54 protein-coding genes, 1 tRNA gene and 1 pseudogene (1 of these 56 cut by a window edge) are annotated in these 55,207 nt (G+C 65.5%); 34 read left to right on the top strand and 22 right to left on the bottom strand.

Annotation, left to right across the window (positions count from 1 at the left end; translation table 11 throughout):
- The 4 genes from ACFOYU_RS21165 to ACFOYU_RS21150 all read left to right on the top strand — a co-directional run.
- Positions 1–29: the 3' portion of a hypothetical protein gene (locus ACFOYU_RS21165; RefSeq protein ID WP_377035138.1), read on the top strand. 385 nt of this gene lie to the left of the window's left edge; 29 of the gene's 414 nt are visible here — the last part of the coding sequence; its start codon lies off the left edge, out of view; it ends in the stop codon at positions 27–29.
- 113 nt (positions 30–142) lie between these two features.
- A complete protein-coding gene (locus ACFOYU_RS21160) occupies positions 143–2,140 on the top strand; it encodes an acetyl-CoA carboxylase biotin carboxylase subunit (RefSeq protein WP_377035137.1) in 1,998 nt (665 codons plus the stop codon).
- A 20-nt stretch (positions 2,141–2,160) separates the two neighbouring features.
- A complete protein-coding gene (locus tag ACFOYU_RS21155; RefSeq protein WP_377035136.1) occupies positions 2,161–2,679 on the top strand; it encodes a gamma-glutamylcyclotransferase family protein in 519 nt (172 codons plus the stop codon).
- A gap of 67 nt (positions 2,680–2,746) precedes the next feature.
- Entirely contained in the window at positions 2,747–3,040 is a 294-nt protein-coding gene (locus ACFOYU_RS21150) for an acylphosphatase (protein WP_377035135.1), read from the top strand.
- Here the strand turns inward: ACFOYU_RS21150 and ACFOYU_RS21145 are convergent.
- On the bottom strand, positions 3,037–3,447 hold the full coding sequence (locus tag ACFOYU_RS21145) for a rhodanese-like domain-containing protein (RefSeq protein WP_377035134.1): 411 nt from the start codon (positions 3,445–3,447) through the stop codon (positions 3,037–3,039). The two genes, ACFOYU_RS21150 and ACFOYU_RS21145, sit on opposite strands and share 4 nt — an antisense overlap.
- Positions 3,448–3,516: 69 nt before the next feature.
- Between ACFOYU_RS21145 and ACFOYU_RS21140 the strand changes: the two genes are divergently transcribed.
- Entirely contained in the window at positions 3,517–4,206 is a 690-nt protein-coding gene (locus ACFOYU_RS21140) for a DUF599 domain-containing protein (RefSeq protein WP_226740304.1), read from the top strand.
- Complete coding sequence (locus ACFOYU_RS21135) at positions 4,199–4,477, top strand: DUF3253 domain-containing protein (RefSeq protein WP_226740306.1); 279 nt, start codon at positions 4,199–4,201, stop codon at positions 4,475–4,477. The genes ACFOYU_RS21140 and ACFOYU_RS21135 overlap by 8 nt, the downstream gene beginning before the upstream one ends.
- Here the strand turns inward: ACFOYU_RS21135 and ACFOYU_RS21130 are convergent.
- Together ACFOYU_RS21130 and ACFOYU_RS21125 are read right to left on the bottom strand one after the other, a co-directional pair.
- Positions 4,441–5,271: a YdcF family protein gene (locus ACFOYU_RS21130; RefSeq protein ID WP_377035133.1), complete on the bottom strand. Its 831-nt coding sequence runs from the start codon at positions 5,269–5,271 to the stop codon at positions 4,441–4,443. The genes ACFOYU_RS21135 and ACFOYU_RS21130 overlap by 37 nt on opposite strands.
- Positions 5,272–5,293: 22 nt before the next feature.
- A complete protein-coding gene (locus tag ACFOYU_RS21125; RefSeq protein WP_264196464.1) occupies positions 5,294–5,995 on the bottom strand; it encodes a ribonuclease activity regulator RraA in 702 nt (233 codons plus the stop codon).
- 162 nt (positions 5,996–6,157) lie between these two features.
- Between ACFOYU_RS21125 and ACFOYU_RS21120 the strand changes: the two genes are divergently transcribed.
- Positions 6,158–6,721 carry a hypothetical protein gene (locus tag ACFOYU_RS21120; RefSeq protein WP_377035132.1) on the top strand — a complete coding sequence of 188 codons (564 nt, stop codon included), beginning with the start codon at positions 6,158–6,160 and terminating at the stop codon, positions 6,719–6,721.
- Between the two features lie 7 nt (positions 6,722–6,728).
- Here the strand turns inward: ACFOYU_RS21120 and ACFOYU_RS21115 are convergent, their stop codons facing one another.
- The 4 genes from ACFOYU_RS21115 to ACFOYU_RS21100 form a co-directional block, all read right to left on the bottom strand.
- Entirely contained in the window at positions 6,729–7,901 is a 1,173-nt protein-coding gene (locus ACFOYU_RS21115) for an isovaleryl-CoA dehydrogenase (RefSeq protein WP_377035131.1), read from the bottom strand.
- A 99-nt stretch (positions 7,902–8,000) separates the two neighbouring features.
- Complete coding sequence (locus ACFOYU_RS21110; RefSeq protein ID WP_226740314.1) at positions 8,001–8,858, bottom strand: glycoside hydrolase family 25 protein; 858 nt, start codon at positions 8,856–8,858, stop codon at positions 8,001–8,003.
- A gap of 155 nt (positions 8,859–9,013) precedes the next feature.
- Positions 9,014–10,438 carry a magnesium transporter gene (gene mgtE / locus ACFOYU_RS21105; protein ID WP_377035130.1) on the bottom strand — a complete coding sequence of 475 codons (1,425 nt, stop codon included), beginning with the start codon at positions 10,436–10,438 and terminating at the stop codon, positions 9,014–9,016.
- Between the two features lie 229 nt (positions 10,439–10,667).
- Positions 10,668–10,752, bottom strand: a tRNA-Leu gene (locus ACFOYU_RS21100).
- 212 nt (positions 10,753–10,964) lie between these two features.
- Here ACFOYU_RS21100 and lipB point away from each other — a divergent pair.
- The 6 genes from lipB (at position 10,965) to ACFOYU_RS21070 (ending at position 17,612) form a co-directional block, all read left to right on the top strand.
- Positions 10,965–11,672: a lipoyl(octanoyl) transferase LipB gene (gene lipB / locus ACFOYU_RS21095; RefSeq protein WP_377035129.1), complete on the top strand. Its 708-nt coding sequence runs from the start codon at positions 10,965–10,967 to the stop codon at positions 11,670–11,672.
- 117 nt (positions 11,673–11,789) lie between these two features.
- Positions 11,790–12,113 carry a hypothetical protein gene (locus ACFOYU_RS21090; protein WP_377035128.1) on the top strand — a complete coding sequence of 108 codons (324 nt, stop codon included), beginning with the start codon at positions 11,790–11,792 and terminating at the stop codon, positions 12,111–12,113.
- Between the two features lie 111 nt (positions 12,114–12,224).
- Positions 12,225–13,832 carry a carboxyl transferase domain-containing protein gene (locus tag ACFOYU_RS21085; RefSeq protein WP_377035127.1) on the top strand — a complete coding sequence of 536 codons (1,608 nt, stop codon included), beginning with the start codon at positions 12,225–12,227 and terminating at the stop codon, positions 13,830–13,832.
- A 72-nt stretch (positions 13,833–13,904) separates the two neighbouring features.
- The gene (locus tag ACFOYU_RS21080; protein ID WP_377035126.1) at positions 13,905–14,726 is read left to right on the top strand and encodes a protein-L-isoaspartate O-methyltransferase; all 822 of its coding nucleotides are present in this window, start codon (positions 13,905–13,907) and stop codon (positions 14,724–14,726) included.
- A gap of 305 nt (positions 14,727–15,031) precedes the next feature.
- Complete coding sequence (ilvD, locus tag ACFOYU_RS21075) at positions 15,032–16,762, top strand: dihydroxy-acid dehydratase (RefSeq protein ID WP_226740325.1); 1,731 nt, start codon at positions 15,032–15,034, stop codon at positions 16,760–16,762.
- Complete coding sequence (locus ACFOYU_RS21070) at positions 16,749–17,612, top strand: tetratricopeptide repeat protein (RefSeq protein ID WP_377035125.1); 864 nt, start codon at positions 16,749–16,751, stop codon at positions 17,610–17,612. Before ilvD ends, ACFOYU_RS21070 begins: the two co-directional genes overlap by 14 nt.
- Before the next feature lie 26 nt (positions 17,613–17,638).
- Here ACFOYU_RS21070 and xth read toward each other — a convergent pair whose 3' ends face one another.
- Together xth and ACFOYU_RS21060 are read right to left on the bottom strand one after the other, a co-directional pair.
- Positions 17,639–18,424 carry an exodeoxyribonuclease III gene (gene xth / locus ACFOYU_RS21065; RefSeq protein WP_377035124.1) on the bottom strand — a complete coding sequence of 262 codons (786 nt, stop codon included), beginning with the start codon at positions 18,422–18,424 and terminating at the stop codon, positions 17,639–17,641.
- Between the two features lie 82 nt (positions 18,425–18,506).
- The gene (locus ACFOYU_RS21060) at positions 18,507–19,481 is read right to left on the bottom strand and encodes an aldo/keto reductase (RefSeq protein ID WP_377035123.1); all 975 of its coding nucleotides are present in this window, start codon (positions 19,479–19,481) and stop codon (positions 18,507–18,509) included.
- A gap of 199 nt (positions 19,482–19,680) precedes the next feature.
- Here ACFOYU_RS21060 and ACFOYU_RS21055 point away from each other — a divergent pair, with 199 nt between their 5' ends.
- Genes ACFOYU_RS21055 through ACFOYU_RS21045 form a run of 3 tightly spaced genes read left to right on the top strand, consistent with a single transcriptional unit; the run spans position 19,681 to position 21,461 of the window.
- Positions 19,681–20,370 carry a ceramidase domain-containing protein gene (locus ACFOYU_RS21055; RefSeq protein WP_377035122.1) on the top strand — a complete coding sequence of 230 codons (690 nt, stop codon included), beginning with the start codon at positions 19,681–19,683 and terminating at the stop codon, positions 20,368–20,370.
- Positions 20,371–20,405: 35 nt separating this feature from the next.
- Entirely contained in the window at positions 20,406–20,963 is a 558-nt protein-coding gene (locus ACFOYU_RS21050; protein ID WP_377035121.1) for a hypothetical protein, read from the top strand.
- A gap of 48 nt (positions 20,964–21,011) precedes the next feature.
- Positions 21,012–21,461, top strand: a complete 450-nt coding sequence (locus ACFOYU_RS21045; RefSeq protein ID WP_377035120.1) for a hypothetical protein — start codon at positions 21,012–21,014, stop codon at positions 21,459–21,461.
- A gap of 57 nt (positions 21,462–21,518) precedes the next feature.
- Here the strand turns inward: ACFOYU_RS21045 and ACFOYU_RS21040 are convergent, their stop codons facing one another.
- Positions 21,519–22,613 (bottom strand): alkene reductase, encoded by a 1,095-nt coding sequence (locus ACFOYU_RS21040; protein ID WP_226740339.1) that lies wholly within the window; start codon positions 22,611–22,613, stop codon positions 21,519–21,521.
- Between the two features lie 144 nt (positions 22,614–22,757).
- A complete protein-coding gene (locus ACFOYU_RS21035; RefSeq protein ID WP_377035119.1) occupies positions 22,758–23,711 on the bottom strand; it encodes an aldo/keto reductase in 954 nt (317 codons plus the stop codon).
- Positions 23,712–23,844: 133 nt separating this feature from the next.
- Between ACFOYU_RS21035 and ACFOYU_RS21030 the strand changes: the two genes are divergently transcribed.
- Positions 23,845–24,861, top strand: coding sequence for an LLM class flavin-dependent oxidoreductase (locus ACFOYU_RS21030; RefSeq protein ID WP_226740342.1), 1,017 nt, complete (start codon positions 23,845–23,847; stop codon positions 24,859–24,861).
- A 104-nt stretch (positions 24,862–24,965) separates the two neighbouring features.
- On the opposite strand, the gene ACFOYU_RS21025 is transcribed toward ACFOYU_RS21030, so the two are convergent.
- The 6 genes from ACFOYU_RS21025 to ACFOYU_RS21000 form a co-directional block, all read right to left on the bottom strand.
- A complete protein-coding gene (locus ACFOYU_RS21025; RefSeq protein ID WP_226740344.1) occupies positions 24,966–25,262 on the bottom strand; it encodes an HU family DNA-binding protein in 297 nt (98 codons plus the stop codon).
- Between the two features lie 128 nt (positions 25,263–25,390).
- Positions 25,391–26,071, bottom strand: coding sequence for a hypothetical protein (locus ACFOYU_RS21020; RefSeq protein ID WP_377035118.1), 681 nt, complete (start codon positions 26,069–26,071; stop codon positions 25,391–25,393).
- A 113-nt stretch (positions 26,072–26,184) separates the two neighbouring features.
- The gene (locus tag ACFOYU_RS21015) at positions 26,185–27,090 is read right to left on the bottom strand and encodes a carbohydrate ABC transporter permease (RefSeq protein ID WP_226740347.1); all 906 of its coding nucleotides are present in this window, start codon (positions 27,088–27,090) and stop codon (positions 26,185–26,187) included.
- Between the two features lie 18 nt (positions 27,091–27,108).
- On the bottom strand, positions 27,109–27,978 hold the full coding sequence (locus ACFOYU_RS21010) for a carbohydrate ABC transporter permease (RefSeq protein WP_377035158.1): 870 nt from the start codon (positions 27,976–27,978) through the stop codon (positions 27,109–27,111).
- Positions 27,979–28,116: 138 nt separating this feature from the next.
- A complete protein-coding gene (locus ACFOYU_RS21005) occupies positions 28,117–29,436 on the bottom strand; it encodes an ABC transporter substrate-binding protein (protein WP_377035117.1) in 1,320 nt (439 codons plus the stop codon).
- A gap of 75 nt (positions 29,437–29,511) precedes the next feature.
- Positions 29,512–30,564 carry an ABC transporter ATP-binding protein gene (locus ACFOYU_RS21000; RefSeq protein ID WP_226740353.1) on the bottom strand — a complete coding sequence of 351 codons (1,053 nt, stop codon included), beginning with the start codon at positions 30,562–30,564 and terminating at the stop codon, positions 29,512–29,514.
- Positions 30,565–30,979: 415 nt separating this feature from the next.
- Here ACFOYU_RS21000 and denD point away from each other — a divergent pair, with 415 nt between their 5' ends.
- Genes denD through ACFOYU_RS20985 form a run of 3 tightly spaced genes read left to right on the top strand, consistent with a single transcriptional unit; the run spans position 30,980 to position 33,528 of the window.
- The gene (gene denD / locus ACFOYU_RS20995) at positions 30,980–31,963 is read left to right on the top strand and encodes a D-erythronate dehydrogenase (protein WP_377035116.1); all 984 of its coding nucleotides are present in this window, start codon (positions 30,980–30,982) and stop codon (positions 31,961–31,963) included.
- 27 nt (positions 31,964–31,990) lie between these two features.
- Positions 31,991–32,740 carry an SDR family NAD(P)-dependent oxidoreductase gene (locus ACFOYU_RS20990; protein ID WP_226740357.1) on the top strand — a complete coding sequence of 250 codons (750 nt, stop codon included), beginning with the start codon at positions 31,991–31,993 and terminating at the stop codon, positions 32,738–32,740.
- Between the two features lie 29 nt (positions 32,741–32,769).
- Positions 32,770–33,528, top strand: a complete 759-nt coding sequence (locus ACFOYU_RS20985) for an SDR family oxidoreductase (RefSeq protein ID WP_377035115.1) — start codon at positions 32,770–32,772, stop codon at positions 33,526–33,528.
- An 11-nt stretch (positions 33,529–33,539) separates the two neighbouring features.
- Here the strand turns inward: ACFOYU_RS20985 and ACFOYU_RS20980 are convergent, their stop codons facing one another.
- Positions 33,540–33,956 (bottom strand): hypothetical protein, encoded by a 417-nt coding sequence (locus ACFOYU_RS20980; RefSeq protein ID WP_377035114.1) that lies wholly within the window; start codon positions 33,954–33,956, stop codon positions 33,540–33,542.
- 204 nt (positions 33,957–34,160) lie between these two features.
- Here ACFOYU_RS20980 and ACFOYU_RS20975 point away from each other — a divergent pair, with 204 nt between their 5' ends.
- Entirely contained in the window at positions 34,161–35,048 is an 888-nt protein-coding gene (locus tag ACFOYU_RS20975; protein WP_377035113.1) for a YihY/virulence factor BrkB family protein, read from the top strand.
- A gap of 67 nt (positions 35,049–35,115) precedes the next feature.
- On the opposite strand, the gene ACFOYU_RS20970 is transcribed toward ACFOYU_RS20975, so the two are convergent.
- The gene (locus ACFOYU_RS20970; protein WP_226740365.1) at positions 35,116–35,523 is read right to left on the bottom strand and encodes a DUF1236 domain-containing protein; all 408 of its coding nucleotides are present in this window, start codon (positions 35,521–35,523) and stop codon (positions 35,116–35,118) included.
- A gap of 212 nt (positions 35,524–35,735) precedes the next feature.
- Between ACFOYU_RS20970 and ACFOYU_RS20965 the strand changes: the two genes are divergently transcribed.
- The 8 genes from ACFOYU_RS20965 (at position 35,736) to ACFOYU_RS20930 (ending at position 45,973) form a co-directional block, all read left to right on the top strand.
- Complete coding sequence (locus ACFOYU_RS20965) at positions 35,736–38,051, top strand: FdhF/YdeP family oxidoreductase (RefSeq protein WP_377035112.1); 2,316 nt, start codon at positions 35,736–35,738, stop codon at positions 38,049–38,051.
- Positions 38,048–38,893 (top strand): formate dehydrogenase accessory sulfurtransferase FdhD, encoded by an 846-nt coding sequence (fdhD, locus tag ACFOYU_RS20960; RefSeq protein ID WP_377035111.1) that lies wholly within the window; start codon positions 38,048–38,050, stop codon positions 38,891–38,893. Before ACFOYU_RS20965 ends, fdhD begins: the two co-directional genes overlap by 4 nt.
- Before the next feature lie 96 nt (positions 38,894–38,989).
- Complete coding sequence (locus ACFOYU_RS20955) at positions 38,990–39,640, top strand: cytochrome c3 family protein (protein WP_377035110.1); 651 nt, start codon at positions 38,990–38,992, stop codon at positions 39,638–39,640.
- A 5-nt stretch (positions 39,641–39,645) separates the two neighbouring features.
- Positions 39,646–42,585, top strand: a complete 2,940-nt coding sequence (locus ACFOYU_RS20950; RefSeq protein WP_377035109.1) for a TAT-variant-translocated molybdopterin oxidoreductase — start codon at positions 39,646–39,648, stop codon at positions 42,583–42,585.
- Between the two features lie 4 nt (positions 42,586–42,589).
- Positions 42,590–43,900, top strand: a complete 1,311-nt coding sequence (gene nrfD, locus ACFOYU_RS20945; RefSeq protein ID WP_377035108.1) for an NrfD/PsrC family molybdoenzyme membrane anchor subunit — start codon at positions 42,590–42,592, stop codon at positions 43,898–43,900.
- Complete coding sequence (locus ACFOYU_RS20940) at positions 43,900–44,433, top strand: DUF3341 domain-containing protein (protein WP_226740376.1); 534 nt, start codon at positions 43,900–43,902, stop codon at positions 44,431–44,433. The genes nrfD and ACFOYU_RS20940 overlap by 1 nt, the downstream gene beginning before the upstream one ends.
- Complete coding sequence (locus ACFOYU_RS20935) at positions 44,430–44,924, top strand: cytochrome c (protein WP_226740378.1); 495 nt, start codon at positions 44,430–44,432, stop codon at positions 44,922–44,924. Before ACFOYU_RS20940 ends, ACFOYU_RS20935 begins: the two co-directional genes overlap by 4 nt.
- Positions 44,921–45,973 (top strand): hypothetical protein, encoded by a 1,053-nt coding sequence (locus ACFOYU_RS20930; protein ID WP_377035107.1) that lies wholly within the window; start codon positions 44,921–44,923, stop codon positions 45,971–45,973. The genes ACFOYU_RS20935 and ACFOYU_RS20930 overlap by 4 nt, the downstream gene beginning before the upstream one ends.
- Before the next feature lie 23 nt (positions 45,974–45,996).
- On the opposite strand, the gene ACFOYU_RS20925 is transcribed toward ACFOYU_RS20930, so the two are convergent.
- Positions 45,997–46,539 carry a cytochrome c family protein gene (locus ACFOYU_RS20925; protein ID WP_226740381.1) on the bottom strand — a complete coding sequence of 181 codons (543 nt, stop codon included), beginning with the start codon at positions 46,537–46,539 and terminating at the stop codon, positions 45,997–45,999.
- A gap of 313 nt (positions 46,540–46,852) precedes the next feature.
- Here ACFOYU_RS20925 and coxB point away from each other — a divergent pair, with 313 nt between their 5' ends.
- The 5 genes from coxB to ACFOYU_RS20900 all read left to right on the top strand — a co-directional run bounded on the left by coxB (position 46,853) and on the right by ACFOYU_RS20900 (position 52,444).
- Positions 46,853–47,890 carry a cytochrome c oxidase subunit II gene (coxB, locus tag ACFOYU_RS20920; RefSeq protein WP_377035106.1) on the top strand — a complete coding sequence of 346 codons (1,038 nt, stop codon included), beginning with the start codon at positions 46,853–46,855 and terminating at the stop codon, positions 47,888–47,890.
- On the top strand, positions 47,887–50,454 hold the full coding sequence (locus ACFOYU_RS20915; RefSeq protein ID WP_377035105.1) for a cbb3-type cytochrome c oxidase subunit I: 2,568 nt from the start codon (positions 47,887–47,889) through the stop codon (positions 50,452–50,454). Before coxB ends, ACFOYU_RS20915 begins: the two co-directional genes overlap by 4 nt.
- A 2-nt stretch (positions 50,455–50,456) precedes the next feature.
- Entirely contained in the window at positions 50,457–50,816 is a 360-nt protein-coding gene (locus ACFOYU_RS20910) for a hypothetical protein (protein ID WP_377035104.1), read from the top strand.
- Between the two features lie 129 nt (positions 50,817–50,945).
- Positions 50,946–51,167, top strand: coding sequence for a hypothetical protein (locus ACFOYU_RS20905; protein WP_226740389.1), 222 nt, complete (start codon positions 50,946–50,948; stop codon positions 51,165–51,167).
- 128 nt (positions 51,168–51,295) lie between these two features.
- On the top strand, positions 51,296–52,444 hold the full coding sequence (locus tag ACFOYU_RS20900) for a glycosyltransferase family 87 protein (protein ID WP_377035103.1): 1,149 nt from the start codon (positions 51,296–51,298) through the stop codon (positions 52,442–52,444).
- 42 nt (positions 52,445–52,486) lie between these two features.
- Here the strand turns inward: ACFOYU_RS20900 and ACFOYU_RS20895 are convergent, their stop codons facing one another.
- On the bottom strand, positions 52,487–54,121 hold the full coding sequence (locus tag ACFOYU_RS20895) for a hypothetical protein (RefSeq protein ID WP_377035102.1): 1,635 nt from the start codon (positions 54,119–54,121) through the stop codon (positions 52,487–52,489).
- A pseudogene (locus ACFOYU_RS20890) lies at positions 54,118–55,207 on the bottom strand (hypothetical protein); the annotation flags it as partial. The pseudogene ACFOYU_RS20890 and the gene ACFOYU_RS20895, both read right to left, overlap by 4 nt.

Raw genomic sequence — 55,207 nt, 5'->3', positions numbered from 1 at the left:
ACGCCCGGATGCACCGCCTGGCGGCCTGATCCGGAAAGATCCACCTTACGCTAAAAGCTGATCTGGCCCCGCTTCCCGAATGCGCCGATGTGCAGTAACGGGAGTGGGGCTAAATGTTTAGGCTTGCAGCGTTCGAGGGCTCATGTTCGACAAGATCCTGATTGCCAACCGGGGCGAGATCGCCTGCCGCGTCATCAAGACCGCCCGGCGCATGGGCATCAAGACGGTGGCCGTCTATTCCGATGCCGACCGCGACGCCCTCCATGTGGAGATGGCCGACGAGGCGGTGCATATCGGCCCTGCCGCCGCGGCCCAATCCTATCTTGTGATCGAGAAGATCATCGATGCCTGCAGGCAGACCGGCGCCCAGGCCGTTCATCCCGGCTACGGCTTCCTGTCCGAGCGCGAGGCGTTCCCCAAGGCCCTGGCGGAGGCCGGCATCGTCTTCATCGGCCCCAATCCCGGCGCCATCGCCGCCATGGGCGACAAGATCGAGTCCAAGAAGGCGGCGGCCGCCGCGAAGGTTTCGACCGTTCCCGGCTTCCTCGGCGTCATCGAGGGCCCCGAGCAGGCGGTGAAGATCGCCGACGAGATCGGCTACCCGGTCATGATCAAGGCCTCCGCCGGCGGCGGCAAGGGCATGCGCATCGCCTATTCCGCCGACGAGGTGGCGGAAGGCTTCGCCCGGGCCAAGTCCGAGGCCGCGTCCTCCTTCGGCGACGACCGGGTCTTCGTCGAGAAGTTCATCACCGATCCCCGCCACATCGAAATCCAGGTGCTCGGCGACAAGCACGGCAACGTCATCTATCTGGGTGAGCGCGAATGCTCGATCCAGCGCCGCAACCAGAAGGTCATCGAGGAAGCGCCGTCTCCGCTGCTGGACGAGGCCACCCGCCGCCTCATGGGCGAGCAGGCCGTGGCGCTCGCCAAAGCCGTCGGCTACGACTCGGCCGGCACCGTCGAATTCGTGGCGGGACAGGACAAGTCCTTCTACTTCCTGGAAATGAACACCCGGCTGCAGGTGGAGCATCCGGTCACCGAGATGATCACCGGCATCGACCTCGTGGAGGAGATGATCCGGGTCGCAGCGGGCGAGAAGCTGCGGCTCTCCCAGGGCGACGTCAAGCTGAACGGCTGGTCGGTGGAAAGCCGCATCTACGCGGAAGACCCGGTCCGCAACTTCCTGCCCTCGACGGGCCGTCTCGTGACCTACCGCCCGCCGGAAGAGGGCGTGGAGAACGGCGTCACGGTCCGCAACGACACCGGCGTCTACGAGGGCGGCGAAATCTCGATCTATTACGATCCGATGATCGCCAAGCTCGTCACCCATGCCCCCACCCGGGAACAGGCCATCGAGGCGCAGGCCAAGGCGCTCGACGCCTTCGCCATCGACGGCATCCGTCACAACATCCCGTTCCTGTCCTCCCTGATGCAGCATCCGCGCTGGCAGTCGGGCAAGCTCTCCACCGGCTTCATCGCCGAGGAGTATCCTCAGGGGTTCAAGGTGCCCGCGCCCGAAGGGGAGGTGGCTCGCGCCATCGTCGCCGTCGGTGCGGCCATCGATCACCTGCTCAACGTGCGCAAGCGCGAGATTTCCGGCCAGATGCGCCCCGTTTCCGCCGTTCGGTTCGACCGCGAGCGCGTGGTCATGCTCGGACGCGAGCCGCACGAGGTTCTGGTCGAGGATGTCGATGGCGGCATCGCCATCGTCATGAAGGGCGAGGCCTGGCCGGTCGTGTCGTCCTGGCGGCCCGGCGAAGCGGTCTGGACCGGAACCGTCGGCGGCCGGAGCATCGCCGTGCAGGTCCGGCCTATTCTCAACGGCATGATGCTGTCCCATGCGGGAACCTCGGCCGAGGTGCGCGTCTACACGAAGCGGGAGGCCGAGCTCGCGGCGCTCATGCCCGAGAAGCAGGAGGCGGACACGGGCAAGAAGCTGCTCTGCCCCATGCCGGGTCTGGTCAAGGCGATCAGCGTCAACCAGGGGCAAGAGGTGAAGGCCGGCGAGCCCCTGTGCATCGTCGAGGCGATGAAGATGGAAAACGTCCTGCGCGCCGAGCGCGACGGAACGATCTCCAAGATCCATGCGAAGGAAGGCGACAGCCTCGCGGTGGATGCGGTGATCATGGAATTCGCCTGAGAACCGTCGCTCGCGCCGCCATGCCCCTTTACTTCGCCTATGGGTCCAACATGGACCAAGCCGCCATGGCGCTGCGCTGCCCGGCCTCGAAGCCGGTCGGTTCGGCGCGCCTGATGCGCCATCGCTTCATCGTCTTCGAGGGCGGCTACGCCTCCGTGATCCGCGACCCGCAGCGCGCCGTCTGGGGGCTTCTTTGGGATCTCGCCCTGGCGGATGTGCCGGCGCTCGACCGATACGAGAGCCTGTCCACAGGGCTCTATTCCAAGACCATTCAGCCCGTGGTGACGGCTCAGGGGCCTCGGCGTGCCGTCGTCTATGTCGGGCGCAGCGGGAAGCCCGGAACGCCGAAACCCGGCTATATGGAGGGCGTGGTGGAGGCGGCGGTCCAGGCCGGCCTGCCCGCCGACTACATCCAGCACAACCTGCGCCTCTGGCTGCCCCGGATGCAGGATGCGGCGCCCGAGCCGGTTCAGAAGCCCGCTGTCCGTCCACGCTGGGCCGCCCCCTCCGACACGCTGCGCAGGTCGCGCGAGGGCTGAAGGGCGAACCTTTGCCTTACGGGTGCGTTGAGTCGCCGGACCGTCGACCAGGATCATTCGAGGGGCAATGACTGCGAACCGCACTCTTCATGTCACCATACACGGACGCGTCCAGGGGGTCGGCTACCGCGCCTGGACGCATCACCAGGCCCAGCTTCACGGCCTGAAGGGCTGGGTCCGCAATCGGCGGGACGGATCGGTCGAGGCGGTCTTCTCGGGACCGGGCGATCTCGTCGATGTCGTGCTCAAGGCCTGCCGGCAGGGGCCGGGCGGCGCCGTCGTCGAGCGGGTCGATCAGGAGGAGGTCGCGGAGGGACGGGAGGAGCTGCCCCCGTCCTTCGAGGTGCGCGCGACCCACTAGCCTTTCAACGGCGTCTCCGTCTCCACCGGCCCGCCGGCTTCCCTCCAGGCGGTGAAGCCGCCCTCGATATGGGCCACCGGCTTCAGGCCCATCTCCTGGGCCGTCGCGGTCGAGAGGGCCGAGCGCCAGCCGGCGGCGCAGAAGAACACGAAGGTCTTGTCCTGGGCGAAAACCGGCTTGTGGTAGGGGCTCTCGGGATCGATCCAGAACTCCAGCATCCCGCGCGGGCAATGGACGGCGCCGGGAATGCGGCCCTCCCGATCCAGCTCGCGCCGGTCGCGCAGATCGACGAAGACCGTATCCTCCCGGCCGAGGAGGGGGATGGCTTCGGCGGCCGGGATTGTTTCGATCTTCGCGTTCGCCTCGGCGAGCATCGTCTTGAAGCCGCGGGTGATCGTTTGACTCATGAAGGCTGCTCCGCTTTGAGGCTTCCATCAAACTGGGCATGATGCCCGCGGAGTCAACCGGAGGCGAAAGTGCTGGGTTTCACGATCGGCGACTATGTGGCGCTGGCTTTCTTCATCCTCGCCTGGTTCGGCTATCACGCGGCCGTGGAGCTTTCCCCTGCGGGTCAGCGCAGCCTGAACAAGGTGATGAACCAATACCGCTACCGCTGGATGGAGCAGATGGTGGTGCGGGAGAACCGCATCGTCGACACCACCATCATGGCCTCCCTCATGAACGGTACGGCCTTCTTCGCCTCGACCTCGCTCATCGCCATCGGCGGCGTTCTGGCGCTCCTGCGCTCCGCCGATGCGGTGCTTCCCGTCTTCGCCGACCTGCCGTTCGGGCAGACCTCGCCGCTGATCTGGGAGCTCAAGGTGATCGGCCTCGCGGTGATCTTCGTCTACGCTTTCTTCAAGTTCGCCTGGTCGTACCGGCTGTTCAACTACATGGCGATCATCCTCGGCGCGGTGCCTGTCCTGCGGGCGGACAACCACGAGGAGGCACTCGTGGCGGCGCGGCAGGCGGCGGAGATGAACGCCGTGGCGGGGAAGCATTTCAACCGGGGGCAGCGGGCATTCTTCTTCTCGCTGGCCTATCTCGGGTGGTTCGTCGGCGCCTACCTTTTCATGGCGGCCACGGCGGGCGTGCTCTATGTGATGTGGAGACGCCAATTCATGTCCGACGCCCTGACGGCGGCCGTGGGAAGGAACGATGCCTAGGAACGCGACGCCGGACGATATCGAAGCAGCCATGCTCTCGCTCCTGAACGAGCGCGGCACGGGGAGGAATCTCGACCCGACCGAGGTCGCCCGCGCGGTGGGCGGCGACAAGCCGGACGAGTGGGGGCCCTTGATGCAGCCGGTCCGTCAGGTCGCCGTGCGCCTCATGAAGGAGGGCCGCATCGTCATCCTGCGCAAGGGACGCCCCGTCGATCCGGACGATTTCCGCGGGATCTACCGGCTGACGCTGCCCGTGGATTCAGGGGCCTGAGGCCCGGGGAAGAGCGCATCCATGCGTCCGGAGAGATAATAGGCGAGGAGGCCCGCCCATTCCTTCGCGCCGACATCGAACCGCCGCAGGCCGTCCGAGATGGTGGCGAAGCCGCGCACGTTCCTGAAGCTGCCGCCGACGCGATAATCGACCGGGTAGGGCACCACCGGAAAGCCTGCCTTCTCGAAGACGCCGACCGCGCGCGGCATGTGCCAGGCGGAGGTCACGAGCAGCCAGCGCTCGCCTTCCTTGGGCTGGGCGATTGGGACCGACAGCACCGCGTTCTCGTAGGTCGTCCGCGAACGGTCCTCGATGAGGATGCGGGCGGGATCGATGCCGATGGTCTTCATGAAGGCGGCCGTGACAGGGGCCTCCGCGGTTCCGTCGCCAAAGACCGTTCCGCCGCCGCCGACGATGAGAATGCGGGCGTCGGGATAGCGATGGGACAGCTGGATCGCGTCGAGGACCCGCTCCGCCGCCTCGTTGACGACAAGCGCGTTCCTGTTGACCGAATCCTGCGCATCCACCGATCCGCCGAGCAGGATGATCCCGTCGATGGGCCGGTTGTCGTCGCGGAACACCGGAAACCGGCCCTCCAAGGGGACGAAGAGATAGTTGGCGAGCGGCAGGAGGCCGAAGGCGATCGTCGCGAGGGTGAATGTCAGCGCGATGAAGATGCCGGTCTGCCGCAGGCGCCTGGTCAGGGCGAGGAGGAGCCCGATCACGACCAGGCTCAGAAGCAGGTTCGACGGCGTGGCGAAAAACCAGGCGATTTTCGAAACGTAGTAGAACACCTGCTGTCGCTCCTCCTATGCCTTACGCGTTGCCGGTTTCGGCCTCGTAGCGGGCCTTGTTCTCGGCATTCGGCGGATAGAGGCCGGGCAGGGGAACGCCCTTCTCGACCTCGCGCATGATCCACATTTCGAGCCGCTCCTGCTCAACGGCCGCCTTTGCGACGTCCTCGACCATGGCGGCCGGGATGACCACGACGCCGTCCTGGTCGGCGACGATCACGTCATCCGGGAACACGGCGACGCCGCCGCAGCCGATGGGCTCCTGCCAGCCGACGAAGGTCAGGCCCGCCACCGAAGGCGGCGCGGCCGCGCCCGAGCACCAGACCGGCAAGCCGGTTCCCTGGACGCCCACGGCATCGCGCACCACGCCGTCGGTCACGAGAGCGGTGACGCCGCGCTTGTGCATGCGCGCGGTGAGGATGTCGCCGAAGATGCCCGCATCCTTCACACCCATGGAATCCACCACGGCGATGCAGCCTTCCGGCATGTCCTCGATGGCGGCGCGGGTGGAGCGGGGAGACGACCAGGATTCCGGCGTCGCCAGATCCTCGCGGGCGGGCACGAAACGCAGGGTGAAGGCGCGGCCCACGAGCCGCTCGCCCGCATTGAAGGCCGGCATCGGCCCCTGCATCCAGCAGCGCCGGATCCCCTTCTTCAGGAGAACGGTGGTGATCGTGGCGGTGGAGGCCGCGCGCAGGGCGTCGGCGATGGCTTTGTCGAGCATGATGTTATAAGGTCCGGGTCCGGGAAAGAATCGCAAGTGTTTTATAGACCTTTTCCAGAGCCGCGCAGCCCTGCCATCATGTCACCAGGGAATGAGGGGCAGACGAGGTTTCATGGCACGTCTCGCCGCCGGTTGCGTGGAACGTGGCCTTTCATTGTTCTCATGTCCCTGTGTCTGGCCGCCTGCGGCATCGCGGAGGCGGAGAGGCGCCCGACCTCTGAGGCGGCGCGCGATGCCGCGCAGGGAGCCGTCGCGGACATCCTGAACGCCCTGGCCGGTTCGGATTTCCGGCGCCTGGCATCCCATCTCGGGGAGGAGGGGCTCGTGGTGAGCCCCTACGTCATGCTGGATGCCGGCGATGTCCGGTTGTCCCGTGCCGAGGTCGAGCGCTGCGGCGAGGATCCGCGCGTCCGGCTCTGGGGGTACAGGGACGGCAGCGGCGATCCCATCGAGATGACATGCCGCCGCTATTTTTCGGAATTCGTCTGGGATGCGGATTACCGGCGGGCCGACGAGGTTCTCTACGACGAGCCGCGCCAGCGGGGGCTGGAGCCCAACAACAATCACGAGTTCGCGCCGCAGGGGACCGTCGTCGAGCTGCATATCCGCGAAACCCCGGAAGGGGTGCAGCCCTACGAATCCTGGCGAAGCCTGCGCCTCGTGTTCCGCCGTGGCGACCAGGGGCTCTCCCTGATCGCCATCACGCGGGATATCCGTACGATCTGATCGCGCTCTACGCGGTCTTCTCGAACAGCTCGCGCCCGATCAGCATGCGGCGGATCTCGCTCGTGCCGGCGCCGATCTCGTAGAGCTTCGCGTCGCGCAGGAGGCGGCCCGTCGGATAGTCGTTGATGTAGCCGTTGCCGCCCAGGAGCTGGATGGCGTCGAGGGCGCATTGCGTGGCTCTTTCCGCTGCGTAGAGAATCGCACCCGCCGCGTCCTCGCGGGTGGTCTCGCCCCGGTCGCAGGCCTTGGCGACCGCGTAGACATAGGCCTTGGCGGCGTTCATGGTCACGTACATGTCCGCGACCTTGCCCTGCACCATCTGGAAGGTGCCGATGGGCTGGCCGAACTGCTTGCGTTCGTGGATATAGGGCAGGACCACATCCATGCAGGCCTGCATGATGCCGAGCGGCCCGGCCGCCAGGACGGCGCGCTCGTAGTCGAGCCCCGACATGAGCACGTTCACGCCCCTGCCGACCTGCCCCAGCACGTTCTCCTCGGGCACCTCGCATTCCTCGAACACGAGTTCGCAGGTGTCGGAGCCGCGCATGCCGATCTTGTCGAGCTTCTGGTGGGTCGAGAAGCCCTTGAAGCCCTTTTCGATGATGAAGGCGGTCATGCCGCGCGGGCCCGCATCCGGATCGGTCTTGGCATAGACCACCAGCGTGTCCGCCGTGGGGCCGTTCGTGATCCACATCTTGTTGCCGGTGATGAAGTAGCGGTCGCCCCGCTTCTCCGCCCGGGTGCGCATGGAAACCACGTCGGAGCCGGATCCCGGCTCGGACATGGCGAGCGCGCCCAGATGCTCGCCTGCGATCAGCTTGGGAAGATAGCGGCGCTTCTGCTCTTCGTTGCCGTTGCGGCGGATCTGGTTGATGCAGAGGTTGGAATGGGCGCCGTAGGACAGGCCGACCGAGGCCGAGGCGCGGGAGATTTCCTCCATGGCGATCACGTGCTCAAGGTAGCCGAGGCCGATGCCGCCGTATTCCTCCTCCACGGTGATGCCATGCAGGCCGAGTTCGCCCATCCGGGGCCAGAGATCGCGCGGAAACTCGTTGGTGCGGTCGATCTCTTCCGCGCGAGGCGCGATCTTGTCCTGCGCGAAGTCGCGCACCGTCTCGCGGATGGCGTCCGCCGTCTCGCCGAGATCGAAGTTGAAGTCCTTGGAAGCGTTGGGAATCACTGCGTTTCACTCCTGGTCCCGCTTCCCGGCGGCGCCGGCAGGCGCCGCCCAGGCGGGGTGGTTGCGGAGAGATATAGCAGTCTTTGCCGGGAAGTCAGGCTATTCGTCGATGCTCGCAGTCTGCACCACGCTGTCCACATCCCGGCACACGCCGAGGGGCTTCAGCTTGTGGTGATCGCGCGGGTCGCACTTGCTCTGCACGAACATGCGCCACTGGTTCTCCGTGCCGTAGAACGCGTTGCGGTCGATGTCGCCGCTCACGCCCGGCACGCGGCCCGTGGTCGTGAACTGCCAGAAGGTCCAGCGGCGGTTGTTGTAGCGGTGATGCGGCTCGGCGGCGGTGCTGCGGATCCAGTAGGGATGCTCGTTGAACTCGCCTTCCAGGATTTCCTGATGGAAGGTGATGTCGGTGTAGATGATCGGCCGCTTGCCGGTATGAGCCTCCATCTCGCGCAGCAAGTGGTCGATCATGGCGAGGGCCTGCTGGCGCGGCACCTTCTTCGGGCAGTTCACCGATTCTCCGTTCCACTCCACGTCGAGAACCGGGGGGAGGGCGTCCGGATCCTGGGGGACGTTCTTCTTGAACCAGGCGGCCTGCTCATGGGCCGGGCGGCACCAATAGACGAAATGATATGCGCCGCGCGGGATGCCGGCGTTCTTGGCGGCCCACCAGTTCTCCAGGAAGCGGCTGTCGACATGATCGCCGCCTTCGGTTGCCTTGATGAAGGCGAACTGCGTGCCGGCCTTGCGCAGGGCCGCCCAATCGACCTTGCCCTGCCACTTGGAGATGTCCACGCCGTGGATCGGCAGCCTGTGCGCCTTCGCGACCCCTTCGTGGGGCTTGGCGTCGCTCTTCATCGGGTAACGGCTCGACGAAGAGGGCGCGATGGCGCAGGAGGCCAGGCCGAGCGCCATGGCCGCGACGGCGCCGAACCGGGCGACCCGGACGAACGTCATCAGACCGGATGTCTTCGACGCAGTTTTCTTGGAGCGGCTGGAAGGACGGCGACGTGTCTTCATCGGCTCAACTGTCTTACGCATGACCTAATCAGGTCACGAAATGGCCCGAAGCCCGTTAACAGGTCATTACGAAAACGGAGCCGAAACAAGTTTTACAGGGCAAACCAAGCCGTCGCTATGCCTAAAAAGGCGAAGAAGCCGACGATGTCCGTAATGCTGGTGACGAAGGGGCCCGAGGAGACGGCCGGGTCGACGCCGAGACGGTTCAGCGTCAACGGAACGAAGATGCCCCCGAGGGCCGCGAAGAGCAGCACCGTGACGAGGGCCAGGCCGATCACGAGGCCCAGATCGAAGGACTGAAACCAGAAGCCCGCCAGAACCCCGAGAATGATTGCGAACAGCAGGCCGTTGAGCAGCCCCACCGTCGCCTCGCGGCGGATGATGCGCCAGGCGTTGGTGCGTCCGAGCTCGCGGGTCGCCAGGGCCCGCACCGCCACCGTCATCGTCTGCGTTCCGGCGTTTCCGCCCATGGAAGCCACGATCGGCATGAGGATCGCGAGCGCCACCATGCGCTCCAGGGATTCCTCGAAGAAGCCGATGACGTTCGCGGCCACGAGCGCCGTGCACATGTTGACGAAAAGCCAGGGAAAGCGGCTGCGCTGGATGTAGAAGACCGTGTCCGAGAGCTCCTCGTCCGGCTTGACGCCGCCGAGCTGCTTGATGTCGGCGTCGGCCTCCTCCTCCAGAACGTCGACGATATCGTCGACCATCATCACGCCCACGAGGCGGCCGGCCTCGTCCACGACGGCGGCGGAGACCAGGTTGTAGCGCTCGAACAGGCGCGCGACCTCCTCCTGGTGCTGGGTCGCCTCCACCCGGTCGGGCTCGTCGTCCATGATGTCCTGGATCGTGACCGGGCGCTTGGAGCGCAGCAGCCGGTCGAGCGCCACCGCGCCGAGCAGGTGGCCCGCCGGATCGATCACGAAGATCTCGTAGAAGGTCTCGGGCAGGTCGGCCGTATCGCGCATGAAGTCGATCGTCTGGCCCACGGTCCAGAAGGGCGGGACGGCGATGAGCTCCGTCTGCATCCGCCGGCCGGCGCTTTCCTCGGGATAATCGAGGGAGCGCTGAAGCGCGATGCGCTCCATGGGCGGGAGCTGATCGAGAACCTCCGCCTTGTCCTCCTCGGCCAGGCTCTCGAGAATCGTGACGGCATCGTCGGAATCGAGGTCGCGCACGCCTTCGGCGAGGGTGGCCGTGTTGAGCTCTTCGAGAATCTCCTCGCGGATCGCCTCGTCGACTTCGGTGAGGGCGGCGAAGTCGAACGCCGAGCCGAGAAGCTCGATCAGGCGCGGCCGCAGGTCGGGCTCGAGCGCTTCGATCAGGTCGCCGAGGTCGGATTCGTGGAAGTCTTTTACCAGCGCCTGGAGACGCTCGGTATCCGACGCGGAAATGGTCTCCGCCACCAGGTCGACGAAGTCGCGGTTGATGTAGCCTTCCTCGTCGCGGAACGGCACAGGTTCGGCCACCACGCCATCGGGCGTGTGGAGCGCCGCTTTGTCCTCAGCGTCCAGCATGGGGCCTATCCTTCTTGGTGATTCACGAGCCTTTTAGGCGCGGGGGCGAGCCCAGACAATGCGCTAAAAGGCCTGATCGAAGAATCGCTTGGTGGTGACTTCTCAGGGCCCGATTCAGGCGCTTGAGAAAGAGGTTCAATTTAGGTGGAGCGTCCTGCCCGTGCAGGCAAGAAAAAAGGCCCCGCAAGCGGGACCTTTTTTAGTGTGCCCAGAGGGCTTCCTGAAGGTTTGGTGCGGTCGAGAGGACTCGAACCTCCACGGGTCTCCCCGCTACCACCTCAAGGTAGTGCGTCTACCAATTCCGCCACGACCGCGAAACCTTCAAGGCCAGGGTTGTTTCCCCTGGCGAGGCGGTGGCTATACAAGATCGATTGGGGCACTGCAAGCCCGTTCGTGAAGACTTTTTCCGCAATCGCAAAAGTCGCGCCCGATCCCTACATTGTAACGGGTTTCCGCAAGGGCCGGACGGTTGACCGGAAAGCCTGGCGGGACCAATAGGTTTCCTCGATTTTCGAGAGGTGGAGCGGTGCCGGGTCTGCGTGATCACTTGGCCGATGCGTTTTTTGCCGAAGACGGCTCGGAGCCCGTGGAATGGCTCGTCGCGAACGGCCTCACGGATTACGAGCAGGCCGTGGCCTTCATGGAGGAGCGTGCCGCCGCCATCGCGGACGGGCGTGCGCCAGAGCTCGTCTGGCTGGTGGAGCATCCGCCCCTCTACACGGCCGGGACATCGGCCCAGGAAACGGACCTCGTGGAGCCGAACCGCTTTCCGGTCCACCGGACGGGGCGGGGAGGGCAGTACACCTATCACGGCCCCGGCCAGCGGGTGGCCTACGTGATGCTGGACCTGAAGCGCCGGGAGCCCGACCTGCGCCGCTACGTGGCGGCTCTGGAGGTATGGCTCATCGCCACCCTGGGCGAATTCAACATCCGCGGCGAGCGGCGGGAGGACCGGGTCGGGGTATGGGTGAGGCGTCCCGACAAGGGAGAGGCCACCGAGGACAAGATCGCCGCCATCGGTATCCGCGTCAGACGCTGGGTCAGCTTCCACGGCATCAGCCTGAACGTGGAACCGGACCTGACCCATTTTTCGGGCATCGTGCCCTGCGGGGTCACCCAGCACGGGGTGACGAGCCTGGTGGATCTCGGGATACCCGTGACCATGCCGGAGGTCGATGCGGCGATGCGGCGGTCCTTCGAGGACATCTTCGGGCCGACGAAGCGGGAGGCATAGGCGTTGCTTCCGGGCAACTGACGCAGGTTTTCCTCATCCTTCGTCGGAAGACTTCTCCTCAACGGCGCTTCATGCTCTAAGCTTGTCCGGAAAAGCTGACCATCGGCGGACCATAATATGCAACGCGCACTTCTTGCCTCTCTCGTCGGCCTTGCTGCTTCGGCATGCGCCTACACCCCCGAGCCCCGGGAACAGATCCGCATCGTCGATTCGCCCGCGGACGTTCGGGTTTGCACCCGTCTCGGCGAGGTGAGCCCCGTGGTGCCGACCGTGCCAGGCTTCGAATCCGCGACGGACGCCATGCTCGATGCGACCATTGCCCTGGGCGGCACCCACCTCTACCTGCAGAAAAACTCGGCCGACTGGTCGCTCGTGAAGGGCATCGCCTACCGCTGTGGGCCGGGGGTGCGCCGCGAGGTGGTCATCCGCGCCAAGGGCTGATCCCTGCGCGGAGGGGCCTGAGGGGCCTCTTGAACTCGAGCCGCCGACCTGTGACCTTCCGATCCGGCCTCCCTCGCGGGGGCCTCAGCCCATTGCAGGGAGCCTGAAGCCGTGCCCGTCATTGCCTCAACCGCCGATCTCGCGTCGGACGCCGCGCGGGCGAACCGCTCGGCCTGGGCCGACCTGGCCCACGATCTCCGGGCGAAGCGCGCTGCGGTGGCCGAGGGCGGCCCGGCGAAGGCGCGCGAGCGCCATCTCGCCCGCGGCAAGCTTCTGCCCCGCGAACGCGTGACGCGCCTGCTCGATCCGGGCTCTCCCTTCCTGGAACTCGGCTCGTTGGCCGCTTACGGCATGTACGAGGATGCGATCCACGGGGCCGGGATCATCACGGGCATCGGACGGGTCGAGGGCCGGGAGGTCATGATCGTCTGCAACGATTCGACGATCAAGGGCGGCACCTACTACCCGATGACGGTGAAGAAGCACCTGCGCGCCCAGGAAGTGGCCCGCGAGAACCGCCTGCCCTGCATCTACCTCGTCGATTCCGGCGGCGCGAACCTGCCCCATCAGACCGAGGTCTTTCCGGACCGGGAGCATTTCGGGCGGATTTTCTACAACCAGGCGACCCTGTCCTCGATGGGCATCCCGCAGATCGCCTGCGTCATGGGCTCCTGCACGGCGGGCGGCGCCTATGTCCCGGCCATGTCGGACGAGACCGTCATCGTGCGGCGCCAGGGCACCATCTTCCTCGGCGGACCGCCTCTGGTGAAGGCCGCCACCGGCGAGGTCGTCTCCGCCGAGGATCTGGGCGGGGCGGACGTCCATGCCCGCCAGTCCGGCGTGGCGGATCACTACGCCACGGACGACGTCCACGCGCTGGCGATCGTCCGCCGCATCGTCGGCACGCTCAACACGCGCAAGAACGTGAACATCGATCTTTCCGACCCGGTGGAGCCGAAATACGCCATCGAGGACCTGGACGCGATCGTGCCCACGGACCTCAAGAAGCAGTACGACATCCGCGAGGTGATCGCCCGGCTGGTGGACGGGTCGGAGTTCGACGAGTTCAAGCGCCTCTACGGCACGACCCTCGTGACCGGTTTCGCGCGGCTCTGGGGCATGCCGGTGGGCATCATCGCCAATAACGGCATCCTGTTTTCCGAGAGCGCGCTCAAGGGAGCGCATTTCATCGAGCTGTGCTGCCAAAGGCGCATCCCGCTCCTGTTCCTGCAGAACATTTCCGGCTTCATGGTGGGCCGTCAGTACGAGGCTGGCGGCATCGCCAAGGACGGAGCCAAGCTCGTGACGGCGGTGGCCTGCGCCCAGGTGCCGAAGATCACCCTGCTCGTCGGCGGCTCCTTCGGCGCCGGCAATTACGGCATGTGCGGACGCGCCTATTCTCCGCGCTTCCTCTTCACCTGGCCGAATTCCCGCATTTCCGTCATGGGCGGCGAGCAGGCCGCCAGCGTGCTGGCGACGGTGCGGCGGGACAACATCGAAGCCGAAGGCCGGTCCTGGAGCGCCGAGGAGGAGGAGACCTTCAAGGCTCCGATCCGCGACCGTTACGAGGAAGAGGGCAATCCGTATTATGCCACTGCCCGGCTCTGGGACGACGGGGTGATCCTGCCTTCCGAGACACGGCGGGTGTTGGCGCTGGCCTTCTCGGCGGCCCTCAACGCACCCGTGCCGGAGACGAAGTTCGGCGTGTTCAGGATGTGATCCGGGCCCGGGCCCTTGCCGTCGGCTCTCCCGGAGCCAGCTACCTTCCGAGAGGCCTTTTCGGGTACGGCGATGGTTTCAGCGGAGAATTGCCGCCTGCGGTATGCGGAGCAGATCGTCGGGATCGTTGGAGTGGACGATCCGCGAATCAGGCGCGCTTTCGCCTCCGTTCCCCGTGAGGATTTCCTGCCTCCGCCTCCCTGGACCGTCATCAGCCAGGGAGTGGCGACCCAGACCGGCAATATCGCCGACATCTACGATAACGTTCTCGTGGCCATCGACCGGGCGCGGGGCATCAATAACGGGGAGCCGGCGCTGCACGCGGCCTGGATCGGAGCCGTCAGCCCCCAGCCGGGCGAAACCCTGATCCATGTAGGCGCGGGCACCGGGTATTACACGGCGCTTCTGGCCCACCTCGTCGAACTGGGCGGGCGCGTGGAGGCGTATGAGTACGAGTCGGACTTGGCGGCCTGGGCCTGCGACAATCTGAGGGACTACCCCCAGGTAACCGTCCATGCCGCCTCCGCCTTCGGGCGCCCTCTTCCGGGTGCCGACGTCATCTATGTGAATGCCGGCGTGACCGCCCCCGATGCAGGCTGGCTGCAGGCGCTCCTGCGGGGCGGGCGGCTGATCTTTCCCTGGCAGCCGCACCAGGGCTGGGGGACGACCATGCTCGTCACCCGGACGGGCAGGGGATACAGGGCCAAGCAATTGATGAATGTAGGGTTCATTTCCTGCAGCGGCGAGACCACGAGGAGCCCCGGCGGGCCCCGGCCCTCGGAGGCCGATATCGCCGCCACGAGGTCCGTTTGGCCGGTATCGGAACGTGAACCGGACCGGACCGCGACCGCCGTGTACGATGCCGTCTGGTTCTCGGCCGATTCCGTCGAATAAGGGGTAGATAGTCCCCTCAAAAGATTGTTGCCCTAACGCAACACCTTCAAACCTTCCTGATGCTGCCGTTCTTGGCCCAAGCTCCGCCGCGATGCCGCCATAAACCGCGCGCACCTGAAGATCATCGATAAAGTGCTTTTGAACCAACGCTTTATGACGAACGCACCAGGAATGGGATCTCCGGCATCGCCGAGGGGTCCTCCTTTCGGGGTCGTTGCATCGGCGGCGTAGCACATGGCAGATCACGAAGGTTCCGTAACCAGTCGGAATTAGGCTGAGAAGCCAAATGGGGAAGAGTGACGTCCATGGATGCGCGCCAGATCGACAAATCGAAATTGCCGAGCCGTCATGTGACGGTCGGGCCGGCGCGCGCGCCCCATCGCTCGTATCTCTACGCCATGGGACTCACCAGCGAGCAGATCGCGCAGCCCCTCGTCGGCGTCGCCACCTGCTGGAACGAGGCCGCTCCCTGCAACATCTCCCTCATGCGTCAGGCCCAGGCGGTGAAGAAGGGCGTCGCCGCCGCCCGGGGCACGCCGCGCGAGTTCTGCACCATCACCGTCACCGACGGCATCGCCATGGGCCACCAGGGCATGAAGTCCTCGCTCCCGTCCCGCGAGGTGATCGCGGATTCGGTCGAGCTGACCATGCGCGGCCACTCCTACGACGCGCTCGTCGGCATGGCGGGCTGCGACAAGTCCCTGCCCGGCATGATGATGGCCATGGTGCGCCTCAACGTGCCTTCCATCTTCATCTATGGCGGTTCGATCCTACCCGGTAATTTCCGGGGACGGGCTGTCACGGTCCAGGACATCTTCGAGGCCGTCGGCAAGCATTCCGTCGGCGAGATGTCGGACGAGGACCTGACCGAGCTCGAACAGGTGGCCTGCCCGTCGGCTGGCGCCTGCGGCGCCCAGTTCACCGCCAACACCATGGCGACGGTCTCCGAGGCCATCGGGCTAGCGCTTCCGTATTCGGCCGGCGCCCCGGCGCCCTATGAGATCCGCGACCGGTTCTGCGCCGCTGCCGGCGAGATGATCATGGAGCTGATCGCCAGGAACATCCGTCCGCGCGATATCGTGACCCGCAAGGCGCTCGAGAACGCCGCGACGGTGGTGGCCGCCTCCGGCGGCTCGACCAACGCGGCCCTCCATCTGCCGGCCATCGCCCACGAGGCCGGGATCAAGTTCGACCTTTTCGACGTGGCCGACATCTTCAAGCGCACGCCCTACATCGCGGACCTCAAGCCCGGCGGCCGGTATGTGGCGAAGGACATGTTCGAGGTCGGCGGCATCCCGCTCCTCATGAAGACCCTTCTCGACCACGGCTACATGCACGGCGACTGCATGACCGTGACCGGCCGCACCATGGCGGAGAATCTCGCCTCGGTGCAGTGGAACGACCATCAGGACGTCGTGTATCCGGCCGACAGGCCGATCACCCCGACGGGCGGCGTCGTGGGCCTCAAGGGCAACCTCGCTCCCGAAGGCGCCATCGTGAAGGTGGCGGGCATGCCGACCGAGAAGCAGACCTTCCGCGGCCCGGCCCGGGTCTTCGACGGCGAGGAGGCCTGCTTCGACGCCGTGACCCATCGCCGGTACAACGAGGGCGAGGTGCTCGTGATCCGCTACGAGGGGCCGCGCGGCGGCCCCGGTATGCGCGAGATGCTCTCCACCACGGCGGCCCTCTACGGCCAAGGAATGGGCGACAAGGTGGCGCTCATCACGGACGGCCGCTTCTCGGGCGCGACCCGCGGCTTCTGCATCGGCCATGTGGGGCCGGAGGCGGCGGTCGGAGGCCCCATCGGCCTCATCAGGGACGGCGACATCATCGTTCTCGATGCCATCAAGGGCACCATCGACGTGGAGCTCTCGGAGGAGGAGCTGGCGCGCCGCCGCGCCGAGTGGAAACCCCGCGAGACCTTGTCGACCTCGGGCTATCTCTGGAAATATGCGCAAACAGTGGGTCCTGCGCGGGATGGGGCAGTCACTCATCCCGGCGGAGCCGCAGAAAAAGAAACCTATGCGGACGTCTAGCCTTATCGCCATCTCCTTCGGTGTCGGCCTCCTGGGAACGGGGGCCGCCCATGCGCTCGACGCCGCACCGCGTCCGCAGCCGCTCGCGCCGACGCTCACCCCGGCACTTCCCACGCTCGGCCCGAAGATCACGCCCGCCGTCAAGTACAGCTCGGCGCGCGAGGCCCTGCGCAACGGCATGCGCGACTACAATGCGGGCGACAAGGTCGGGGCCGCCCAGGCCCTCGAATACGCGGCGGGGCAGGGGCATACTCTCGCCCTGTGGAAGCTCGGCCGCATGTATGCCGACGGCGACGGGGTCGAGCACGACGACCTGAAGGCCTTCGAGTATTTCTCCAAGCTCGCGGACCAGAATGCGGACGAGAGCCCCGATTCACCCAATGCGGCCGTCGTCTCCAGCGCTTTCGTGGCGCTCGGCGGCTACTTCCTGGACGGGATCAAGGGCACCTATGTGAGCGCCAATCCCCGGCGCGCCGTCGAGATGTTCAGCTACGCGGCGTCGTATTTCAGCGACCCCAACGCGCAGTACAACCTCGCTCGCCTCTATCTCGAGGGAACCGGCGTCGCGAAGGACGCGCGCCGCGCGGCCCGCTGGTTCAATCTGGCGGCCGAGAAGGGCCACCCGGCCTCTCAGGCCCTCCTCGGGCACCTGCTCATCAACGGACAGGGCGTTCCGCGCCAGACGGCCAAGGGCCTGATGTGGCTGACCCTCGCCCGCGAAGGCAGCTCCGGTTCCGCTAAGGATCGTTGGATCGACAAGCTCTACGAGGAAGCCTTCGCCGATTCGGCCGAAAGCGACCGCAAGCTCGCCCTGGCGCTTCTGGAGCAGTACATCCAGTCCCGCCGATAGATCGGCCGGCGGGCAGCGTATTCCGCCTACTCGACGTCGAGATCGACCATCACGGGGACGTGGTCCGAGGGCTTGTCCCAGCCCCGGACCTCCTTGCGGATCGAGGCCGTCTTGAGCCGATCCTGCGCGTTCGGCGAGAGCAGGAGGTGGTCGATGCGGATGCCGTGGTTCCGCTGGAAGGCGCCGGCCTGATAATCCCAGAACGAATAGAGCCCGGGCTGATCGCTGCAGGAGCGGACCGCGTCACCGAAGCCGAGGTTCAGGAGCGCGCGGAACCTGGCCCGGCTCTCGGGCTGGAACAGGGCGTCGTTCTTCCAGGCGGCAGGATCGGCAGCATCCTCCGGCTCCGGAATCACGTTGTAGTCGCCGCACAGGACGAGCGGCTCCTCCAGGGCCAGGAGCTTGCGCGCATGGGCCGTCAGCCGGTCCATCCAGGCCAGCTTGTAGTCGAATTTCGGCGTTCCGATGGGGTTGCCGTTCGGCAGATAGATCGAGGCGACCCGCACGACTCCCTGCGATGTGGAGACGACGCCTTCGAGATAGCGCGCCTGTTCGTCGCTCTCGTCGCCCGGCAGCCCCCGGCGCACGTCTTCGAGCGGGCGCTTGGAGAGGATCGCAACGCCGTTATATGCCTTCTGGCCATGGGTGGCGACATTGTAGCCGAGGGCCTCGATCTCGGCCCGCGGGAACGCCTCGTCCACGCATTTGAGCTCCTGCAGGCAGACGATGTCGGGCTCCGCGCTCTTCACGAAGGTGACGAGGTGGTCCAACCTCTGCTTGATGGAGTTCACGTTCCAGGTGGCTATTCTCATCGTTCGACCTTCTTACTGCCGTACGTCTTCATCGGACGTCGCGGCTCGTCTGGCAAGGTCGAGGATGCAGATGGAGCCCGCGCTAGGCGGGTTCGAACTGAACTGCTTTTGTGGCTGAAGCTTCGTCGAGAGCGTCGATATCCGACCTCTCGAGGGTGAGCTTGGTTGCCGCGATCAGATCATGGACTTGCTCGACCGTCGTTGCGCTTGCAATGGGTGATGTCAGGCCTGGACGGGCCAGGAGCCAGGCCAAGGCGATCTGGGCTTGCCCCGTCTTGTGTTTCCGCGCGATGCGGTCGAGCGCCTTCAGGATGCGCAGCCCCCGATCGTTCAGGTATTTCCCCATTCCGTGACCGCGCGGGCTCTTCCCGAAATCGTGTTCCGAACGGTACTTTCCGGTCAGGAAGCCGCTCGCGAGGGAAGAGTAGGAAATCACCCCGAGTCCACTGCTGCGGCAGACCTGTTGTGCGCTGCTTTCGAAGTTCTCGCGATCGTAGAGATTGTATTCAGGCTGTAGGGACTCGTATCGGGGCAGTCCGGTTCTGGCGCTGACCGCGAGAGCCTCCCTCAACCTCTCGGCGCTGTAATTCGATGCGCCGATGGTCCGCACTTTCCCTTCCCGGATCAAATCGCCATAGGCTTCGAGCGTCTCTTCGAGGGCCGTGGCCTTGTCGTCGATGTGGGATTGATAAAGATCGATGTAGTCGGTCCGGAGGCGCTTCAGGGATGCCTCCACGGCCTTCCTGATATAGGCCTTCGAGAGGCCTTTGCGGTCGGGGGACAATTCCACCCCGACCTTGCTGGCGATGATGACCTTTTCGCGGTTCCCGCGCGCCTTCATCCAGTTGCCAATGATGGTTTCCGATTCACCGCCCTGGTTGCCGGGAACCCAGATGGAATACATGTCGGCCGTGTCGATGAAGTTGAGACCAGCCGCGAAGGCCACGTCCAGCAATCTGAAAGAGGTGGGCTCATCCACCGTCCAGCCGAAGACGTTGCCACCGAAACAGAGGATCGGAACCTCAATGCCGGACCGGCCGAGTTGACGCTTCTCCATGGCAGCCCTCCCATACCCATACTGTCTTTCTTCTCACACGGGACCTCCCCGTATATGAAACAGTATTTCAATAGATCCTGCTGCCAAGCATCGCACGGTTCAAGTTAGCCGTTGGAATAACATCCTAAGCCGAACGAAGGCCAATACTCAGAAGCGGTCCGAGATGCTAGAGCAGGCCATCCTCCCGAGGCCTTTAGCCATGCCGACCTCCTGGTCCACGCCCATCGACAATTACTGCGAGCGGATCGGTGCCGGTTTCTGGGCCGAGCCTCTCAACGCGATCACCAACGGGGCGTTCGTTCTCGCGGCGGCTTACGCCTTTTTCCTGTGGCGGCGGGCCGGAGGCCGGGACCTTGCCGCACTGTGGCTGATCGCGGTCACCGCCGCTGTGGGCATCGGCAGCTTTCTGTTCCACACCTTCGCCAACCGCTGGTCGGTCATGGCGGATGTGATCCCGATCGCGGTGTTCATCTACAGCTATTTCCTGCTGGCGCTGCGCCGCTACCTTCGCCTCGGATGGGTGGCGGCCATCGCCGTGACCGTGCTCTTCGGCCTGTTCAACTCGCTCTTCGTCCGCCTCTGGCTCGGCGTGTTCCCCGGGCTCACCCTCAACGGCTCCGTGAGCTACTTCCCCGCGGCGCTTGCTCTCGTCGCCGTTGGAGCGCTCTGCCTGCTGAGGGACAGGCGCGTCGCAGGCCGTGCTCTTCTTCTGGCCGCCGTCGTCTTTGCGGTTTCGCTCCTCTTCCGCTCCATCGACGACGCACTCTGCTCCGCGCTGCCCATCGGAACGCATTTCCTCTGGCATGTCCTCAACGCCCTGGTTCTCCTCATTCTCATGCGGGCAGCCATTGCCTCCGGCCCTGCGGATCGGGCAAAACCCGTCCGCTGAGCGGATTCGCGGCGGGACGTGTCAGGGAGAACGGTGTGGCGGCGGTCGAAATCCATGGATATGCCATCGTCTCCGACGACGACCGCATTGCCGATGCAGAGGGGCGGATGCCCGACGTGCTGCGCAACGAGGTCGACTGGGCTTATTTCCAGGACGGGCTCGACCGATCCGCCGTGACGGTGCTCGGGCGGCTGGGGCATGAGGCCAATCCCAACCCGAGGGGCAGGCTGCGCCTGGTCGTGTCTTCATCCTCCGCCGGGCTGGAGCGGCGAGCCGACGGCTGGTGGTGGAACCCACAGGCTCTCGCGTGGAGCGACGCCATCCGTCAGGTGCTCCCCCGGGGAGGGCAGGTTGCCGTGCCGGGCGGACGCCGGGTGTTCGATCTCTTCCTGGATATCGGCTACGACGCCTTTCACCTCTCTCGCGCCGAAGGTGCGCGCATACCCGAGGGCGTCGCGCTGTTCTCGCGCTGCGACAGGGGCGCGAGCGCCGAGACGATTCTGTCGGAGTGGGGAATGGAGGCGGGACCGCGCCGGGTTCTCGACCCGAGCGTGCCGGTCAGCCTTGTCGTCTGGCGGCGGAAAACGAACTGACGCCTGGATTTGGAGTTGTCTCCCCGTATCCGAATGTGGGGAGGTTTCATGCGCTATCTGACGATCTCGGCGGCACTTGCCGCATTCCTCCTCACAGGCACGGCACTGGCGCAATCGGGGAGTTCGTCCTCGACGGGCGGCGGCGCGACGGGCGGTGGCGCCGCAACCGGCGGGACGGCTCCAACGGGAAGCGGTCCGACCGGCACCACCACATCGCCGTCCAACCAGCCGACATCCCCCGACGCCCCTTCAGGGGCCCTGACGCCGCCCATTCGCGCTCCCGGTTCGGAGGGCAGCACGGGCGGCGCGGCGGGAACGTCCGGCGCCGGACAGAACACCGGCACCGGTACGCGGGCCAATGCCGGACCGGGCGCGGGCGGAACCGCAGCCCCGAACTCCGTCGGCCCGACCCCTCGCGAGCAGGCGTTGGAGCGGCGGAGCCGGGAACTGGACCGCAGGATCAAGCGCGGAATCTGCGTGGACTGTATGGAAGACTAAGAGCATCGGACCCGAAACGAAGGCCGTTTCCGGGTCCGGTGCTCAGTGCAGCCGGCGCTATGCGGCCTCGTCCAAGGCCGGATAGTCGGTATAGCCCTTCGCATCGCCGCCATAGAACGTCGCCCGCTCGGGCTCGTTGAGGGGCGCGTTCAGCCGGAAGCGCTCGACGAGATCCGGGTTGGCGATGAAGAGACGGCCGAAGGCGACGAGATCCGCGCGGCCGCTGGAGACGGCTTCCGTGGCCATGGTCCGGTCGTAGCCGTTGTTGCCGATATAGGCGCCGCGGAAGGACCGGCGCAGGCCTTCGTAATCCACGGGCACCGCATTGCGGTCGCCTTGCGTGGCGCCCTCGATCATGTGGATGTAGCCGAGCTCCAGCTTGTCGAGCCTTTCGACCACATGGCTGAAGAGGGCCTGCGGGTCGGAATCCGCCGCGTCGTTCACCTGGGCAGGCGACAGGCGGATGCCGACGCGGCCCTTGTCCCACACCTTCAACACGGCTTCCGTCGCCTCGATGGTCAGGCGGGCGCGGTTCTCGATGGAGCCGCCATAGGCATCGGTGCGCTTGTTGGCGCCGTCCTTCATGAACTGGTCGAGGAGATAGCCGTTGGCGGCGTGAATTTCGACGCCGTCGAAACCGGCCTCCTTCGCATTGCGGGCGGCCTGCTCGTAATCGCGCAGGATGCCGGGGATCTCCGACAGGTCGAGTGCCCGGGGCTCCGACACGTCCGCGAAGCCGCCGTCGATGAAGGTCTTGGTGTTGGCGCGCAGGGCGGAAGGCCCGACAGGAGCGTCGCCGTTCGGCTGAAGAGAGGTGTGGGACACGCGGCCCACATGCCAGAGCTGAATGAAGATGCGGCCGCCGGCCTTGTGCACCGCATCCGTCACCTTGCGCCAACCGGCGACCTGCTCCGGCGAATAGATGCCGGGCGTGCGGAGATAACCCTGTCCCTGATGCGAGATCTGGGAGCCTTCGGAGATGAGGAGGCCCGCGCTGGCGCGCTGCTCATAATAGGTGGCCGCATGAGGTCCGGGCACGTCGCCTACCGGCGCTGCACGGTTGCGGGTGAGGGGAGCCATCACGAAGCGGTTGGGCAGCGTCAGGTCACCGAGGGTGAAGGGTTGGAACAAGGCGTTCGGATCGGCGCTCATATTGTCCTCTTTCAGACTGTGAAATTGGATATTGCACAGGTCTGGAGGAGATAATGAGCCTTCCGTTCAGCGCAACGGAAGGCTGCCATGCGTGTGCGGGATGGCTCGCCGACAGAAGATGCCTTCCAATCCCCCCACGGAGGACTATGCCTCCGCTCCTGCCCGGTCGAGTTTCTCGATGTCTGCGGCGTCGAGGCGAAGCCGCGTTGCCGCGACCAGATCCTCGAGTTGTTCCAGGCTCGTTGCGCTGGCAATCGGCGCCGTAATGCCGGGATGCGCCATCAGCCACGCCAGCGCCACCTGCGCCGGCGTAACGCCGTGGTGCAGGGCGACCTGATCCAGCGCCGCCAGGATCCGCTCGCCGCGGGGATTGAGATACTTGCCCATGTTCCGGCCGCGGGCGCTCTTGCCGAAATCCTTTTCGGAACGGTACTTCCCGGTCAGGAAGCCGGCGGCGAGACCGTAATAGGGAATGACCCCGACCTCGTTCTCCCGGCAGAGCCGTTCGAGATCGCCCTCGTATTCCGAACGGTCGTAGAGATTGTAGAGCGGCTGCAGGCTTTCGTAGCGGGGCAGGCCCATCCTGGCGCTGGTGTCGAGGGCCTCCTTCAGCCGCGCCGCGGTGAAGTTCGAGGCGCCGATCGCCCTGACCTTGCCCTCGTTGATGAGGTCTCCATAGACGCCGAGCGTCTCCGCCTGAGGAGTATCGGGATCGTCCCGGTGGGACTGGTAGAGATCGATATGGTCGGTCTGCAGGCGTCGCAGCGAGGCCTCGACCGCAGAGCGGATATAGGTCTTCGACAGCCCCTTCTGGCCCGGGCCCATCTCGGAGCCGACCTTGGTGGCGATGATGAGCTGGTCGCGGTTGCCGCGCGCCTTCATCCATTTGCCGATGATGGTCTCCGATTCTCCGCCCTCGTGGCCGGGAGCCCACCGTGAATAGACATCCGCCGTGTCGATGAAGTTGAGGCCCGCCTCGACGAGGGCGTCGAGCAGCTTGAGCGATGTCGCTTCGTCGGCGGTCCAGCCGAAGACGTTGCCGCCGAGGCAGAGGGGCGGAACCATGATGTTCGAGCGGCCGAGCCGACGCTTGTCCATTGCAATCTCCTGTCCGCAGCCGAATTGTGTCATGGGGAGGCATTCTCAAGGGGAGGGCTGAATCGGCGCGGCTGAAGGCCCATATTGTCCAAACCTCCAACGGCCCTTCAAGCCAGTCTCCGGATCCGTCAGCATGATTCCACTTTCCGTCCTCGACCTGTCCTTCGTCACATCGGGCTCCACGCCCGCACAGGCCCTGAGGAACACGCTCGATCTCGCCCGGCACACGGACGAGCTGGGCTACACCCGGTTCTGGGTGGCCGAGCACCACAACCTGCCGTCCGTCGCCAGCGGCGCGCCGGACATCATGATCGGGCAGATCGCCGCCGTCACCGAGCGCATACGCGTGGGATCGGGCGGCGTCATGCTGCCGAACCATGCACCGCTCATGGTGGCGGAACGCTTCAAGCTTCTCGAGGCGCTCTATCCCGGCCGTATCGATCTCGGCCTCGGCCGCGCGCCCGGAACCGATCCGGTCACGTCCTATGCTCTGCGGCGGATGCAGGAGGAGCGGGGCCGCGACGATTTCCTGGAGCGGCTCCAGGAATTGCTGCTGCTGGAGACCAGGAGCTTTCCGCCCGATCACCCGTTCCGCAAGATCGAGATCATGCCGTCGGGCGTGCCGCTGCCGCCGATCTGGCTTTTGGGCTCCAGCGACTACAGCGCCCATCTTTCCGCACAGGTCGGATTGGGTTTCGGCTTCGCCCACCACTTCGCGACGCATGACGCCACGGACGCGATGCTGGCCTATCGCCGCGGCTTCCAGCCCTCGCAGTGGCTTGCGCAGCCGCACGCGATCCTGACGGTGGCCGTGATCTGCGCCGAGACGGACGAGGAGGCGGAGCGGCTGGCCGCGAGTGCGGATCTCGGATTCGTGCGGCGGATGCGTGGCGAGTTCGGGCCGATCCCCACGCCCGAGGAGGCGCTGGCCTATCCATACACGCCCGCGGACCGCGAGATGATCCGGAGAAACCGGGAGCGGCTGTTCGTCGGGGCGCCGGAGACGGTGCGCAAGAGGCTCCAGTCCCTGATCGACGAGACGAAGGCCGACGAACTGATGGTGACCTCGGCCATGTACGACCACGAGGCGCGCAAGAGGTCCTACGACCTCATCCGCGCCATCGATCTGCGGCCTGCCGTTCAGGGCTAGAAACAGAGATGGCCGGGAACAGCCCCGGCCATGATCGCCCCCGATCGGGATCGGGCCAGAGCCCGATATGCGCCGGTCCTGCGGGGCAGGTCCGCAGGGTCGCCTTACTTCTTGCGCGAGCGGCGCTTGGTGTTGAGGGACTCCTTCAGGGTCTTCGCAGCCTCGAACTTCACGTTCTTGGACGCGGCGATCTTGATGGCCTCGCCGGTCTGGGGGTTGCGTCCCTTGCGGGCGCCGCGCTCGACCATCTTGAACTTGCCGAAGCCGAAGATTGCGACCTCTTCGCCCTTCTGGACCGATTCGGCGATGGCCTGGAACACGTTCTCCACCACGTCCCGAGCGAAGGTCTTGGTCACCTCGTGCTCTTCGGCGATGAACTCGATGAGATCGTTCTTATTCATGATCACCCTCATGGTTAGGTAGGAAACCGTAGCTCATGAAGGATTTTATAGCGTGGTCAAGCCTCGATGAACCAGGACCGGCCGGTGACGTAAGGTGAAAACCGGCAAGAAACCCTGACTTTCCCCAGCTAGTTTGCGGCAAAGCAGTAGAACAGCCCAGCGCCGCCGGTGCTCCTGAGCGCATCCTGGCTGCAGCCGCCCCGGGACGGGTGTGATGCGTTCCAGGACTTCGCCGCCGCGCTGTCGTCGAGGCCCATGCGGTCATGGTGGCCGACCATCACGGCGCCCTCCGTGCCGCTCCGGGTCCAGTTTCCGCAGGTCCGGTCCTCGCCGGCCGGAAAGGCGGTTCCGTCCGCTTGGGTGCCCGTGAGGATGTCGTGCTGGTTGGGCGAGTCGCCCCGGCCCTTCACGGGCTCGCCTTTCTCGGTCAGGGCGGTCTGCTTGGTGAGATTGTTGCTGCCGCCGTGCAGGTCCGCCACGTCCTTGGCGATTACCGTGCCCTTGGCGTTCTGCCAGGGGCCGCGCCCGATCCGGTCCCTGGCGTTGATGGCCTGTGCGCCGCCCGTGGCCTGAGTCGAGAGATAGGCCCGCCAGGTCTTCCCGCCGGCTCCCGCCGCTTCAGCGAGGGACTGGCAGTGCCGGTCCGCGCCTTCGAGGCCACCCAGATCCGCGCCTTTCCCCGAGCCGACGCTGGTGACGAAGAACGTCATGTCGGCCGCACCGGCCTGCTGCGCGTGGGCGCCCGTGACCGACCCGAGCGAGAGCACGCCGATTGCTGCAAGAAGGCAGCCGCCACCGATCCTGTTCATGTGATCCTCCCGCTCATACATCCGGCCTTCGGAGCCGGGCCGACATCAGGACGAGAAGACTAGCACGGAGAAGGCGCCTGCAAGATTGACGACTCCGTGGTTATCCCGGTGGGCTATTCCTTCACCGCACCGGTCATCGACGAGACGTAGTAGTCGACGAAGAACGAATAGAGCAGGACCACCGGAAGCGAGCCCAGAAGGGCTCCGGCCATCAGCGCACCCCACTCGTAGACGTCGCCGCGCACCAGTTCCGTCAGCACGCCCACGGGGACGGTCTTGTTCTCCGACGACTGGATGAAGGTGAGGGCGTAGATGAACTCGTTCCAGGACAGGGTGAAGGCGAAGATCCCCGCAGAGATCAGGCCCGGCACCGACAGCGGCAGCAGGATCCGGGTCAGGATCTGCCAGCGCGTGGCCCCGTCGACCAGGGCGCATTCCTCGAGCTCAAACGGGATCGAGCGGAAATAGCCCATGAGCAGCCAGGTGCAGAACGGGATCAGGAAGGTCGGGTAGGTGAAGATCAGCGCCAGCTTGGAATCGTAGATGCCGAACTTGAAGGTCATCACCGCCAGCGGGATGAACAGGATCGACGGCGGCACGAGATAAGCGAGGAAGATCGAAAGACCCACATAACGGGAGCCCGAAAAGCGGATGCGCTCGATGGCGTAGGCCGCGAAGACGGATGCTGCGAGCGACAGGATCGTGGAGCCGATCGCCACGAGCATGGTGTTCCACAGCCAACCCGGATAGGAGGTTTCGAACAGGAGATAGCGGATGTGCTCCAGCGTCGGGCTGGTGGGCCAGAACGGGCTGTAGTTGTTGAAGTCCGTCATCTCGTGGTTCGGCTTCAATGCCGTGATCGTCATCCAGTAGAACGGGAACAGCAGCACGAAGGTGAAGACCGCAAGCGGCAGATACACCACCACCAGCCGCCTCGGCAGGCGGTCGAGATAGCTCATGCCGACGCTCTCGTCGGCCGTGGCGGTGTTGCGGGGAACGGCGTTGGTGACCACACCCATGGTTTCAGGCTCCGCAGGCTAGTCGCCACCACCCTGCTGCCACTTGCGGCGCTGAAGGCCGAAATAGCTGAACAGGATCGCTGCGAGGAGGAAGGGGATCATGGCGACCGCGATGGCGGCGCCTTCGCCCAGCTGTCCGCCGGGAATGGCACGCTGGAAGCTCAAGGTCGCCATGAGGTGCGTGGCGTTGAGCGGACCGCCGCGGGTCAGTACGTAGATGAGCTGGAAATCCGTGAAGGTGAACAGAACCGAGAAGGTCATCACCACGGCGATGAGAGGGGAGAGCATCGGCAGCGTGATGTAGCGGAAGCGCTGCCAGCCCGTGGCGCCATCGAGGGTCGCGGCCTCGTGCAGGGACGGCGAAATCGTCTGCAATCCGGCCAGGAGCGTGATCGCCACGAACGGGATGCCGCGCCAGACATTCGCTGCGATGACCGATGCGCGCGCGTTCTCCACATCGCCCAGGAAGTTGATGGGGGTATCGATGACGCCGAGACGGAGCAGGGCCCAGGAGATCACCGAGAACTGGGAATCGTAGATCCACCAGAAAGCGATGGCCGAGAGCACCGTCGGCACCACCCAGGGCAGCAGGAGAATGGCGCGGAAGAGCGCCTTGAAGGGCAGGTGCTCGTTGAGGATGAGGGCGAGCCAAAGGCCCAGGGCGAATTTCAGGATCGAGGCGGCGATCGTGTAGAGGAGCGTGTTGAAGACGGAGAGCCAGAACAGGGAATCGTCCCACAGGAGTTGGTAGTTCTCCAGCCCGATCCAGACGCCGTCGCGCCCGATCCGCGTATCCGTGAAGCCGAGCCAGACCCCGAGGCCCAGCGGGTAGGTGAGAAAGACGAGCAGGAAGACCAGGGCCGGCAGCATGAAGAGGAAGCCGACCATGCCACGGCTCTGCAGCAGGGACGGACCCTGTGCCGCTTGGGGTGTTGCGATGTTCTCTTGCAGGGCAGCTTGGGCCATGGACTTTCCTTGGCTGAGGGCCGTCCCTCCCCGGGTTGAAGGAGGGACGGCTTGCAAGCGTCAGACGCGGTAGTAGCGGTTGGCGCGGGTCTCGGCGCGCTTGGCCGCTTCCTCTGGCGAGCGCTGGCCGGTGGCGGCTTCGGCCACCATGTCGACCATCACGTAATCGGCCATGGTGGCGGCGGAGGCATAGCCGAGCGGGCCCGCATGGCCGTTGGGGACGAGCGTCTCCGAGGCCTTCGCATAGGGGGCGTGGAGCGGATCGGAGGTCCAGACCGGGTTGTCCGCGTAAGCCTTCAGCGGCTGGCAGCAATAGGCGCTCGACGCCTTGATCCATTCCGACATCTGCGGCTGTTCGTACATGAACTTGAGATAGGCCTTGGCTGCCTGCGGGAACTTGGTGTGCTGGAAGATGACGGCGGAGGTCGTCTGGTGCAGTTCCACCGCGCGTCCGATCGGCCCGATCGGCATGTTGGACGAACGCATGTCGGCCGCCATGTCGGCGAGCTTGGGATCGTTCTTGGCCGAATAGTACAGAGATACGCCGTTGGCCGTGAGGCTGACGTCGCCGGCCAGGAAGGCGCGGTTGTTGTTGATGTCGAGCCAGGCCTCCGTACCCGGGATGAACTGCTGGTAGAGGTCGCGGGCGTATTGAAGGGCCTTGATGGTTTCGGGCGAGTTGATGACGACCTTGCCGGATTCGTCCACCATCTTGCCGCCATGGCTCCAGACGATCCAGTGCGCGAAGTTGTTGCCGTCACCCACTGCCTTGCCGAGAGCGAAGCCCATGGGCTTCGCCTTGGCCTTCAGGGCCTTCGCCAGTTCGAGGAAGCCTGCCGTATCGTTCGGGAACTCTTGGAATCCTGCGGCCTTCATCATGCTGTCGCGATAGATGATGCCGTTGCCGATGGCCGCGAGGGGCAGAGCCACGAACTGATCGCCGCGCTTGGCATAGCCCTGGAGACCGTCGTACCAGCCGCCGTACTTGTTGCCGAGATAGTTGGCGAGATCGGTGACGGGAACGAGCTTTTCCGGGTACTGGTGCGGATCGTCGAACCAGACCAGCATGATGTCCGGACCCGAGCCCACATTGGCGGCCACGGCCGCTTTCGGGCGGATGTCCTCCCAGCTTTCCTTGTCGATGCGCACATCGACGCCGGTCGCGTCGGAGAACTTCTTGGTGTTGGCAATCCACTGATCCTCGTCGCCCTTCACGAAGGGCGCCCAGCGCAGCACGCGCAGGGAGGCGCCGGATTCCGGTGTATATTGAGGTTCGGCCGCTTGCGCAAAGGCGGGAAGGGAACCCAGGAGCGGGGCGCCTGCAGCGCCTACCGCAAGGCTGGCGGTCCCGAGAAGCAGATCGCGTCTAGACAGTGTCATCGTCGTTTCCTCCGCAGCCCGGGATGTTTTTTGAGAAGCATCGCGGCCTTCCCGGCAGGGCCGCGTGCCTGAAGCTCAGTTCATGCGCTGGCCCGTTTCCCTGTCGAAGAGATGCACGAGGGCCGGATCCGGCTGGACATGGATGATTTCGCCCGGCCGGGCGCCGATGCGCTCGCGGAAGACGCAGTTGATCTCCCGTCCGCCGGCTTTCGCGACGACCAGCGTTTCCGATCCCGTGGGCTCGGTCACCACGACCTCGATCGGCAATCCTTCGCCGCTCAGCCGGAAGTGTTCGGGCCGGATGCCGTAGAAGGCGGGCCTGCCCGCCGAGGCCGCCGGTGCGTGCTGGACCGGGAGGATCAGATCGCCCATAGCGAAGCCGCCGGAATCCATGCGCCCCTCCAGCACGTTCATGGCCGGGGAGCCGATGAAGCCCGCCACGAACAGGTTCACCGGGCGGTCGTAGAGCTCCAGCGGCGCGCCGATCTGCTCGACGATGCCGTCATGCATCACCACGATCTTGTCGGCCATGGTCATGGCCTCGATCTGGTCGTGCGTCACATAGACCGTCGTGGTCTTCAGGCGCTGATGCAGAGCCTTGATTTCGGTGCGCATCTGCACGCGCAGCTTGGCATCGAGGTTGGAGAGCGGCTCGTCGAAGAGGAAGACCTGGGGATCACGCACGATGGCGCGGCCCATGGCGACGCGCTGACGCTGACCGCCCGAAAGCTGGCGCGGATAGCGGTCCAGAAGCTGCGTCAGGCCGAGGATCTCCGCAGCCCGATTCACCTTCGTGGAGATTTCGGATTTCGGCGCGTTCTTCAGCTTGAGCGAGAACGCCATATTGTCGGCGACCGTCATGTGCGGATAGAGCGCGTAATTCTGAAACACCATGGCGATGTCGCGCTCTTTAGGCGGAACATTGTTCACCACCCTGGAGCCGATGCGGATCTCGCCGCCCGTGATGTTCTCGAGTCCCGCGATCATCCGCAGCAATGTCGACTTTCCACATCCGGAAGGGCCGACCAGGATCACGAATTCCCCGTCCTGGATGTCGACCGATACGCCGTGGATGACCTGCGTGGCCCCGTAGGCCTTTCTCACGTCCCGGATCTCAACGGAGGCCATGAAGCACCCGCTCGGTTCCAGTGATCGGTTGGATCGGCCGGCGGGTCTGGCGATGAGACCATCCCTGAACGCGGACAACAGGCCGCCGGCGCATCAATGCCGCGAAACGGCGTTGAAGCATGCACTTCCTCCCAGCCCCCGCTTTTTATGTGCCCGTCTGATGCGGGCCTTCAGCGATATTGCAGACATTATTCCAGTAGTATCGGGAGAAGATCAAGCGGCGGGCTCGCGCTTTTTCCCAAGCCGCGAAAGGTTGAAGGGACGAGACGGGCTGCGAAGACCTGTTTTGCACTGCACCACGAATGCGCAGACCGAGCGAATGCGCTGCGCATACATTGTGGCTAAGATCGCATCGTATCATTGCAAAGATGAAAGCTCGCAGCCACAGTAAGCCGCACGAAAGGGAAGCTCGCCAATGGAAGTCTTGATCCTCGGAGCGGCCGGCATGGTCGGCCGCAAGCTTGTCGAACGTCTCGTGAAGGATGGTCATCTCGGCGAAAGGAAGATCGACCACGCGATCCTGCACGACATCGTCGAGCCCCAGGCGCCGCCGGATGCACCGTTCTCGGTCAAGACGCTCATGTCGGACTTCTCCGTTCCGGGCGAGGCCGAAAAGCTCGTGGCAAGCCGCCCCGCCGTGATCTTCCACCTCGCAGCCATCGTGTCGGGAGAGGCGGAGGCGGATTTCGAAAAGGGCCTGCGCATCAATCTCGACGGCACCCGCCACCTGTTCGATGCGATTCGCGCCATCGGGGACGGCTACAGGCCGCGGGTCGTCTTCACCTCGTCCATCGCCGTGTTCGGAGCCCCGTTCCCGGATGCCATCGGCGACGAATTCTTCCTGACGCCGCTCACGAGCTACGGTGCGCAGAAGGCCATCGGCGAGCTGCTGCTTTCGGATTACACCCGGCGCGGCTTCTTCGACGGAGTCGGCATCCGTCTGCCGACGATCTGCGTGCGGCCCGGCAAACCCAACAAGGCCGCCTCAGGCTTCTTCTCCGGCATCATCCGGGAGCCGCTCAACGGGCAGGAAGCCGTATTGCCGGTGCCGGAGGACGTGCGTCACACCCATGCCTCGCCCCGTTCCGCCGTCGGCTTTCTCGTTCATGCGGCCACGCTGGACGGCGACCGGCTCGGCCCGCGGCGCAACCTGACGATGCCCGGTGTCTCCGTGACGGTCGCCGAGCAGGTCGACGCCCTGCGTCGCATCGCCGGCGACCGGGTGGCGGCGCGGATCAAGCGCGAGCCGGACCCGACCATCATGAAGATCGTCGAGGGCTGGCCCCGGCGCTTCGATGCGAGCCGCGCCAGGGAACTCGGCTTCCGGGCCGAGGAGAGCTTCGACGAGATCATCCGCATTCACATCGAGGAAGAACTCGGCGGCCGTTTCGTCGAATGATCGTGGGCTTCAGGGAGAGGAACGACAATGAGCAATCCTAAGCGGTTCGAGGGCCGGCGGGCCGTCGTGACCGGCGGAGCATCGGGCATCGGGCTGGGCGTCTGCGCCCGGCTGGCGAGCGAGGGGGCGCAGGTCGCCCTCTGGGACCTGAGCCAAGATGCGATCGCGGCGGCGCAGCAGAAGATCGGGGCGAACGTCACGGCGGTTCAGGTCGACGTCACGGATCCGGACGCGGTCAGCGCCGCCTGTGAGAAGACCGTTTCCGCCATGGGGGGCGTCGACATCCTCGTCGCGAGCGCGGGCATCACGGGGCCGAACACGACGACCTGGGAATATCCGGTCGACGCATGGCGCCAGGTCATCGAGGTCAATCTCAACGGCCTGTTCTACTGCAACCGGGCCGTCGTTCCGCGAATGCTCGAGGGCGGCTACGGCCGCATCGTCAACGTCGCCTCCATCGCGGGCAAGGAGGGCAATCCGAACGCCTCCGCCTACAGCGCCTCCAAGGCGGCGGTGATCGGCCTGACCAAGTCCCTCGGCAAGGAGCTGGCGAAGAACAACATCACCGTGAACTGCGTAACGCCGGCTGCCGTGCGTACGCCGATCTTCGACCAGATGAGCCAGACGCATATCGACTTCATGCTCTCGAAGATCCCCATGGGGCGGTTCGGAGCGGTGGAGGAGGTCACGTCCCTCATCTGCTGGCTGGCCAGCGAGGAATGCTCCTTCAGCACCGGCGGCGTCTTCGACGTGTCCGGTGGACGGGCGACGTATTGATCGAATTCACGGGGTGGGAGGAAAGCCGAATGGCTGAGAATGCGAAGATCGCCATCGTCACCGGAGCGGGGACCGGGGTTGGCAAGGCCATTACCCGTGGCCTCCTGGAGGCCGGCTACACGGTGGTCATGGCGGGGCGCCGGGCGGAGGTGCTCGAGGCTGCGGAGCGCGAGGTCCGGGCGCCGGGAACATCGGTGCTGTCGGTCCCGACCGACGTCACGGACCCGGCTTCCGTCGCGGCCCTGTTCGCCAGGACCAAGGAGAATTTCGGCAGGCTGGACCTGCTCGTCAACAATGCGGGCATCGGCGCTCCGGCGATCCCGCTCGAAGACCTCTCCTTCGAGCAGTGGCAGAACGTGGTCAACACCAACCTGACGGGCACCTTCCTGTGCATCCAGGAGGCGTTCCGCCTCATGAAGGACCAGGATCCCCGCGGCGGACGCATCATCAACAACGGGTCCGTCTCGGCCTATGCCCCGCGCCCGCTCTCGGCTCCCTATACCGCGACGAAGCACGCGGTTCTTGGTCTGACCAAGTCGGCGTCCCTGGACGGCCGGGCCTACGACATCGCCTGCGGCCAGATCGATATCGGCAACGCCGCCACGGACATGACGGCACGGATGGCGACGGGAGTGCTCCAGGCCAACGGGACCATGGCTCCCGAGCCGACCATCGACCCGAAGCACGTGGCGGATGCGGTGGTCTACATGGCGGGCCTGCCGCTGACCGCCAATGTGCAGACCATGACGGTGATGGCCACCAAGATGCCGTTCGTCGGCCGCGGGTGAGCCGGCCGGGCTCAGGAGGAGAGGGGAGGCGTCACGGAGATTCGTGACGCGTCTTCGCCGCCGGTCGTGCGGGAGGGGCTGAGCGCTGCCGGGGCTTCGGGGGGGACGGTCAGCTTTTTCTCGAGGGAGGCGATCTGGCGTGTCAGGGCATCGATGCTCGCCTTGAGAGCGAGGACGTCCGCAGCATCGGGGACCGGGCGAGATGGGACGGAAGCTGCTGCCGGAGGGCCCAGAACCGGCTCTCTCCTTTCCGTCGCCTTCCGAGGCCGTGGGGCATCCGCAGGACTTTCGCGCGCTCCGAAGACGAGCCGCAGCGCACCTCTCACAAGGCGCCAGACCAGCCATATGCCCAGCACGGCTGCCAGCACCGCGAAGGCGGCCGGGGCCATTTCGATGCCGTAGGACGCGATCTCATTCCAATCGAGCAAGCGCTTTCTCCGTCTCTTTCCACATGGTGAGCGGATGCAGATAAGACGAGGAGTGTGACTGCTTTAAGTTCGGAACTCGCCGGTCCCGGGCCCGCGCCGCGCCGGGATTTCACCGGCGGAACAAGAAGCCTGACCATTCTGTTGACGACCAGGATCAACACCGTTGCACCTGCCACTGATCCGGGCAGCAGATTTGGTTCATCGATGTTTTCAGAGACGTTGCGGCTGTTCAAGGTGGCCTTCGAGGGGTGGTGGAACGACCGTGCCATGAGCCTGGGCGCGGCCATCGCCTTCTTCACGGTCTTCTCGCTCGCCCCGATGCTGCTCGCCGCAATCGCCGTGGCAGGGCTCGTCTTCGGCATGGATGCCGCTCAGGGAGCGATCGTGGATGAACTCGGCGGTCTCACGGGCGAGCAATCGGCCGCTGCCCTGGAAGCCATGATCGTCAATGCGAGCAATGTCGGATCCGGGATCGTCGGCATGACCGTGGGGATCGTGACGTTCCTCCTCCTGGTCACCGGAGCCATCGTGGAGCTGCAGGACGATCTGAACATCATCTGGAAGGCGCAGCCGCCGGCACATTACGGCATCTGGGACTTCATCCGGACGCGCCTGCTCAGCCTCGGGCTCGTCCTCGGGATCGGCTTCCTGCTCCTCGTTTCCCTCATCATCGATGCGGGGCTCTCCGCCCTTGGCGCCTATCTGGAAGCGACTTTCTCCGGCGCCACGGTCCTCCTCCAGATCCTCAACAGCATCTTCGCCTTCGGAACCGCTTTTCTCCTCTTCTCGATGATCTTCAAGATGCTGCCGGCCGTGGACCTGCGCTGGCACGATGTGTGGACCGGTGCTCTCGTCACCAGCGTCCTCTTCACGGTGGGCAAATTTCTGATCGGCTACTATCTGGGTCGCAGCGGCGTCACCTCCACTTATGGTGCCGCGGCATCCCTCATCACGATCCTTTTGTGGATCTACTATTCGTCCCTCATCCTTCTCTACGGCGCCGAGTTCACCAAGGCCTATGCGGAGAGCCGGGGGAGCCGGGGAGGGAAAGCCGCCCGGGAAACCGTGCCGGAGCCGCGTTCGGTCCGATAACAGAACAGTTCCCACGAAAAGGGGCGGCTCCGAAGAGCCGCCCCTTTTCGGTCGAACGCGCCTTCGTTCAGTCGATGACCTCTACGATCTCGCGGGTCTGCGGATCGACCAGCACCGTCCGGTCGTTCACGACCGTGTAGCTGTAGGGGTTCTGGAGGCCGACGGTCGGCGGAACCGGATAGACCCTCACGCGGCTCGGGAGCGGCCGCCCGACGACGATCTCGTCGCTGACCCGGACGGAGGGGCGCCGCTGCGAGACGACATAGGTCCGCATGCGCGTGGATTCCTCGGCCGTCAGAATGCCGCCCGCGGCCGCACCGGCGATCCCGCCGACGGCTGCGCCGACCGGGCCGCCGACGACGGCGCCCGCAACGGCGCCGCCAGCGGCGCCGGTCGCGGCGCCGGTCTGGCAGGCGGCAAGGGGGATGGCGAGAAGGGTCAGAAGGGCGGCTGAAGTCAGGACATGATTGCGCATGGCGGATTCCTTTCCGGTTTGCACCATGCGAACGCGGTATAGCTTGAGCGGTTCCGTCAAGGTTGGACGTGTTCTCGAAACCCGGTTCGAAGGCTTCTCGGCGATTGGGAACAACGAGCTCTGCTGCGGAACAGTCAGGCTTCCCGTTCATTAACCCCGATTACGGGTGGAAACGTCGCGTCCAGACGACACGAACGGGGAGTCTTGCGCTCATGAGCGAGAAGCCGAAAATCGAACCCTATACCGGTCCAGCAGGCGGATGGGGATCCGTCCGTTCGGTCGAGGGCATCCTGACCCGGGAAGGGCGCTTGGTCACCGGCAACGCCATTCTTCTCAAGCAGAACAAGCCCGACGGCTATGCCTGCGTCAGCTGCGCCTGGGCCAAGCCGGCAGACCCGCATCCGTTCGAGTATTGCGAGAACGGCGCCAAGGCGACGGCCTGGGAGCTGACGACGAAACGGGTTACGCCGGAATTCTTCGCCGAGCACCGGATCGCCGAGCTGAGGACATGGTCGGACCATGACCTCGAGGAGGCCGGGCGTCTGACCCATCCGATGCGCTGGGACAAGGCATCCGACCGTTACCTGCCGGTGAGCTGGGAGGAGGCGTTCCGCGAGATCGGGCGTGAGTTGCAGGGCTTCGAGGACCCCGACCAGGTGATCTTCTACTGCTCGGGCCGTGCGTCGCTCGAGACATCCTACATGTGGGCGCTGTTCGCCCGGCTCTACGGCACGAACAACCTGCCGGACTCGTCCAACATGTGCCACGAGAGCACCTCGGTCGCCCTTCCCGAGAGCATCGGCGTCTCCGTGGGCACGGTTCTTCTCGACGACTTCAAGAAGACGGACTGCATCTTCTTCTTCGGCCAGAACGTCGGTACGAACAGCCCGCGCATGCTCCACCCCTTGCAGGAGGCCTCCAAGCGCGGCGTTCCGATCGTGACCTTCAACCCTCTGCGGGAAAGGGGCCTGGAGCGTTTCACCAATCCTCAGGCTCCGACGGAGATGCTGACCGGGTCCGAGACCCGGATCTCCTCGCAGTATCACCAGGTCAAGGCGGGCGGCGACATCGCGGCCATCATGGGCATGTGCAAGGCCCTCGTCGAGAGCGACGACAAGGCCTGCTCCGAAGGCCGGCCGCCCATCCTCGATCACGCCTTCATCGCCGAGCACACCCACGGATTCGAGGATTTCGTCGAGGCCGTGCGGAGTTACCGGTGGCCCGATCTGGAATCCCAGTCCGGGCTGCCCCGGGCGGCCCTGGAGGCGGCGGCGGCGGAATATGCACGCGCCAAGGCCGTGATCGGCATTTACGGCATGGGGCTGACCCAGCACCGCACCGGCGTCGAGAACGTGCAGATGGTGGTCAACCTGCTGCTCCTGCGCGGCAATATCGGCAAGGAGGGCGCCGGTATCTGTCCTGTGCGCGGGCATTCCAACGTCCAGGGGCAGCGCACTGTCGGCATCTCCGAGAAGCCCGAGCTCGTGCCGCTCGACAAGCTGAAGGAAAAGTACAATTTCGAACCGCCGCGCAAGACCGGCATGAACACGGTCGAAGCCTGCGAAGGCATCATCAAGGGCGAGGTGAAGGCATTCCTGGGCCTGGGCGGCAATTTCGTCCGCGCGGTTCCGGAAACTGCCGCCATGGAGCACGCCTGGTCGCGCCTGCGCCTGACCGTGCAGATCTCGACCAAGCTCAATCGCAGCCACCTGATCCACGGCGAGGTCGCCTATATCCTCCCGTGCCTCGGGCGCATCGAGATCGACGAGCAGGATACCGGCCCGCAGGCCGTGTCCATCGAGGATTCCACCACCTGCATTCACGGCTCGAAGGGCCACGCCAGGCCGGCGAGCCCCGATCTCCTGTCGGAGCCCAGGATCGTCGCCGAGATGGCGAAAGCGGCTCTTCCCCCGAAGAAGGAGGTGCCCTGGGACGAGTGGGTCGCCGACTACGCCCGCGTGCGGGACGCCATCGAGGAGACCTATCCGGACGACTTCCGCGACTTCAATGAGCGCATGTGGCAGCCGGGCGGCTTTCCGCGTCCGGTCGCGGCGCGCGACCGCCAATGGAAGACGAAGACCGGCAAGGCGAACTTCATCGTGCCCCGGAGCCTGGAGGAGGCGCTCGGCCTTGCCGAGGAGAGCCGCGATATCCTGAAGCTCATGACGGTCCGCTCGAACGACCAGTTCAACACCACGGTTTACGGCTATCACGATCGCTTCCGGGGGATCAAAGGCACCCGCAGGGTCATCCTCATGAACCGGAACGACATGGCTCGCCTGGGCCTCGAGGAGGGCGAGATGGTGACCCTCAGGACCGCGGTGGACGATGGCGTGAGCCGCGAGGTGAGCGACATGCGCGTCACCCCCTACGACGTGCCGGAAGGGTGCTGTGCCTCTTACTATCCGGAATGCAATCCGCTGATCCCGCTTTGGCATCATGCGGAGCGAAGCAAGGTGCCGGCCGCCAAGTCGATCCCGATCAGGATCGAGCGGATGGGGGCCAGGATCCCCGAGGCAGCGGAATGACCCCGCGTCTTTCTCCCGTCGTCCGTCTGCCGCGGGTCAGCGTCTCCGGGGACGCCGTCGCTGCGGGGGAGAGGGTCGTGCCCGAGGAAACCCCGATCGCCTTCACCTATAACGGATCCGCACACGCGGTGATGATGGCGACGCCGGCGGACCTGGAGGATTTCGCCGTCGGCTTCAGCCTCTCCGAAGGCATCATCGCATCGCCTGGCGATCTGGCTTCGATGGAGATCGTGGAGCACGAACTGGGGTGCGAGATACGGATGTGGCTGTCCGATGCCCGCGGCGAGTCCTACCGGGCCCGGCGGCGCGCCCTGGCCGGGCCGGTGGGCTGCGGCCTGTGCGGAATCGAATCCCTGGCGGAGGCGGCGTGCGCCGCGGAGCCGGTCCAGGGCGACCTCCGCCTCCCGCCGAAGGCCATCGCCATGGCGATGGCCGACCTTTCCGACGCTCAGCGCCTCAATCGGGAGGCGCGGGCCGTTCATGCCGCCGCCTTCTGGCGGCCGGACCTGGGTCTGGTCGCCCTGCGCGAGGATGTCGGTCGCCACAACGCCTTGGACAAACTGGCGGGCGCTCTCGCCCGGTCCGGTCAGCCGGCCTCTCGGGGCGCGGTGCTTCTCACGAGCCGCGTTTCCGTGGAAATGGTCCAGAAGGCTGCTCGCATGGGAGCGCCGGTTCTCGCCGCCATTTCGGCGCCCACGGCGCTTGCGGTGCGGACGGCGCAGGCCTGCGGCATCACCCTTGTGGCCATCGCGCGAAGCGACAGGTTCGAGATCTTCACCCACGAGGAGCGGATCTCCCTGGGGGATGGAAGGAGCGCCGATCTGCAGGTGGCCGCTTTCTGAAAGAAGGGAACGAAGCTGCGCTGAGCCGATTGTAAACAGCGAAGCTTCAACCCGGGCCTCCGGCTCGACACACCAACAGGTGCGCGGCACGCAAAAATGGCGCAGCTCTTCACACGAACGGCCAGCAACGCCTTTCGAGTCCTGATCGTCCTTGCGCTTTTCTCGGTCGTGGGGGCAGGCGTACTCGGCTATGCGTGGTCGCGTGCCGACGCCACGTGGAACGTGGGCAAGCCGGCGGACCAGCCGGTTCCGTTCCGCCACGACCTGCACGCGGGCTCGCTCGGCATCGACTGCCGCTACTGCCATTCGACCGTGGAACGCGCCGCCGATGCCGGCATGCCCTCGGCTCAGACCTGCATGACCTGCCATTCCCAGGTCTGGGTCGGCGCGAGCGTCCTCGAGCCGGTCCGTTCGAGTTTCGCGCTCGGACAGCCCCTCACATGGACCTCCGTGCATCGGCTGCCGGACTTCGCCTATTTCAACCACGCGGCTCACGTGACGAACGGGGTGGCCTGCGAAACCTGTCACGGCCGGGTGGATCAGATGACGAAGACGGTCAAGACCCAGACGCTCTCGATGGGCTGGTGCCTGGATTGCCACCGCGATCCGGCGCCTCATCTTCGTCCGCGGGAGGCCGTGTTCGTCATGGGCTACAAGCCGCACGGCCAGGATCTGCCGGAGGACATCCAAGCCTTCTATCGCGAGGCGTCCCGGCGACTCACCAGCTGCAACACATGCCATCGGTGAACGGAATGGAGCGCCTTCCTCTCGACCTCGACACCCTGAGGGCCCGGCTCGCCGAGGAGCGGGGGCCGGTGCTGTGGCGCAGCCTCGAAGAGCTCGCGGACGTGCCCGAGGTGCGGCGCTACGTCGAGGCGGAATTCCCCGATATCCAGACGGCAACCGTCGACCGGCGCACGCTCCTCCGGCTGATGGCGGCTTCTCTCGCCCTCGGCGGGCTCGCCGCCTGCGACAGCCGGCAAACCGTCACCGATGCGCCGCTCCTGTCGCAGAGTCACAACGTTCCCGGCTACACGCCGGGCGAGCCCCTGGTCATCGCCACGTCGCTGGAGCTGAACGGCTACGGGCGCGGCGTTCTCGTGAGGGCGCAGGAGGGGCGCCCGGTCAAGATCGACGGCAATCCGCTTCACCCGGCGACCCTCGGTGCGACGGACGTGTTCGCACAGGCCGAGGTCCTGTCGCTCTACGATCCCGACCGTTCCGACAGCCCGCTCCAGAACGGCCTTCCCCGGAGCTGGGAAGAGCTGACGGAGTTCATTCGTCCCGTGCGCAACGAGCTCGTGGTCGGCGAGGGCAGGGGGCTCCACATCCTGATGCCGCCGACGAGCTCGCCCACCCTGGCCAGGCTGACGAGCCTTTCGGAGCAGCTCTTTCCCCTGGCGCAGTGGCACCGCTATTCACCCATCGACGAAGACAACTTTCGCGCCGGGGCGGAATCGCTCTTCGGCCGTGCCGTCGATGCAATCTACGATCTGACCCGGGCGGATGTGATCGTCACCCTCGGCGGCGACCTGTTCCTGGAGGAGCCGGGGCATATCCGGTACGCGGCGGACTACCAGGCGCGGCGCCGGGCGGACGACCGGCCGCTGCCGCGGCTCGTCGCCGTCGAAGCCCGCCCGAGCCTCGTCGGCGCCCGGGCCGACGAGAGGGTGGTGCTTCGCCCGCGGGATATCGAGGTCTTCGCACAGGACCTTGCCGCCGCCCTCGATGCGGGATCGGCTCATCCGTCGGAACCCCACCCGGCCATCGGGCGTCTCGCGGACGAGCTGCGCCGCGCCGGCGCCCGCGGCCTCGTCACAGCCGGGCGTGAGCAGCCGCCCCGCGTTCACGCACTCGCGCTCGCCATCAATGCGCGGCTCGGCGCCTTCGGAACCACGATCCGGGCCATCGAGCCCGTCCGCCCGGCATCGGGCGAGAACGGGTCCATCGTGGCGCTGGCGGAAGCGATTGCGGCCGGGCAGGTGTCCCGCCTGCTCATCCTCGGCGGCAATCCCGTCTATACCGCTCCGGCGGACCTGGATTTCGGCGCTCTTGTCCGGCGCGTGCCCCTGTCTCTCCATCTCGGCTACCATCGCGACGAGACGGCGCTCGCCTGCCACTGGCATGTCCCTGAAAAGCATCCCCTGGAGGGCTGGGGCGACCTGCGGGCCTTTGACGGCACCGTCGGCTTGCGCCAGCCGGCGGCCATGCCGCTGAAGGCCAGCCTCGGGGTGGAGGAGTTCCTCGGCCTCATGTCCGGCCAGATGGTCGACGGGCGCTCGCTCGTTCAGGCGACCTGGCGGGAGGTCTGGGGCGACGCGTTCGAAGAGCGGTGGCTCAAGGTGCTCGAAGACGGCGTTATCGAGGGATCGGCCTCGCCTCCCATCGATATTTCTCCGACGCCGGAGTGGAATGCCGGTGCGCCGGGGCCGGCGCCTTCGTCAGGAATCGACGTCGTCTTCAGTCCCGACCCCTCGGTTTGGGACGGCCGCTTCGCCAATAACGGCTGGCTCCAGGAGCTTCCGAAGCCCCTCACGAAGCAGGTCTGGGGCAATGCGGCCCTGATCGCGCCGGAGACGGCGGAGATGTTCGGGCTCGCCACCGGCGATGCCGTCGATCTCACGGTGGAGGGGAGAACCCTGCGGGTGCCGGTCTGGGTCCTTCCTGGCCACGCGCCCGGCGCCGTGACCCTTCCGCTCGGCTACGGCCGCACGCAGGCCGGCAGCATCGGCAGCGGGATCGGCTTCAACGCCTATCTGCTGCGCCAATCGGGGCATCCCTGGGTCGCCCAGGGCGAGATCAGGACCACCGACGAGCGGATCGCGCTCATCAGCACGCAGTTGCACCACGCGCTGCAGGGGCGGGACATCGTGCGCGTCACGGGTCCAGACCCGGCCGACACCGCGCAGCCCGGAGAGACGGAGGCGCTGCCGTCCCTCTATCCGGAATGGCGGTACGAGGGCTATGCCTGGGGCATGGCCATCGATCTCGATGCCTGTATCGGGTGCAATGCCTGCGTCGTCGCCTGCCAGGCCGAGAACAATATCGCGGTCGTGGGGCCCGAGGAGGTGGCGCGAGGGCGCGAGATGCACTGGCTGCGGATCGACCGCTACTATGCCGGCGATCCGACCGAGCCGGACACCTATTTCCAGCCGGTGCTCTGCATGCATTGCGAGAAGGCGCCGTGCGAAGTGGTCTGCCCCGTGAACGCCACCGTCCACTCGGCGGAAGGCCTGAACGACATGGTCTACAACCGCTGCATCGGCACGCGGACCTGCTCCAACAACTGCCCCTACAAGGTCCGGCGCTTCAACTTCTTCGACTACCACGGCGCGGAATATGCCGCCTCGCCCGAGGCGCTGAACCCGCAGGTTACGGCCCGCAGCCGTGGGGTCATGGAGAAATGCACATTTTGCGTTCAGCGGATCGGTGCTGCCCGCGCCGAAGCCCGGATCGAGAACCGGCCGATCCGCGACGGCGAGATCGCCACCGCCTGCCAGGAGGCCTGTCCGACCCGGGCCATCATCTTCGGGGACGTCAACGATCCCGACAGCGCGGTCAGCCGGCTCAAGCGCAGCCCGCGCAACTACGCCCTTCTCGGCACGTTGAACACCCAGCCGCGGACCACCTATCTCGCCCGGATAGAGGCCGATGCCGAGCGGCAGCCCGCCGATGCCACGGATAAGGAGTGACGGAATGGCAAGCGACGTGCAGGCCCTGACCAGCCCCGTCGCGGAGGTCCCGCTCTCGCCGCGCTTCGGCTGGGCCTGGTGGGTCGCGCTTGTGATTTCGGGAGTTCTGGTGCTCCTGCTCGGCTACACCCTGATGTCCGTGGTGCTCGTGGGCGTCGGGGTCTGGGGCGTCAACATCCCCTTCGTCTGGGGTTTCGACCTCATCAACTACGCCTGGTGGATCGGCATCGCCAACGGAGCGAGCCTCTTCGCCGCGAGCCTCGTTCTGCGCCAGCACGATCTGCGTACGGCCGTTAACCGCTTTGCGGAAGGCGTCGCCTTCTTCGCCGTCATCTGCGCCGGCATCTTTCCGATCTTCCATCTCGGGCGCCCGTGGCTGTTCTACTGGGTCTTTCCCTATCCCGCGACCTTCCAGGTCTGGCCCCAGTTCCGCAGTACGCTCACCTGGGACTTCTGGGCCATCAGCACCCACGCGATCGTCACCAGCCTCCTGTGGTATGTGGGGCTCATCCCCGATCTCGCGACCCTTCGCGACCGCGCCAGACGAAAGACCGTGAAGAAGATCTACGGTCTCTTCGCCCTCGGCTGGCGGGGCTCCGTGTACCAATGGGCCTATCACCAGCGCGCCTACCGCCTCGTCGCCATCCTGGTTCTGCCGCTGATCCTCATCATGCAGAGCACCGTCGCCTTCGAGTTCGCGGTAACGCTGGTGCCGGACTGGCACGAAACGCGCCAGCCGCTCCACTTCGTGGCCACCGGCCTCGCCCAGGGCCTGTCGATCGTCCTCCTCGTGGCCGTCATGCTGCGGTGGGGGTTGCGGCTCGAACGCTACATCGACGACAGGGACGTGGATCTGCTGGGCAAGCTCGTCCTCGCGAGCGCGCTCGTATCGGGTTATCTGTACATCGACGAGATCGCGAGCGCGTTTCTGGCAGATCCCATCACCCGCCAGTCGACCTTAACGCGCATGACGGGCGATTATGCCGGCTTCTACTGGGCCGCCATCGCCTACAGCGTCGTCATTCCGCAACTGTTCTGGCTTAAGGTCGCGCGCCAGAGCATCCTGGCCGGTGTCTTCGTCGGGTTCTCCATCGGCGTCGGCGTGTGGCTCGACCGCTTCTCGATCATCATCGGGGGCCTTCAGACCGATTATCTTCCCTCCATCTGGAGAGACTACACCCCGACCATTCCCGAATGGGGCCTGTTCCTCGGCACGGTCGGGCTTTTCGCCGCGCTCGTGCTTCTCTTCATCCGCTTCCTGCCCGTCGTCTCCATGTTCGAGACCCGTCACGACGAGCATCTGGAGAAATCGTGATGGCGGAGAAGCTCTATGGCATGATTGCCGAGTTCAGGAAGCCGGAGGCTCTTGCGGAGGCCGTGAAGGAGGCCAGCCGGGCCGGCTATACGCGGCTCGATGCCTTCAGCCCCTTTCCCTTGCGTGATGTAGCCCACCTCCTGGGAGCCCGGACCTCCGCCATTCCGTGGATCGCCGTCGTTGCCGGGCTGGCCGGCGCCGTCGTTCAATATGGCTCCCAGTATTGGATGAACGTGATCGACTATCCCATCAATGTCGGAGGGCGGCCCCTTCACAGCTGGCCGACCTTCATTCCGGCGACCCTGATCGTCGCCATCCTCTGGGCGGGCGTGGCGACGCTTCTCGGTCTGCTGATCATCCTGCGCCTGCCGCGGCTCCATCATCCCATCTTCGCGGTCCATGGCTTCGAGCGCGCCTCAGAGGACCGCTTCTTTCTCTGCATCCTGAGCGAGGATCCGCTCTTCGACGAGGAGGGAACAAGGCGCTTTCTCGAAACGCTTGCTCCGCAGATCGTCCGCGAGGTTCCGGCATGAGACCGGCCTTCGTGCTACTCGGCGCTGCGCTTCTGGCCGCCTGCGATTCAGGTACCGAGGTCACGCCCTCCATCTCCTCGACGCGGGTCGTTCAGCGGGCCTATGTGCCGGCGCCGCCCGGTGTCGTCCCCCGGGGCACGAGCGCCTATCTTGCCGCCGTCGCGCCTCCCGGTCCGGAGGTTACGCCGGAACTCATCCGCCGCGGCCAGGAGCGCTTCCTCGCCTTCTGCTCGCCATGCCACGGTCCGAACGGGCAGGGCAATGGACCGGTGGTCTCCCGCGGATTTCCGGCGCCGCCCTCCTACCATCAGGAGCGCATCCAGGCTTTGTCGCCGGCCCAGATCGTGACTGTCATCACCTTGGGGAAAGGCATGATGTTTTCCTACGCGGATCGCGTGTCGCCGGAAGATCGCTGGGCCATCGCGCACTATGTCAAGCAGCTGCAGGCGAGCGGGCCCGCATCGGCGGCGGGTCAGAGGCCGGTCCCATGAGCACGTCAGTCGCCATCTCCCGGGGCAGGATCGTGGCTGGCCCGCTTCTGGTCGCGGCGGTTCTGGCAGCCCTGGCGGCCGTCCTCGTCCGGACGAGCGGGACCGGCCTCGAAGCCACCTATGTGGTCTTCATCGTGGTCGCCGGGCTGGCGATGGGCAGTCTCGCCCTGCTGATGATCGGCCATCTCATGAACGAGGGCTGGCTTGCCCCGGTACGCTCGGAGGCCGAGGCCGCGGCGCTTACGATGCCGCTGCTCCTCCTCATGGGGATTCCGCTCGCTTTGGGTCTGGAGCAGCTCTTTCCGTGGGCCGATAACAGGATCGACCTGCCGTCCGGTCGGGCCGTCTTCCTCAGCCCCGCGTTTTTTCTCGTTCGCAGCGTCGTGTACATTCTGATCGCCAGCGTGATCGCATTCTGGCTCGTCGGCACCGGCAATCCGCGGCGCGTGAGTGGCATCGGGCTGTTCCTGCTCACTCCGGTGATCACGTTTGCAGCCTTCGACTGGGCCTTTTCGAGGGATCCCACCTGGTGGTCGAGCCTCTTCGGTTTCGCCTTCGCGCTCAGCCAGGTTCTCGCCGCGCTTGCCCTGACCATCCTGATCACCCTGCTCAGGCCGGAGCATGCCGCGCCCGAGCGGATGAAGAGCCTGGAGCGGGCGCTCCTGACCCTGTCGCTCCTGGCGATCTGGACATGGTTCGGCCACTTCCTGATCGTTTGGCTCGCCAATCTGCCCGACGAGGCGGCTTGGTATCTCCGCCGGGCGGATCCCGGAAACCTGGTCCTGATCGGCATCGCGTTCGCCGCCATGATTCTCGCCGTCCTCATCCTGATCCCGACCGGCGTCAGCCGCCGCGTCATGATCGTTGGGAGCGTGCTGGTTCTCGTTCAGCATGGGGTGCACATGGTCTGGCTTCTCCAGCCGGTTCGGCGCCTGTCCTGGCTCGATCTCGGTCTCGCCCTTGCCGCGGCTGCAATCTGGATCGTCGCATTCGCGATCCTGATCCGGAGCCGACCGACCTATGCGGAAGAAATGGCGGAGGAGCCTTAGAGCACGGCGTCGTTACGATGCCCCTAGTGCGGAGAGACGACGTTCCCGTCCGGATTGGGGAAGATGCGCTGGGTGCGAGGCGTGGTCTCGGCCGGGTCGGCGACGGAGCGATCAAGTCCCGGGAAGGATGGCTCCTGCCGCCGCAGGGTCGGGGCGGGCTCAGGGGGATAAATCTCGATCCGGCTGCCCAGGGAGTAGAGATAGGAAGCGATATGGCGGGCCTCGGGCTCCGTGATGCCGAGGGACGGCATTCCCGTCTGTGCTTTCAGGGCCGGCGGATCCATCAGCCACGCGATCAGGTAGCGGGGTGAATTGGGGAGAAAGCCGGCCAGGAGACGTTGCTGGGAGTAATCGTCGAGGTGCGGCCCCACTCTGCCTCGTGCTCCCCGGATCCCCTCGATGGCATGACAGGTGCCGCAGCCATAGGCATAGATCAGGCTTCTCCCCTGCTCGGGATCGCCGCCTTGGATCGTCAGAAGCTCCGACTGCTCGGACGTATCGCTGCAGGCGGATAGCCCGGCGGCTCCGACGATGCTCAAAACCTGGATAAGACGGCGCGCTGTCATCTGCTTGTTTTCACGATCCCTGAGGCGGAAACCTTCAAAGCGTTGCCGTGTTCCAGTGGCGGAGGCGACAGGAGGCGCGCAGCCATGGCGGGACGGGCGCCAGGATAGGCGGTGCTCATGGGGGATGGACATGATCGCATCCGCGAGGTGACGGTCCTCCAGAGGTGTGGGCCGGCAGGCGCGGCGGAGCGAGCAAAGGGCTGCTGCGGCAATAAGCGAGGTCGCTGGCAGGCGCTTTGCGACGGCTTTCAGGGAACCATCCGTCACGGTCAAGCTTTTCTGTTCAACCCACATAAGGCTCACGTAGGGCGGGATGGACCTGAAATCGACACGACCTCGCCCGTCACGGGCGCTGGATCCGCTGCTGGCATGCACCAGATGGCTGGCGCTCGTCTCGGGGGTGCCGGTTCTTGCCGGGTGCAGCGGCATACAATCCGCCCTCGACCCCGCCGGCAACGACGCCTACGAAATCTACCTGCTCACCATCGTGATGACAGTCGGCGGCACGCTCATCTTCGTCGGCGTGACCGCGCTTCTGCTCTATGCCATTTTCTCCCGTCCCGAGCAGAGGGCATGGCTCGGCACCCGACGCACCATCGTCTATGGCGGGCTTGCCTTTCCCATCGTGACCCTGACCTTTCTGCTGCCCTACGGCCTCACCGTCATGCGTGATACGGACGTGCCTACGGCCGACGCCTTGCAGATCGAAGTGATCGGGGAGCAGTTCTGGTGGCGGGTGCGCTATCCTGCGGAGCAGGGGCAGCCGGAGGTTACGACGGCCAACGAGGTCGCGCTGCCCATCGGGCGCCGGGTCACGGTAACCGTCACTGCCGCCGATGTGATCCACAGCTTCTGGATCCCGAACCTGGCCGGGAAAATCGACATGATCCCCGGGCGGGTCAACCGCTTCAGCTTCACGGTGGAGCGCCCCGGCATCTATCGTGGGGTCTGTGCCGAATTCTGCGGCGACCAGCACGCCCTCATGGCGTTCGACGTCCTGGCCATGGAGGATGCCGAGTTTTCCGCCTGGCGCGCGGCGCAGGCGGCTCCTGCCCGGGAGCCGGTGACGCCCTTCCTCGAGCGGGGCCGCGAGCTGTTTCGCAGCGGCGGCTGCGGCAATTGCCACGCGATCAGGGGAACGGAGGCAAACGGTCAGTTCGGGCCCGATCTCACCCATGTGGGCAGCCGCCGCACGATCGGAGCCGGGCAGTTCCCCAACAATATCGGTACGCTGGGCGGATGGATCGCGAATACGCAGCATCTCAAGCCTGGCGTGCGCATGCCGTCCTACGGCATGCTGACAGGCGAGGATCTGCGGGCCATCGCCGGATATCTGGAGAGCCTGAAATGAATGCGCCGGAGTCCCCGAAATCCTTCGAGCGCGACACGTCCGAGTTCCCGAACCCAGTTCCGCGCCCCAAAGACGAACTCGAGAGGCTGAAGCGGCCATGGGTGCCTCCCAAGGGCCTCAGCTTCATTACGGCCGTCAACAACACCTATGTCGGCATGTGGTATGTCGGCACGGCGCTGCTGTTCTTCGTGCTGGCCGGCATTCTCGCCCTGATCATGCGGACCCAACTGGCCTCGCCGGAGAGCGATCTCGTCGGCCACGACCTCTACAACCAGCTCTTCACCATGCACGGCACGGTGATGATGTTCCTCTTCGCCGTGCCGGCGGTGGAGGCTGCGAGCGTCTATCTCCTGCCCAACATGCAGGCGGCCAGGGACCTGCCGTTCCCGCGCCTTTCGGCCTATGCCTTCTGGGCCTATTTCGTGGGCGGCCTGGTCTTCTTCTCGACCATCTTCTTCGGCCTTGCGCCGAAAAGCGGCTGGTTCATGTATCCACCGCTTTCCAGCCTGAAATACTCTCCGGAAGACAACGCCGACTGGTGGCTTCTCGGCATCGGATTCATCGAGATTTCGGCCATTGCAGGCGCCATCGAGATCATCGTGGGCGTAATGAAGACCCGCGCCATCGGCATGAGCCTGGATAAGATGCCGATCTATTCCTGGGCCATGATCGTCTTCGCCGCGATGATCATCGTCGGCTTTCCGGCCATCATCCTCGGGACCCTGCTGCTTGAGATGGAGCGGGCCTTCGACTGGCCGTTCTTCATCGCCGAGAGGGGCGGGGACCCGCTCCTGTGGCAGCACCTGTTCTGGTTCTTCGGCCATCCCGAGGTCTACATCATCTTCATTCCGGCGACCGGGATGGTGTCGATGATCGTGCCGGCCCTGGCTCAGACGCCGCTGGTCGGCTACCGCCTCATCGTCCTGGCGCTCATCGCGACCGGCTTCCTGTCCTTCGGGCTGTGGGTCCACCACATGTTCGCGACCGGCCTGCCAAAGATGTCGTTGAGCTTCTTCTCGGCGGCGAGCACGGCGGTGGCGGTTCCGAGCGGCATTCAGGTCTTTGCCTGGATCGCGACCATCGCGGCCGGCCGCATGAAGCTGAACACGCCTTCCCTCTTCATCATCGGCTTCCTGTTCATTTTCGTCCTCGGCGGCCTCACCGGGGTCATGGTCGCCATGGTGCCCTTCGATTGGCAGGCTCACGACACCTACTTCGTGGTGGCGCATCTCCATTACGTCCTGATCGGCGGAATGGTGTTCCCGCTCTTCGCCGCGCTGTATTTCTGGATCCCCGCAGCGAGCAAGCGGCCTCTGTCGGAACGTCTCGGCCGCTGGGTCTTCGGGCTCATGTTCCTTGGGGTCAACGTCACCTTCTTCCCCATGCACATCACCGGCCTCATCGGAATGCCGCGGCGCGTCTACACCTATCCCGTCGGGATGGAATGGCACGAACTCAACCTCATCTCCACCGTCGGCGCCTTCATGATCGCGGCCGGTGTCGCCCTGTTCATCTACGACATGCTGCGGAACTTCCGGCCCGTACAAGATCAGAATGCCGGCAACGTCTGGAACGCCGGCACGCTGGAATGGCTGCCGAACGGCAATTACGGCGTCCGCAGCATTCCGGTCATCACGAGCCGGGAGCCGCTCTGGGATCAGGCGAACCTTGCCAAGGACGTGGAGGCAGGCCGCTACTACCTGCCCGGCACCGTGACCGGCGGGCGCGAGACCATCGTCACCAGTCCATTCGATGCACGTCCGCAATACATCCTGCAGATTCCGGGCCCGGGCTGGCAGCCCCTTCTCGCGGCCGTCTTCACGGCAGGCTTCTTCCTCCTGCTCACGGTGAAGCTCGTCTTCCCCTCCATCGTCTGCGGGGTGCTGGCGGTCGGCTGCGTGATCTGGTGGCTGTGGGAGACCGATCCCGGTCCCGTCCGGCCGCCCGCCGATATCGGCGGGGGCTTCACGGTCCCGGTCTACGTGACAGGACCGATGAACCATTCCTGGTGGGGCATGATCTCGCTTCTGGTCGTGTGCGGGATGATCTTCACCTGCCTCGTTTTCTCGTATCTCTTCCTGTGGCTGGTCAATCCCGGCGCATGGCCTCCGGAGGGCGTCGTCGTTCCCCACTTCCTGTACGGCGCCGTCGTGGGGGCTCTCTATCTTGCAAGCGCGGCCCTGATCGTCTGGGCCAGCCGGAATCTGAGGGGTGAATACCGCCGCCGCCCCGCATCGGTGCCGATCCTGATCGCGATTGCGCTTCTGCTCTTCGTGGCCGGATCCGCGATGGACCTCTGGAGCCACTGGCAGACCGGCCTCAGCCCGAAGGAGCACGCCTATGGTGCGGCCGTCTACGGCATCGTCTCGTTCCAGGTGCTCTTCGTCGGCGTCACCCTCATCATGGGGCTCTATACGATCGCACGCTGGCTTGCGGGCAAACTCGATTCCGTGAGGAGGACGACTTTCGATAACACCATGCTGTTCTGGTACTACACGACGGCGCAGGGTCTCGGTGGCGCTGCTGTCGTCTACGGCTTCCCGAAGCTGGTCGGGGGGTACTAGCGGTGACCGGGCGGCGGATGTGGCAGGTCGTGTTCATGCTGGGCGGTTTCCTCGCCTGGGCCGTGCAGTTCACCGTCATCTATGGCGTCACCTCGACCGTGTGCGCCCGGGGCTGGGCGGACACGACAGTCCTCGGCGCCGGAATCGTCCCCTTCACCGTCGCCGGAACGACCCTGGTGGCCGCTGTTGCGGCTGCCGCGTTTCTCGTCCACGCCCTCCGGAAGCATCGGCGGCTGCAATCGGCGGATGCTTCCGTCACCGATGTCTTCCTGATCCAGGGAGCAGTCCTGATCAGCGCCTTTTCCATCGCGGCCATTCTCTGGCACGGACTGCCGGCCTTCATCCTCCCTGCGTGCTCCTGACACGCGAGGTCGCGGGCCCGGACCCGATGCCGCTCTTCTGCGTTGCCTTTTTTCGTGGTCATGACCGCCCTTCGCAATTATGAGCGAGGCCGGCCGAACGGGATCGGATGAGCGTGGAGTTGGTGGGACGTGGAAATCTATCGTATCGAGACGATTGCCCCTGAATCCGAAGGGGGTGGGGTCATCCGCCGGACCTTCGTTCGCGTGGAGTCTCTGGAGAAGGCGAAGGAGCGGGCTCTCAGGGTGTTCACCCGCGCCCGTGTCCCACAGGCCGCGGGCCCTCAGGTCGAGGCCGTGCGGGTGCTGAACGGGGCCGGTTACGAGGTCTTTTCCATCAACGCGAGAGATTGACGACGCGAAGGATGCTCGCGGACTTGGCGTGCGATCCCGGTCCGGTCCGGTCTGGTCCTCCCGGGACGCCGCGCTAGACTCTCCGGCAGGGCTCGCTTGAGCTTTCAGCGGCTTGAGGAGAACCTGCGATGACGGCGCAACCGATGCGATGGATTCCTCTTCTGGTCCTCGCCATGCTCTCGGTACTGGCGATCTGGTCGGAATACCCGCGGATGACGCCGGGCGCGTCGCTTTGGGATTTCGGCTCGTTCGTGGCGTCGGGACGCGCGGCAAAAGAAGGATTGAACCCTTATGGCATCTACCCGCTGACCCTCCACGTTCAGCTGCCCGGGTTCGAGTCGTGGAATCCCAACCTCAACCCGCCCGTCTCGGCGCTGCTGTTCCAGCTCTTCGATCTGACCGAGCCTCACCAGAGCTATCTGATCTGGCGATGGATCTCGGTGGCGTTCTATATCGCGACCATCGCCTTGCTGGCGTTCCATTTCCGTGGCGCCGACATGCCCATCTTCGTCATCTGGGCCTTCGCCCTGGCGGGCTTCTGGGACACGCTCTTTCTCGGGCAGATCTACCTGCCCCTGGTCTTCGCAACCGTCGCCGCCTGGGTGCTGCTGGAACGCGGCGCGCCTCTGGCCGCGGGCATCCTGATCGGCGTCGTGATCGCGATGAAACCGAACTTCCTCGTCTGGCCGGTGCTTCTGTTCCTGGCAGGCCACCGCCTGCCGGTTCGTGCCGCAGTGGCGACGGCAGCCCTCATCAGCGCCGTGCCGCTGGTGGTCTACGGGCCTGAAATCTACCGCCAATGGTTCGAACTCGTCGCCTCCGACCGCGACCGCGCCTTCTTCCTCACCAACGCCTCCTTCGCGGGCCTTGCCGCCCGCGCCGGGGTGCCGTCCCTCGGCCTCGTCCTCAGCCTTGCGCTGCTGGGCGGACTGGCGGCTTGGGCCTTCTGGCGCCGGCCCGGCATTACGAGGGTCAGCAGCCTGGCGCTCGTTGCATCCCTGCTCGCCTCGCCCCTCGGCTGGATCCAGTACACGCTGTTCCTTCTGCCGGTCCTCATGAGCCACAGATACCGGCCTGCCATGTGGGTCGTCATGGGTCTGCTCATTGTGCCCGTCCCGTTCATCATCAACCAGTTCGGCAAATCGGCCCTGGTCCAGTTCACGATCGGATCGGCCTATGGCTGGGCCCTGGTGCTGTGCCTGATCGTCCTGCTCGTGGACGAGTGGCGGGAGCTGAAAGGGGAGCCCCGGATCGAGGGAAGGCTGCGCAGCGCCTGAGGCGCTACGTTCCGACCGGAGTACCGGGGCCGGGATTTCCTGCTATCCCCCGGTCGGGGAGGATCCTTCCGCCGTCGTCGGATCGCCGTCGAGGTCCCGGGAGCGGCTGACGGTCTCCGCAGGCTCGTCCCGCAGGATGTAGACCTTCCAGTCCGCCGTTTCCCGCAGGAGCTCGTAGTTCTCGGTCAGGTGATCGGCGTAGACCCGGCGCAGGCCCTCCGCGGTCCAGCTTTCGATTGCCCATTTCGGGTCCATGACCACGCGCACGTCCCGGAACACCTCTTCGGCGGGCAGGTGGTGGTCATCGTCCAGGGTGCGGCCCCAGTGATACCAGGTGCTGTCTCCCTGCGGAGGCTGAAGGCCCAGGCCGGCCGAAAAGGGGCCGACGAAATCGAGGACGAGCACGTGGCCGGCGTCCTCCCCGAGTTCGTCCAGCGCCCGTGCTCCATCCGCGATACTCTCCAGATATCGGCTGAAGGCGGGATGCTCGCCCTCGCTCCAGAGCCTTGCGAGCCTGACCTGCTCGAAGTTCGGCAGGGGGACGGACTGACCGTATCTCGTCGCCGCGAGACCTGCATGGAGGCCGAGGGTGGCGGTCATGTGAACGGTGCTCGGCAGCAGGAGAGCCAGCAGAAGAAGAGGGGCTCCTGCAGACAGGAGGGGGCGCTTGCCGTCCTCGGGCGCCGCCGGTTGAGTCCTGGCGAGGATCTCCGCCGCGACCGCTGCTCCGGCGCCGAGGGTGATGACGCCCCAATGCTGGAAGTTCTGGTTGATGATCATGAAGCCCGAGCCGGCGCAGAACCCCAGGAACAGGAAGTCGCGCAGGCTGCGGGTGCGCCAAAGAACCAGGATCGTGAAGACCGCGAAGAGAACGTAGTCGGCGAGATTCCTGAACAGCGCTTCCGCAAGCTCGTTGATCTGGTCGATTCTGCCGCTCACCTCCCCGGCGAGGAGCAGGTCGTCGAAATGGGCCTTGGTCGCCCCCCATGAGGCTTCGACAGCCAGGCCGATGATGATGGTGACGGCAAGAGCCGCCGCGACCCACAGGCGCTGGCGCGAGAAGAGCAGCATGAAGACCATGAAGGCCAAACCGACCACCCCGTAGCTGATCTTCATGTAGAACATCAGCAGGAGGAGGGCGGACGCACAGACGGCGTCGAGCCATGCCTGGCGGCGATGCGGGTAAACAGGCTGCAGATACATGATCAGCAGCAGGCCGAGGCCCGACCAGCCGATGCGGTTATAGAACATCGCAAACGACAGATCGCGGATTCCTTCGCCCAGATTGGCGGGGACTGCCGTGACCAGGATGAGGAAAAGGGCGACGGGAAGTCCGATCGCCGGGCGAAGCCGGGATCCGGCGACATGAGCGGCAATCAGCGCGAAACCCAGGACAAGGAGGCCCATTCCGATCGGCATTGCGCCGCCGAAGCTGCCGGTCAGCCAGTAGCCGATGGCAGGAACATAATAGACCAGGGGTCCGAGAGCAGTGTGGAAATCGCGGTTGGGCACCTGGCCCAGGCTGACGCGATGAACTCCGTCGAGGAAGATGAAGAGATCGTTGAGATACTTGGTTGTGACGGTCTCACCCGGCAGGGCGAGCAGCAGGGCGCACACCACTCCTGTGGCGACCACGAGCATCTCGACGGATGCGGGGCGCTTCAACCATTGCGTCATTGCGAACACCCATCCCCAGCCCCAACACGCGATGCGGATGCTTGTTCCGCGGGACAGGATCCGGACGACGTGCGGCTCTCTGCCATCTCTCCGGCACGACTGTCCCTGCGATGCCAGACGATCCAGGCGTCGGTTTCCCGGACCGGCTCGAAGGTGCTCTCGATATAGGTTCCGTACAGGCTGCGAAGGGGCCCCGGATTGACCCCCCATTTGGGCTCCATCAAGATCTCGACATCCTTGAAAAGCAGGTTCGGCGGCAGGTGGTGCTCGGTGTTGATGTTGCGGCCCCAGTGGAGCCAGGCGTTGTCGCCGCGCGGGGGCGGCAGGTTGAGCCCGGCCGAGAAGGGATTGGCGAAGTCGAGCACGGACACCTGCCGCGGGCGGGTCGGAAGCTCCGCCAAGGTTTCTCCCCCCTTCCGGATGCTCTCCAGATAGGCGGAGGTGAAGGCATAGTCGCCGGGCGTCCACAGCCGCGCGAGCCTGACCTGCTCGAGTCCCGGGAGGCCGAACGGCTGGCCGGACCGGGTGACGGCAAGGGTCGTATGAAGCCCAAGGCCCAGCAGGTAATGGACCGTCGTCGGCAGAAGAAGGGCGAAAAGCAGGAAGACCGAGCCCGAGGCAAGGGAGAGGGACCCGCCGCCTGACGCAGTCCGGGCATATTGGGTCCGAACCAGGATCTCGGCCGCCACGACGGCGCCGGTATGGAGCGTGATGATGCCCCAGGGCTGGGAGTTCTGGGCCTGGATGAGGAGCCCCGGACCGGCGCAGAACCCGAAGAACAGGAAGTCGCGAAAACTGCGGGTGCGCCAGAGCGCCAGCACCGCGACGATGCCGAACATCACGTAATCGGCGAGGTGCCTCAGGAAACCGAGCACGAGACCGACCGCTCCGCGCGTTCCGCTGACCTGCCCCGCGAGCACGAGATCGGCGAAATGGGCCAGGGACGCCTTCCAGAGGATTTCGACCGCGAGGGCTGTGAGGATGGTGAGGCCGATGGCCCAGGCGGCCCAGCGGCGCTGGCGCGCATCGAACAGCATGAACACCAGAAAGGCCAGAGCCACCAGACCGTAGGTCACCTTGGTGTAG

Source organism: Microvirga sp. GCM10011540, assembly GCF_042650665.1.
Classification (GTDB): domain Bacteria; phylum Pseudomonadota; class Alphaproteobacteria; order Rhizobiales; family Beijerinckiaceae; genus Microvirga; species Microvirga lenta.
This window is presented reverse-complemented; position numbering and strand designations above follow the sequence as displayed.

What these genes read in the sequence shown, in the direction of transcription:
- ACFOYU_RS21025 (WP_226740344.1), bottom strand. Translation starts at nt 25,262, where the DNA reads ATGAATAAGAACGATCTCATCGAGTTCATCGCCGAAGAGCACGAGGTG.
- coxB (WP_377035106.1), top strand. Translation starts at nt 46,853, where the DNA reads ATGGACCTGAAATCGACACGACCTCGCCCGTCACGGGCGCTGGATCCG.
- ACFOYU_RS21060 (WP_377035123.1), bottom strand. Translation starts at nt 19,481, where the DNA reads ATGGAGAAGCGTCAACTCGGCCGGTCCGGCATTGAGGTTCCGATCCTC.
- ACFOYU_RS20930 (WP_377035107.1), top strand. Translation starts at nt 44,921, where the DNA reads ATGAGCACGTCAGTCGCCATCTCCCGGGGCAGGATCGTGGCTGGCCCG.
- ilvD (WP_226740325.1), top strand. Translation starts at nt 15,032, where the DNA reads ATGGATGCGCGCCAGATCGACAAATCGAAATTGCCGAGCCGTCATGTG.
- ACFOYU_RS20900 (WP_377035103.1), top strand. Translation starts at nt 51,296, where the DNA reads ATGACGGCGCAACCGATGCGATGGATTCCTCTTCTGGTCCTCGCCATG.
- ACFOYU_RS21160 (WP_377035137.1), top strand. Translation starts at nt 143, where the DNA reads ATGTTCGACAAGATCCTGATTGCCAACCGGGGCGAGATCGCCTGCCGC.
- ACFOYU_RS21015 (WP_226740347.1), bottom strand. Translation starts at nt 27,090, where the DNA reads ATGGGTGTGGTCACCAACGCCGTTCCCCGCAACACCGCCACGGCCGAC.
- ACFOYU_RS21040 (WP_226740339.1), bottom strand. Translation starts at nt 22,613, where the DNA reads ATGAGCGCCGATCCGAACGCCTTGTTCCAACCCTTCACCCTCGGTGAC.
- ACFOYU_RS21020 (WP_377035118.1), bottom strand. Translation starts at nt 26,071, where the DNA reads ATGAACAGGATCGGTGGCGGCTGCCTTCTTGCAGCAATCGGCGTGCTC.
- ACFOYU_RS20970 (WP_226740365.1), bottom strand. Translation starts at nt 35,523, where the DNA reads ATGCGCAATCATGTCCTGACTTCAGCCGCCCTTCTGACCCTTCTCGCC.
- ACFOYU_RS21045 (WP_377035120.1), top strand. Translation starts at nt 21,012, where the DNA reads ATGCGCTATCTGACGATCTCGGCGGCACTTGCCGCATTCCTCCTCACA.
- ACFOYU_RS21090 (WP_377035128.1), top strand. Translation starts at nt 11,790, where the DNA reads ATGCAACGCGCACTTCTTGCCTCTCTCGTCGGCCTTGCTGCTTCGGCA.
- ACFOYU_RS21000 (WP_226740353.1), bottom strand. Translation starts at nt 30,564, where the DNA reads ATGGCCTCCGTTGAGATCCGGGACGTGAGAAAGGCCTACGGGGCCACG.
- xth (WP_377035124.1), bottom strand. Translation starts at nt 18,424, where the DNA reads ATGAGAATAGCCACCTGGAACGTGAACTCCATCAAGCAGAGGTTGGAC.
- ACFOYU_RS20965 (WP_377035112.1), top strand. Translation starts at nt 35,736, where the DNA reads ATGAGCGAGAAGCCGAAAATCGAACCCTATACCGGTCCAGCAGGCGGA.
- ACFOYU_RS20940 (WP_226740376.1), top strand. Translation starts at nt 43,900, where the DNA reads ATGGCGGAGAAGCTCTATGGCATGATTGCCGAGTTCAGGAAGCCGGAG.
- ACFOYU_RS21055 (WP_377035122.1), top strand. Translation starts at nt 19,681, where the DNA reads ATGCCGACCTCCTGGTCCACGCCCATCGACAATTACTGCGAGCGGATC.
- ACFOYU_RS21155 (WP_377035136.1), top strand. Translation starts at nt 2,161, where the DNA reads ATGCCCCTTTACTTCGCCTATGGGTCCAACATGGACCAAGCCGCCATG.
- ACFOYU_RS21010 (WP_377035158.1), bottom strand. Translation starts at nt 27,978, where the DNA reads ATGGTCGGCTTCCTCTTCATGCTGCCGGCCCTGGTCTTCCTGCTCGTC.
- ACFOYU_RS20990 (WP_226740357.1), top strand. Translation starts at nt 31,991, where the DNA reads ATGAGCAATCCTAAGCGGTTCGAGGGCCGGCGGGCCGTCGTGACCGGC.
- ACFOYU_RS20955 (WP_377035110.1), top strand. Translation starts at nt 38,990, where the DNA reads ATGGCGCAGCTCTTCACACGAACGGCCAGCAACGCCTTTCGAGTCCTG.
- ACFOYU_RS21110 (WP_226740314.1), bottom strand. Translation starts at nt 8,858, where the DNA reads ATGACGTTCGTCCGGGTCGCCCGGTTCGGCGCCGTCGCGGCCATGGCG.
- ACFOYU_RS20915 (WP_377035105.1), top strand. Translation starts at nt 47,887, where the DNA reads ATGAATGCGCCGGAGTCCCCGAAATCCTTCGAGCGCGACACGTCCGAG.
- mgtE (WP_377035130.1), bottom strand. Translation starts at nt 10,438, where the DNA reads ATGCTGGACGCTGAGGACAAAGCGGCGCTCCACACGCCCGATGGCGTG.
- ACFOYU_RS21070 (WP_377035125.1), top strand. Translation starts at nt 16,749, where the DNA reads ATGCGGACGTCTAGCCTTATCGCCATCTCCTTCGGTGTCGGCCTCCTG.
- ACFOYU_RS21035 (WP_377035119.1), bottom strand. Translation starts at nt 23,711, where the DNA reads ATGGACAAGCGTCGGCTCGGCCGCTCGAACATCATGGTTCCGCCCCTC.
- denD (WP_377035116.1), top strand. Translation starts at nt 30,980, where the DNA reads ATGGAAGTCTTGATCCTCGGAGCGGCCGGCATGGTCGGCCGCAAGCTT.
- ACFOYU_RS20950 (WP_377035109.1), top strand. Translation starts at nt 39,646, where the DNA reads ATGGAGCGCCTTCCTCTCGACCTCGACACCCTGAGGGCCCGGCTCGCC.
- ACFOYU_RS20925 (WP_226740381.1), bottom strand. Translation starts at nt 46,539, where the DNA reads ATGACAGCGCGCCGTCTTATCCAGGTTTTGAGCATCGTCGGAGCCGCC.
- ACFOYU_RS20985 (WP_377035115.1), top strand. Translation starts at nt 32,770, where the DNA reads ATGGCTGAGAATGCGAAGATCGCCATCGTCACCGGAGCGGGGACCGGG.
- ACFOYU_RS21150 (WP_377035135.1), top strand. Translation starts at nt 2,747, where the DNA reads ATGACTGCGAACCGCACTCTTCATGTCACCATACACGGACGCGTCCAG.
- ACFOYU_RS21120 (WP_377035132.1), top strand. Translation starts at nt 6,158, where the DNA reads ATGTCCCTGTGTCTGGCCGCCTGCGGCATCGCGGAGGCGGAGAGGCGC.
- ACFOYU_RS21030 (WP_226740342.1), top strand. Translation starts at nt 23,845, where the DNA reads ATGATTCCACTTTCCGTCCTCGACCTGTCCTTCGTCACATCGGGCTCC.
- fdhD (WP_377035111.1), top strand. Translation starts at nt 38,048, where the DNA reads ATGACCCCGCGTCTTTCTCCCGTCGTCCGTCTGCCGCGGGTCAGCGTC.
- ACFOYU_RS21145 (WP_377035134.1), bottom strand. Translation starts at nt 3,447, where the DNA reads ATGAGTCAAACGATCACCCGCGGCTTCAAGACGATGCTCGCCGAGGCG.
- ACFOYU_RS21080 (WP_377035126.1), top strand. Translation starts at nt 13,905, where the DNA reads ATGGTTTCAGCGGAGAATTGCCGCCTGCGGTATGCGGAGCAGATCGTC.
- ACFOYU_RS20975 (WP_377035113.1), top strand. Translation starts at nt 34,161, where the DNA reads ATGTTTTCAGAGACGTTGCGGCTGTTCAAGGTGGCCTTCGAGGGGTGG.
- ACFOYU_RS21135 (WP_226740306.1), top strand. Translation starts at nt 4,199, where the DNA reads ATGCCTAGGAACGCGACGCCGGACGATATCGAAGCAGCCATGCTCTCG.
- ACFOYU_RS21125 (WP_264196464.1), bottom strand. Translation starts at nt 5,995, where the DNA reads ATGCTCGACAAAGCCATCGCCGACGCCCTGCGCGCGGCCTCCACCGCC.
- ACFOYU_RS20895 (WP_377035102.1), bottom strand. Translation starts at nt 54,121, where the DNA reads ATGACGCAATGGTTGAAGCGCCCCGCATCCGTCGAGATGCTCGTGGTC.
- nrfD (WP_377035108.1), top strand. Translation starts at nt 42,590, where the DNA reads ATGGCAAGCGACGTGCAGGCCCTGACCAGCCCCGTCGCGGAGGTCCCG.
- ACFOYU_RS20935 (WP_226740378.1), top strand. Translation starts at nt 44,430, where the DNA reads ATGAGACCGGCCTTCGTGCTACTCGGCGCTGCGCTTCTGGCCGCCTGC.
- ACFOYU_RS21005 (WP_377035117.1), bottom strand. Translation starts at nt 29,436, where the DNA reads ATGACACTGTCTAGACGCGATCTGCTTCTCGGGACCGCCAGCCTTGCG.